The following is a 42,239-nucleotide window of genomic DNA, read 5'->3' as shown; positions in this document are numbered from 1 at the left end:
GTACCGGCCTGTCACGCCGGGGGTCGCGGGTTCGAGCCCCGTCAACCGCGCCACTTCTTCCTCCCCTAAACAGAGATGATGAATTGGTTCCGCGCATACTATCTTTGCGTGAAGTTTTCGCGGCACAAAAAACGCGCCCTGAGGGCGCGTTTTATGATTCTAAATGATTTCAATGTGTTAAGCGGAGAGTGCCGCAAGAATTCGGGCCCAGGACCGGGTGCCTTTGTGGAAACTCTCCACGTTGTATTTCTCGTTGGGGGAGTGGATTTGGTCGTCATCGCGTCCAAAGCCTATCAGCATCGAATCCATGTCCAGCATCTCTTTGAAGAAGCCCGCAATGGGGATGGAGCCACCGCAGCCAACATAGGCCGCAGGACGGGGCCATTCATCGCTGAGGGCGCCTCGTGCCTTTTCGAACGCAGGGTCTTCAATCGACATTTGTGAGGCCGCGGAGCCTTTCTCGGAGCGGTATTCGACGGTGAAACCTTCGGGTAGCCGGCTTTCCAGATGGGCCCGGAAACTGCTGCGAATTTTGTCCGGGTCTTGCTGGCCAACCAAGCGAAACGAGAGTTTTGCCGAAGCTTGGGAGGGGAGCACAGTCTTAAAACCGTCACCGGTGTAACCACCCCAGATTCCGTTTACGTCACACGTCGGGCGCGACCAGATTTGCTCCAGCGGGGTGCGGTCTTGTTCCCCTGCGGGGGATTGCAGGCCCACGTCGCCGAGGTACGTGCCGTGATCAAAGTTGAGACCCTGCCATTGCGCACGGATGTCGTCAGGCAGTTCCGGTACGTCGTCATAGAAGCCATCCAAGGTAACGGCGCCGGTGTCATCATGCAAATCAGCCAGGATGTTGCTGAGTACGCGGATCGGGTTCATGGCGATGCCGCCATACATGCCAGAGTGCAGGTCGCGGCTGGGGCCGGTGATTGTGAAATCTTCGGCCAGCAGGCCGCGTAACATGGTGGTGATCGCGGGCACGGCGCTTTCAAATAGGCCGGTGTCGCAGATCAGCGCAATGTCGCAGCTCAGCTCCTCGGCGTTTTCCTTCAGGAAGGGCACAAGGCTTGGGGAGCCGGATTCTTCTTCGCCTTCAAACAGGAATGTGATTTTGCACGGCAGGTTGCCATGTTCGGACTTCCAAGCGCGGCAGGCTTCGACAAAGGTCATCAACTGACCTTTGTCGTCTGAAGATCCGCGGGCGCGGATCACTTGGCCAGCGTCGGTGTCTTCGAGGGCCGGGTCAAACGGATCGCGGTCCCAGAGTTCCAGCGGATCAACCGGCTGAACATCATAGTGTCCGTAAAACAGAACATGGGGTCCGGGGCCGTCCACATGGCCAACAACCATGGGGTGGCCGGTGGTGGGGCGTTTTTGTGCATCAATGCCAAGGCTTTGCAGTTCTGTCACCAGCCAATCGGCGGCAGCGTCTACATCGGTGTCAAATGCCGGGTCGGTGGAAATGGACTTGATGCGCAACAAATCAAATAGGCGCTCCAGCGCCTCTGGCATGTTTTGGTCAATGCGGGCGAGAACAGGGTCTAGCGTCATGAAAGCCTCCTTCGGGTGCGACGATTTGCAGGGACCGTATCACCGCAAATCACACTGTCCAGACTCGCTCTTTCACAGTTTGATCGATATCAATGTGAGAAAGATGTATCATTTGGTAGCCATTGCTGAAAGCGCGACAGATGATTAAAAGAGCGCCAACGCCCAGATGGGGTGTTGGAACGCCAGGTCGCCCGGACCGGGAAGAAGGAAAAGCCACTGTGGATTACACTGCGAAGCTAGATACCGCACTCAATCGTTTGCACGACGAGGGGCGTTATCGCACGTTCATTGATATTGAGCGTAAGCAAGGCCATTTCCCACACGCGACTTGGACCCGCCCGGACGGTGAAGAGCAACCCATTACCGTTTGGTGTGGCAACGACTACCTTGGCATGGGGCAACATCCAGTTGTGCTTGAGGCGATGCACGAAGCGGTGGATGCAACGGGTGCAGGCTCTGGCGGGACGCGCAATATCTCTGGCACGACGGTGTATCACAAGCGTCTGGAGGCCGAGATTGCCGACCTGCACGGCAAAGAATCAGCCCTGCTTTTCACCAGCGCCTACATCGCAAATGATGCAACTTTAAGTACTTTGCCAAAACTGTTCCCCGGTTTGATCATCTATTCGGACGCCTTGAACCACGCGTCGATGATCGAAGGTGTGCGACGCAACGGCGGGGCGAAGCGTATTTTTAAGCACAATGATGTGGCGCATCTGCGTGCGCTTTTGGAAGCGGATGATCCAGCTGCGCCAAAGCTGATTGCATTTGAATCTGTCTACTCGATGGACGGTGATTTTGGCCCGATCGAAGCGCTCTGCGATTTGGCTGACGAGTTTGGCGCGCTGACCTATATCGATGAGGTGCACGCGGTGGGCATGTATGGCCCGCGCGGTGGTGGCGTGACCGAGCGTGACAATCTTGCGCGTCGCATCGACATCATCAATGGCACCTTGGCCAAAGCCTATGGCGTGATGGGGGGATACATCGCGGCGTCGGAAAAAATGTGTGATGCAGTAAGGTCTTATGCGCCAGGCTTCATCTTTACCACCTCGCTGCCGCCGGCGATCGCTGCCGGGGCCGCGGCCTCTGTTGCGCACCTGAAAAATGATCAAGAGCTGCGCGAGACACATCAAACTCAGGCGCAGATTTTGAAAATGCGGTTGAAAGGAATGGGCCTGCCAATCATCGATCATGGCAGCCATATTGTGCCGGTGATTGTTGGTAATCCTGTGCATACAAAAGTGCTGTCTGATCATCTGCTGGAAGACTACGGAATTTATGTTCAGCCGATCAATTTCCCTACGGTGCCACGTGGCACTGAGCGGCTGCGCTTCACGCCGTCGCCGGTGCATGGTCCCAAGGAAATTGATGCCCTTGTGAGCGCGATGGACGCCCTTTGGAGCCACTGTGCGCTGAATCGTGCCGATATGGCGGGGTAAGATGACTTCTTAGTGTAGAAACCCTTGTTTGTGTTATATTCATACCTAACAAGGGGATCGGTTCGAATCGGGGACTTTCAGGACCGGCGATGCAATAAGAGGCCAGTGGGATGATCGGGCGCAGATTCAAGCGCAATACCGAAGCGGTAGACGAAGGCCCGAAAGGGTACGACGATTTTGACGTGCAACTTGGCGACATGATGCGCGGCGAACGAGCGACTTTGGGGAAGTCGCTCTTGGATGTGCAGCGCGAGTTGCGAATCCGCGCAAGTTATGTGGCTGCAATTGAGAATTGCGACCCGTCGGCGTTTGAAACTCCAGGATTTATTGCAGGTTATGTGCGGTCGTACGCGCGTTACCTTGGCATGGACCCGGAACAGACGTTCAGCCTGTTCTGTGCGGAGAGTGGGTTTACCACGGCGCACGGTATGTCGGCGGAGGCGTCTGGCGTCCGCAAGACTGAGACTGTTGCGCCTGCCATGACCGGGCATGACCCGTTCTCTTCCTCCAACACGCCGTTTACACCGATGCAGGAATCGCTGTTGTCTCGGGTAGAGATGCGAGCAGTGGGCTCCTCTCTGGTGCTGGTCGCACTGATTGCAGGTATCGGCTACGGCGGTTGGTCAGTTCTGAATGAAATTCAACGAGTTACCCTGGCTCCGGTGGAGCAGTCTCCGGTGGTGTTGAGTGATCTCGATCCTCTGGATGGGGCAGGGCGTGCACCTGTTGCGACGTCAGAGACTGAAGCAACAACTGGTGTGGCCACGGCAGGAGCGGGTGTGTTTGCCCCCTCTGATGCGTTGGACCGTTTGTATCGCCCACAGGCGCTGGATGTGCCTGTACTGGTGGCGCGGGATGCACCTATTTCGCAGCTGAACCCAAACAATGTTGGGGTGTTTACGCCTGAACTTCCCGCAGCCGTAGCAATGACTTTGCCTGTGGCGGATACGTTGCCGGTGCCAAAGGTGGTTGAGGATGATGCGCCTGAGCTGGTCCTCATGGCGGTGCGTCCTGCTTGGGTGCGAGTGCGTGCGGCGGATGGCTCTGTTTTGTTTGAGAAAATCCTCGATGCGGGTGAAGAGTATGTCCTTCCAGCCACGGAAGAGCCGCCAACTCTGCGGGCTGGCATGTCGGGCTCTGTATACTTCAAGGTGAACGGTGAGTTGTACGGACCGGCAGGCGAAGGCACGGGTACGGTGCGCAATCTTGCGCTGGCCACTGATACCCTGAAAGAGAGCTTTGCGGTGGCGGATTTGAGCGATGATCCGGAATTGGCAAAGATAGTGGCCTTGGCCGCGGCGCAGAATGTGGTGATTTCGGGCGAGTGACCCGGCTCAAATATCTATAAGAATTCAACCAGTTAAGAGAGCGCCCTTGGGGCGCTCTTTGTCTGTGCGCCATCGCGCATTGCCCCTTTTCCCGTAAGGGAATAGACAGACACCAAACCCATCCCTGCTGTGGCGAAAGGCCTTGATATGTCGATGAATCACATCCGCCCTTGGCGCAATATCGAGCGCCGCAAATCCCGTCAGATCATGGTGGGCAATGTGCCAGTGGGGGGCGATGCGCCAATCGCGGTTCAAACCATGACCAACACCGACAGCGGCGACGTGAAAGCGACGCTGGGTCAGGTGATGGCGGCGGCGGAGGCTGGGGCCGACATCGTTCGTATTTCCGCGCCAGACGTCGCGGCGACTAAGGCGCTGAAAGAAATCACAAAAGAGAGCCCGGTTCCGATCGTGGCGGACATCCATTTCCACTACAAACGCGCGATTGAAGCGGCGGAGGCCGGGGCGGCTTGTTTGCGGATCAACCCGGGCAATATCGGGGATGAGAAGCGGGTCAAAGAAGTGATCAAGGCGGCCAAGGATCATGGCTGCTCGATCCGCATTGGGGTGAACGGTGGAAGCCTGGAAAAACACCTGCTCGACAAATACGGTGAGCCCTGTCCCGACGCGATGGTGGAGAGCGGCCTCGACCACATTAAGATACTGCAAGATAACGATTTTCACGAGTTCAAGATTTCGGTGAAAGCCAGCGATGTCTTCATGTCTGCAGCCGCCTATCAGATCCTGGCGGATGCCACAGATGCGCCGATTCACCTGGGCATCACAGAAGCGGGCGGCTTTGTCAGCGGGACCATCAAGTCCGCAATTGGGCTTGGCCAGCTGTTGTGGATGGGCATTGGCGACACGCTGCGTGTCAGCCTGAGTGCCGATCCCGTGGAAGAGGTGAAGGTTGGATTTGAAATCCTCAAAAGCCTTGGATTGCGTCACCGTGGCGTGAATATCATCAGCTGCCCAAGCTGCGCACGGCAGGGGTTTGACGTGATTAAGACCGTGGAAACATTGGAAAATCGCCTTGCACATATCCATACGCCTTTGAGCCTTTCGATCATTGGCTGCGTGGTGAATGGGCCGGGTGAAGCACTGATGACGGACGTTGGTTTCACCGGTGGTGGGGCTGGCTCTGGCATGGTTTATTTGGCTGGGAAGCAAAGCCACAAGATGTCCAATGAAGCGATGGTCGAGCACATCGTTGAGGAAGTGGAAAAGAAGGCGGCAGCGATCCAGGTTGCGGAGGCCGCTGACGCGGCGGAGTAATTCTAGGCCACTATCTTTCCAAAGGTTAACGGCACAAAGCTGACGTGGATTCGCACGTCGGTATTGTGTCTGCATAACGACTGTTTTGCGCAGGTGCGAATTTTTGGAATTCGCGCTTTACGCTAGCGGGCGTTGCGCAACGGGCGCTGCAACGCAAAACACCGCAACGGCGGGCGCTGCGGTGTTAAACTGTCGAGTTGGTGGCTGGATTAGCCGCGCTTGTCTTTCACAATTGCTTGCATGCCTTGCAGAGGCACATAGCCGCGCACCATTTCGTCATGGAAGACAAAGCTGGGCGTGCCGGTGATGTTCAGGTCGCGGGCGAGGCCGCGCGTGGTGAAAATCTCTTTGTCGACTTCTGGCGCGTCCATGTGTCCGAGGATCATGTCCGCATCAAAATCCAAACCTGTGGCCAGCTTGCGTAGGGACTTTTCGTTTACGTCACCGCGCATTTTGATCAGGGTGTTGGCTGCCAGTTTGTAAGCCTCATCGCCAAGCTTTTGTTTTACAGAAATGGCAAAACGGGAGCTGAGATCGCTGGCTTCGCCAAGGATGGGGTACTCTTTGACAATGAAGCGGATGTTGCCGTCACTTTTGACCAGCTCCGCAACCTCATCATGGGCTTTGCGGCAGTAACCACAGCGGTAGTCGACAAATTCGACAATGGTGATGTCACCCTCAAGGTTGCCGCCGACGTAGCTGTAACCGTCATCAAACAGACGATCCGCGTTGGCAGTCACCAGATCAATGTCGGCCGTGGCCTGCGCTGCGGCGTTGCGCTCTTCCAGCACAGCAACAGCTTCCATGATCACTTCTGGGTTTTCCAGAAGATAGGCGCGGACTTCGGAGCGGAACGTTTCGCGATCTGCAACAAATGCAGGTGCGCCCTGAGAGGATTTGGCTGAGTCCTCGTAGGCCGGTTTTGCCGGGGGGGCTTGATCCACATTGTATGCGGTGATCAATCCAATGGGCACGGCGACCGCCAAAATACCTGCGAATAGATTTCTATTCATACTTATCTCCATTACTTTTTGTCTTTGCGGCGCTTGGCAGCGCGTGCGATGTCGTCTGCCCGACGGTAGGCACTGGAGCCTTGCGGCAAGCGGGCCATGGCCCGACGGGCGTGGATTTCTGCGTCGTCCAATCGATTGGCGAGGGCGTGGCGTTCGGCGGCCAGAAGCGAGGCCATGCCGTGTTGGCCGGTTTGGGCATAAGCGGAGCCGAGATCACGCAACACGCGGGCATCGCGGAAATCTCGGGCGCGGGCGGCCTCTAGGTATTGAAGCGCTTCCTTTGGTTGATTCACGGTCAAGAGGGCGCGGCCCAGGCCGCCAAGGATCAGCGCGTTGGACGGTGCGAGGTCAGATGCCTTTTTATAAGCCTTTACGGCGTTTTGGAATTGGCGGCTTTCCAGTAGGATTTGGCCTTTGAGCTCGTAATAATAAGGGTCGTTGGGACGGGTTTCGAGGGCCTGATTGATGTGGGAGACCGCTTTGGCGGCGTTTTGCTGACGGTGGTAAGCCACGGCCAGGCGCATGTGGCGCACGTCTTCAGCTTTGCTTTCTTTGTACCGAGCCAGGGTCCATTTGGTGGGGCGGAGGAAAGCAGTGGTTTTGCCGCGGGCGCGATCATACCAGTAATCCAGCTCCGGTTGCGGTTTTGCGGTACCTGCATAGCCGGTGACAAAGCCTTCCGCTGCGCGCAGGCGATCTCGGGTCAACGGATGGGAGCGCATGTAGGGGTCTTGGCGCGAAGAGGCCAGCAACTCTTGCCCTTCAAACAGGCGGTGCACCTCCAATGTGCCAGACGGGTCGATACCGGCGCTGGCCAGGTAGCGGATGCCGGATTGGTCGGCGGAGGATTCCTCAGCCCGGGTGTGGGCGAAAAATTGTCGCAGGGCAGAGCTTTGCGTGCCAAACGCCAGCGCGGCCCCAACGTCACCGCGCCCTGAGGCTGCGGCAGCTGCCAAGCCAAGCGCAAGGCCAAGACCTGCGGTGGTGCGGGCCGAATCAAGGTTGGCCATGCGCCGCGCGATATGACCGTTGGCGATGTGGGCGGCTTCGTGGGCGATAACAGATTGCAGCATCTCGGGCGTGTTCATGCGCATGATCATGCCGGAGTTGATAAAAATATGGCCGTGATCAAGCACAAAGGCGTTCAATCGTTGGTCGTCCACCATCAGGATTTTGATGTTGTCACCAAGGCCAGCCGCATACAACACAGGCGCTGCCATACGTTGCAGGGCATGTTCGATGTCCGGATCGCGCAGCAGAGACACGGCGTGAGCGGCGGTTGAGGGCATCACAAGCGCAAGCGCCGTCAGCAGCGTGACGACGCGGGCGCGCAAAGCGGTGATTGACGGCGCCGTCATTTCGCGGTGAAACCTCATGGGCGACAATAGGAACGAAATTGATGCGGACTTCAAGGCGTGGGGCGGTTGATCCCTTTATTGTGATGGATGTGATGGAGGCGGCGCGTCAGGCCGAGGCAGACGGGCGCCATATCATCCATATGGAAGTGGGCCAGCCGGGCACGGCAGCCCCCGAAGGGGCGCGCACCGCGCTGACCAAGGCGATGGCGGATGACGCCATGGGATACACTGTTGCTTTGGGCCTGCCCGCGCTGCGGTCGCGGATCGCACAGCTTTATGGGGAATGGTACAATGTGGACCTTGATCCGAGCCGGGTGATTGTCACGCCGGGTTCGTCAGGCGCGTTTTTGCTGGCGTTTTCGGCGCTGTTTGATGCAGGTGAACGGGTGGCAATTGGCGCTCCGGGCTATCCCAGCTATCGGCAGATCCTGAAGGCGTTGAGTTTGCAGCCGCTGGATGTGCAGACCGCGCCAGAGAACCGGTTGCAGCCGGTGCCGGATGATCTGCGCAGCTTGGACTTTGAAGGGTTGATGGTGGCGTCACCAGCCAACCCGACCGGGACGATGTTGGACAGTGGGGCGATGGGTGCGTTGATTGACCTGTGTCGTGAGAAAGACGCGGCCTTTATCAGCGACGAGATTTATCACGGCATTGAATATGAGGCCAAGGCGGTCACGGCGCTGGAGTTGACGGACGACTGTTACGTGATCAACAGCTTCTCCAAATACTTCAGCATGACCGGCTGGCGCGTGGGCTGGATGGTGGTGCCAGAAGACCACGTGCGCAAGATCGAGCGCTTGGCGCAGAACATGTTCATTTGTGCGTCTCATCCGAGCCAGGTGGCGGCTTTGGCTGCGATGGATTGTCCCAAAGAGCTGGAGGCCAATATGGTGGTGTATCGCGCCAATCGGGCCTTGATGGCGGAAGGCTTGCCCAAGGCGGGCTTCACCAAATTTGCCCCGCCGGATGGGGCGTTTTATTTCTATGTGGACGTGAGCGCCTTTACCCAGGACAGCGTGGCCTTTGCCCGCGAGATTTTGGACGAAGCCGGCGTGGCGGTGACGCCGGGGTTGGACTTTGATCCGGTGCGCGGGCATCAGACCTTGCGGTTTTCTTATGCGCGCAGCACGGCAGATATTGAAGAAGGTCTGGCGCGACTGAAGGTGTTTATGGCCGCGCGTGGGTTTGTGTGACGTTTGACGGTGCGGGGGCGTTGCCCCCGTCGCCAATTGGCGACTCCCCCAAGGTATTTTGCGAAAGAGAAAGCGCGGCGTGGTGATGGGCGGCGTGCTGATGTAACGTGTGGCCAAAGAAGACGCGCAACAGCGGGCAGGGCGGCAGCATGAGCAGAGTGTTTTGGGCTTTTATTGTGATGGTTTTGGCCGGAGCGGCCTCGGCGCAGGAGCGGGAATTTTCGGCGCTGGCGCGGCTGGACAAAGCGGAGAGTGGTCTGTCTGAGGGCTGGCGTGGGGCGGCGGAGTTGACGTTGAGCTTGAGCCAAGGCGTGCCGTGGCGGGTGTTTACGTTGGATGAGCCGCGCCGGGTGGTGCTGGATTTCAAAGAGATTGACTGGGAAGATCTGACAGCGGACGCGCTTGGCGCGGTGGACGGTGTGGAGGCGGTGCGGTTTGGGGCGTATCGGCCAGGTTGGAGCCGTATGGTGCTGGACCTGGCGCGACCCTTTGCGGTGGAAAGCGCGGGCATGACCGTGACCGAAGCCACGGGGCAAGCGCAGTTGAAGCTGGTGTTGGTCCAAAGTGACACGCTGGCGTTTGCCAGGGCGGCAGGCGCGCCACATGATCCGCGCTGGGATTTGCCGGAGCCTGCGGACACAACCGCGGTGGCGCGGGAGGCGCGGCCGGACTGGGCGCCCACTGTGGTGGTGATTGACCCAGGCCATGGTGGCATTGATCCGGGGGCGGAGCGGGGCGACGCGCAGGAGAAAGACCTGATGCTGCTGTTTGCCCGCGAACTGCGCGATGTGCTGCGGCGCGCGGGCGGCTTTGAGGTGGTGCTAACCCGGGATGAAGATGCGTTTGTCTCATTGGAGGGCCGGGTGGCGATTGCCCATCAGGCGCAGGCGGATGTGTTTATTTCGTTACATGCGGACAGTTTGAGCCAGGGCAATGCCAAAGGCGCGACCATATACACGCTGTCGGAAGAGGCCAGTGATACCGCCTCAGCCTTGTTGGCAGAGCGCCATGATCGGGCGGATATTCTGTCCGGTGTGGACTTGTCGGGCACAGATGACGAAGTGACCGATGTGTTGCTGGACCTGGCGCGGCTAGAGACCGAACCCCGCACGATGATGTTGGCAGAAACTTTGGTGGGGGCGCTCAAGAAAACCACGGTGAGGTTAAACCGGAAGCCGTTGAGAACTGGCGGGTTTTCTGTGTTGAAAGCGGCGGATGTGCCGTCGGTTCTGGTGGAGCTTGGGTTTATGTCGAGCCAGCAAGACTTGGCCAATTTGCAGGACGCGGGCTGGCGGGCAGCCATGGCGGCGGGGTTGCGCGACGGGCTGTTGGCTTGGGTTGTGGAAGACAAGGCGGCACGCGCGTTAGTCCGGCAATAGGCTAGGTCCGTAGGCGGAGCCTCGCCAGTTTCTCGTCGCGGGCGGGAAACCGCTTTCCTTTGATCGTGAGAGTTTGTCGAGTGGGCCCAAATACTTGGGCACATAAGGCGGACAGGATGCAGGACACTGAGGCGTTTCACGGGGCCAAGCTGGCGCTTTTGACGGGGGATCGGCTGGTCTCAATCCTGCGCGACCCGGACCCTGAAATTCCTTATCCGGATATGTGGGATTTGCCCGGCGGTGGCCGCGAAGGCACGGAGAGCCCTGAGGCTTGTGTGTTGCGGGAACTAAAAGAAGAGCTGTCGCTTTCGCTGAGTGAGGCAGATCTGCTCTGGAAACGGCAGTATATCTCTGATCTCGATGGAGACTCCACAACTTGGTTCTTTGTCGCGGAGCTGCCGGATTTGGACATCAACCGCATTCGTCTTGGCGATGAGGGGCAGGCCTGGCGGATGTGGGATGTGGCGCGGTTTTTGCGGATGAGCAATGTGGTGCCGATGATGCAGGACCGGCTGGCGGACTATATGACAGAACGGGTGGTTGCTTAGGTGGCAAATAGTCTGGCACAGGGGACACAAATGGGACATAAATTGACACATTAGGTCGTACCTCTTCATGGACACAACTCATGAGGAACAACACATGTCCAACACACATACAGCTGACCTGACGCTTTACTTTGCCCCACGCACCCGCTCTTTTGCAGCGCTTTGGTTGCTGGAAGAATTGGGCGCACCGTTTCAGCTTGAGAGCTTTGATTTTGCCACCGGACGCCACAAGCAGGCGGATTATCTGGCGTTGAACCCGATGGGGAAAGTGCCTTTGGTGATGGATGGTGAGACAGCTGTGCCTGAAATTGGCGCGATGGCGATTTATCTGGCGGATCGGTATGGCACGGGCGGGTTTGCACCGGCGCTAACGGAGGACACGCGGGCGGCGTATTTGCGGTGGATGTTCTTTGCCAGCGCCATCATGGAGCCGGCTTTCGCGCAAAAACTGTTTGCCTGGGAGGTCTCGCCAGCAACCGTGGCCTGGGGCTCGTTTGAGCAGATGATGGACGTGTTGGCTGACGGTTTGGCTGATGGGCCGTGGCTGTTGGGGGAGACGTTTACGGCGGCGGATGTGGTTGTCGGAAACAATCTGGTCTTTGGTCAGATGATTGGCATCATTCCGCAGGACGGGCCGATTGGAGAGTATCTTGCACGACTAAAAACGCGGGAGGCGTTTCAGCGGGCTGAGGCGATTGAGGTGCGGGAAGGGGAGCGATTCCCGGTGGCTGCTGAGTAGGACGAGTAGAGTTTTGGGGAGGGTCTGTATCTTTGGGGAGATCAGGCCCTCCCTTGATTCTCATTGAGGTTGCAGATTGGGATTGGGACGTTAAACATCGATGTGTTTGGTGAAGTCACTGATGGTAATCGCTAAATGACAATTTTTGAGGCGTTCCGCGTGACCACACATAACAAAACAACATTTATTCTTGCGGTTTGCGTTGCCTCACTGGGAGCAGTGCCGGGATATGCTGCCTCCAATTGTACAAATCGCGGCAATCAATGCACCCGTGTTATTGGATGCATTCTTGGCACGCCAAACGAATTGTTCTTTGGCGAGGTTCATGGCGTTGAAAATGGCAGGTTCGCGGCGCAGACAAACTTGGGTGTCACCTGCAGCGGAACATTCAAACGAACGATGTTTGGCGCGGCAAAGGTCACGGTGGGCTGTGATGACGGCCGCACGGGGCGTGCCCGATTTGGCTATTATCACAAACATACTGGTACAGGGCGCGGCAAAGGAAAGATGTCGGATGGTGACGAGATTGTCTTCTGGGCCGGGGATCAGTTGCCAAGCTATCTTTTGAACCTGAAAAAGAGTCGATTTGACGAATTGATCCTCTGCGCCAAAGAGGCTTTGGAACATTCAGGCGATCTCAAGGTGAAGTAACAATTGCGCAGTGTTGGTCTTGGAGAGATCAACCAGGTGAGAACCAGACGTCACATATGATGATTTCTGGCAAAACCACGCGCAAGCACCTGCAATCGCAGCAAGGTGTTTTGACCCCGCCCAAGGGCCTCTGTATAGAGGGGCTTTGAGACGGACTTCAGAAGGCCTCCAGCGTGATACGATTCATCCTTTCGTTCTTCGGCACCATTTTCACCTTTGTGACCATGGGCATTGCCGTTGTGGCGCTCTCTATTGGGGCGGTGTTCTGGATTTATGGTCAGGAGCTGCCCAGCCATGAGAGCCTGGCGCAGTATAAGCCGCCAACCATCAGCCGGATTTACTCGGGTGAGGGGCACATCATTGATGAGTTTGCCAAAGAGCGACGTTTGTTTGTGCCAGCGGATGAAATCCCGGATCTGGTGAAAGAGGCGTTTATCTCGGCGGAAGACAAAAACTTCTATACCCACTCCGGCTATGATGCGCGCGGTATCGCGGCGGCGGCCGTGGAAGCGGTGCAGTCACGGGGCTCCAACGTGCGTGGGGCCTCGACGATCACGCAGCAGGTGATGAAGAACTTCCTGCTGTCCGGTGACCGGAAAATTGAGCGGAAAATCAAAGAGATCATCCTGGCCACTCGGGTCGAGGACACGCTGTCCAAAGATCAGATCCTTGAGCTTTATATGAATGAGATTTTCCTCGGCCAGAACTCATATGGTGTGGCGGCTGCGGCGCAGACTTATTTCAACAAGACGTTGGAAGAGCTGGCACCGCATGAGGCGGCAACTTTGGCGTCGATGCCCAAAGCGCCGGGCAAGTTTCATCCAGTGCGCAACAAAGAGCGCGTGAAGGCACGGCGTGACTTTGTGTTGAAAGAGATGGCTGAGAACGGTGTGATCACGCGGGCGGTGTATGAGAGTGAAAAAGCGTTGCCGCTGAAGTCTGTTCAGAACGGTGACTATGAGAGTTACCGCACCACCCGGCCGCCTCGGGATTACTTCACAGATGAAATTCGGCGTCAGCTGAGCCGTGACTTTGGCGAAGAGGAATTCTTCTCTGGCGGTATGGCTGTGCGCTCTACGGAAGATCCGGAAATGCAGGATGTGGCGGCAAAGGCCCTGCGTCGGGCGTTGGAAAAATATGACCGCTCGCGCGGTGTGTGGCGTGGCACCGGCGAGGCGCTGCCAGAAGAGGTTCTGGCGGACGAGGCGACCTGGCGTGAGGCGTTGGCAAATGTGTTGATCCCACGGGATGTGGATCTTGAAGGCCAGTGGCATCCGGCAGTCGTGCTGGAGGTTGGTAAGAACGACGCACGCGTTGGCATTGAAGGTGTGGATGAGGACGCGGACGGCCACTGGATTCCCGCCAAAGATGCGCAGTGGGCCCGCAAGCGGCGTGAAGACGGCTCGCTGGCCAGCAAAGCCAAAGTGGCCGGGGATCTGGTCTCCAAAGGCGACGTGGTGCTGGTGCGGGCGATGACCAAAGACAGCGACGGCAGCTTTGTGCGCTGGACGTTGCGGCAGGTGCCAGAGGTGCAGGGTGGCTTTATGGCGATGGACGTGAACAACGGCCGCGTGATCGCGATGCAGGGTGGCTTCAGCTATCAGGACACGGTGTTCAACCGTGCGACACAGGCGAAACGTCAACCCGGTTCCAGCTTTAAGCCGTTTGTGTATGCGTCGGCGCTGGACAGTGGTTATAGCCCTGCGACCATCGTGATTGACGCCCCGATTGAGATCAACACCCCCCAAGGTGTGTGGCGCCCAAAAAACTCGACCAATAAATTCTATGGCCCAACTCCGCTGCGGACCGGCATTGAGATGAGCCGGAACCTGATGACCATTCGATTGGCGCAGGAAGTTGGGATGGAAACCGTGGCGCGTTATGCGGAGCGGTTTGGGGTTTATGACAACATGGGCGCGTTCCTTGCGAACTCGCTGGGTGCTGATGAAACCACGCTGTATCAGATGGTTGCGGCTTATGCGATGTTTGCCAACGGCGGTGAGCGTGTTGAGCCTACCCTGGTGGACCGTGTGCAAGACCGGTACGGCAAGACGATCTATCGCCATGATCAGCGTGAGTGCACCGATTGTTTGGACCCAAGTGTGCCGGAGAGCCGTGGACCGCGGATTGTCACCAACCGCGAGCGGGTGATGGATGCAATCACCGCCTATCAGCTGACTTCGATGATGCAGGGCGTTGTGACGCGCGGTACGGCGAGCAGCCAGATCAAGCTGCCGGTGCCCGTGGCAGGTAAAACCGGGACCACCAACGAGGCCAAAGATGTGTGGTTTGTTGGGTTTACCAGCAACATCGTGGCCGGCTGCTACATTGGTCATGATCGGCCACGTCCATTGGGACGGGGCACCTATGGCGGCACCACCTGTGGTCCGGTGTTTCAGGAATTCATGGAAGAGGCGATCAAGAAGTATGGCGGCGGGAAATTCCGCGTGCCGCCGGGTGGCCACTTCATCAAAATTGACCGCTACACCGGCGCCCGTCTGGGCAATGATGCCAGCGGGGCCAGTGTGGTGGCGGAGTACTTCCGCGACGGCGAAGAACCAATCTTTGGTATCGCCTATGATGGTGGTTTTGCGATGGGATCCAATCTGCCATTGGTCGAAGAAGTGCAATCGGCTGGTCGTCAGGTGACCACGTCCTCTGGCGGGACCGGGGTTGTCGGTCCGAAGGCGGACTTTGGCACTGTGAGCTCGGGTGGGTTGTATTGAGGTAGGCTAGCTACTTTAAAGGTAAGATTTTGAACGGAGGCCTCAGGGGTCTCCGTTTTTTGTTGTGCAGATTGTCGCATCTGCGGGATGGGGGAAATCGATTAACGGAGGCGAAACCCTTGGCTTTTATGCAGGCGCAGCATTTTGCATCCTAACAAGGACTCCTCCAATGAAACGTACCGTAATTGCCGTTGTGGCCACGCTGACCGCGACGCCTGTTGTGGCCAATGAATATGAACCTGCCATGGCAGCGTTCCTTGAAAACAATATCCGCACCTGGGCGCAGGACCCGGTTCTGGTGTCTGCCATCAAAGCGCAGAACAAAACCACGGCGGCGTATGACCAGGCGACCATCGATCAGATGGACTCCACTTGGCGTGCCGAAGTGGGGGCCGCCAGCACCCCAACCATCACCCCAGTGATCGAAAACCCTGCGGCGGACTTTCTGCGCACGCAAGTTGAGAAATCCGCCGGTCAGATCACCGAGATCGCACTGATGGATTCCGTTGGCCTGAACGTGGCGCTGTCCGGTGTGAACTCTGATATGTGGCAAGGGGATGAGGCCAAACACCAGCAAACCTACAGCGTTGGGCCAGACGCCTATCACTTTAGTGAAGTTGAGTTGGACGACTCGACCCGGACCTATCAAGTGCAGATTTCGATGACCATTGTCGATCCGGACACCGGTGCTGGCATTGGCGCGATCACCGTAGGTGTGGACGCAGAAACCCTCGAATAACTTTGATGCGGTCCCTATGTGGGATCGCTCTCTTTTCAGGAGCAGATCATGAAACTGTTTTCACCGGTTACGGCGCTATTTGATAAGCTGTCGGTGTTTTTGAAAGTGACGTTGTTGATTGTTGGCACAACGTTGATTGTGGCAACCATGTTGACCGTGGAGTCGCATCGGCTTGTCACCAAGTCCATTCAAGAGGGATTGTCGCAACTGGCCTCGGAAATGACCAGCTCAACGGCCGCCAATGCCAGCGGCGCGATCCGCTTTGGTGACACGGAGTCTTTGCAGAGCATTTTGGACACCACAATGGATCGGGCTGGGGGGCAGGCGCTGTATGCGGTTGCGCTGAACAAAGCGGGCGAGACCATTGGGATTTCTGGCGCTGCACCGTCGGCGACCCCCGAAATCGAGGTGCTCGCCAAACAGGCGCTGGACAGCGGAGAGGCCGCCAAATCTGAAAACGGTTACATCATTGCTGAACCGGCGCGCAGTGGCAAAGACGGCAGCAAGATTGCCGGATCTGTGGCGATCATCTGGTCTCCGGATCAGGCGTTAGCGCAGGCCCAAGCGGCCAATATGCTGTCGATTGCTACGGCGGGTGTGGTGTTCCTTGTGATGTGCACACTTTGTGCTTGGGTGATCCGCACTGTGGTGTCCCATCCGTTGCAGGACGTGCGCGAAGTTGTGCGTGACATTGCTGAAGGGCGTTATGACACTCCTGCGAAACACGTGGAGCGTGGTGATGAGATTGGCGGTATTTCCCGTACAGTTGAAGGTCTGAAAGTGCAGCTTGCCGAAGCCCATGAGGTGGAGCGGGAGCAAAGGCTGGCGCAGAAGGAGCAAGACCGGGTGGTTGAGGCACTGACTGCGGCGTTGCAACGCTTGGCAGAGGGTGACTTGACCCATCCCATCGACCAACGGTTTTCTGCGGGGTATGAGCCACTGCGGGAGAACTACAACAATACGTTGGTCACGCTGGTGTCGATCATGCAGGCTGTGGTGGAAAATTCTCACCGCATTCGCAGCAGCTCCAAAGAGATTGGGGATTCCTCCACATCGTTGGCGAGCCGCACCGAAAGCCAGGCCTCCACGCTGGAACAGACCGCCAGTGCCATGGAAGAGTTGACCGCCAGTGTGCGTGCGGCTGCAGAAGGTGCCAAAGATGTGGAAACCATTGTCGCTGGCACCAAACAAACGGTGCAGTCCAGCGGTGAGGTTGTGAAACAGGCGGTGGATGCGATGTCGCTGATCCAGGCCTCTTCGGATAAGATTTCGCAGATCATTTCGGTGATTGATGACATCTCGTTCCAGACCAACCTGTTGGCGCTGAATGCCGGTGTGGAAGCGGCGCGGGCCGGGGACGCTGGTCGCGGCTTTGCGGTTGTGGCCTCTGAAGTGCGTGCCTTGGCACAGCGCTCGTCTGACTCGGCGTCTGAGATCAAAGAGCTGATCAACGAAAGTGCAACCCATGTGGACGAAGGTGTGACCCTTGTCGGCCGGACTGGGGACGAGTTGACCAAGATCATCAGCGGCGTGGCCACAGTGTCTGAGCGTGTCAGCGGTATTGCAGATGGCGCAGAACGTCAGGCCACCACCCTGACCGGCATCAACAAAGGGGTGTCCGAGTTGGATCGGGTGACCCAGCAGAACGCTGCCATGGTGGAAGAGACTGCGGCTGCGAGTACCGTGCTTCACAGCGATGCCAGCGAGTTGGCCTCTCAAGTGTCGGTGTTTAAGGTGACGTCAGATGACACCGGGCGCCGGACGTCGCGGGCGGCCTAAGCGGCTCCACCTCTGAGCATCAAAACTATGTAACGCACGGCTGGGCAAAGCGCTTGGCCGTGCGTCGTCTCTTGCGGGGCAGGCGGGGCTGCGCTATCACCCTGATCTGACCCCATGAAAGGCCTTTTCCCATGCGCGCAGAAGCTCAGAACACCGTTGCAGAGATCGAAAAATCCCTGACCCTGTTGCGCCAGCGTTTGGATTGGGAAACGGCGCCGTATCGGCTCGAAGAGTTCAACGCACGGGTCGAAGATCCCAACTTGTGGGATGACGCGGCGGCGGCGCAAAAGCTGATGCGGGAGCGTCAGACCTTGGTGGACGCCATGGATGTTGTGACATCTATTGAGACCGACCTGTCCGACAACATCGAGCTGATTGAATTGGGCGAGATGGAAGAGGATGACGAGGTTGTGGCCGAGGCGGAAGCGGCGCTTAAGACGCTGGCAGTGACGTCGGCGGAGAAAGAGCTGGAAGCCCTGCTGGATGGCGAGGCCGATGGCAATGACACCTTCCTTGAGATCAACTCCGGTGCGGGTGGCACAGAGAGCTGTGACTGGGCCTCTATGCTGGCGCGGATGTATGTGCGCTGGGCTGAGAAAAAGGGCTACAAGGTTGAGCTGCAAGCCGAGAGCGCGGGCGAAGAGGCGGGCATCAAGTCGGCGGCCTATAAGATTTCCGGGCACAACGCTTATGGCTGGTTGAAGTCAGAAAGCGGCGTGCACCGTTTGGTGCGGATTTCGCCGTTTGATAGCGCCGCCAAACGCCACACGTCGTTCACCTCGGTGAAAGTTTATCCTGTGGTGGATGATAACATCGAGATTGAGGTGAACCCGGCCGATATTCGGATTGATACCTACCGCTCTTCGGGCGCCGGTGGTCAGCACGTGAACACCACCGACTCTGCAGTACGGATCACCCACCACCCAACCGGGATTGTGGTGACCAGCTCGGAGAAGTCGCAGCACCAGAACCGCGACATTGCAATGAAAGCGCTGAAGTCTCGGTTGTACCAGATCGAGTTGGATAAGCGGTCTGCGCTGGTGAATGAGGTGCATGAAAACGCCGGGGATGCGGGCTGGGGCAACCAGATCCGGTCTTACGTGCTGCAGCCCTATCAGATGGTGAAAGATCTGCGCACCAGCTTTGAAACCAGCGACACCAAAGGCGTGCTCGATGGCGATCTGGATGGGCTGATGGCGGCCACGCTGGCGATGGATGTGGCTGGCATGAGCCGGGCGGACGCGCAGTCTGAAGACTAAGAAGAGGGGCTTTGCCCCGTCGCATCGTGGATGTGACTCTCCCAAGGTATTTCGGGAAAGAAAAAGTTGGAGCGCTTCATCAGGTGGTGGGGCGCTTTTTGCTTGCCGACAGCTTGTGTGTTTAACCTGTTCATGATCCTCTCAGGTGAAGGAGGAACCGGCTATGGCAGAATTTCTGGATTGGGATGCAGGCAAGCTTGCAGGAGCGCTGCGAGGCGGAGAGCTGAGCGCTGAGGCGGTTATGGCGGCGACGTTGACACGGATCGCGCAGCGGAACCCGGCGGTGAACGCTATTGTGGATTTGCGGGACCCTGAAGTGTTGCTGGCGGAGGCGCGCGAAGCGGATGCGGTGCCGGTAGGCGAGCGCGGCGCGTTGCATGGCATGCCGATTGCAGTGAAGGCGCTTTCCGATGTGCAAGGCATGCGCACCACCCAGGGCAGCCCGTTGTTTGTCGATCATGTTGCGGAGAGCGATAACGCTTTTGTGGCGCGGATGCGGGCAGCCGGCGCGATCTTCATTGGCAAAACCAATGTGCCGGAGTTCGGGCTTGGCTCACACAGTTATAACCCGGTGCATGGGGTGACGTTGAACCCTTTTGATGCCAGTCGGACAGCGGGGGGCAGTTCCGGTGGGGCAGGCGCGGCTTTGGCGATGAACATGGTGGCGTTGGCGGATGGCAGCGACATGATGGGCAGCCTGCGCAATCCGGCAGGGTGGAACAATGTCTATGGCTTCCGGCCAAGCTGGGGCGTGGTGCCCAAAGAGGTTGGCGCGGAGAGTTTTTGGCAGCAGTTGTCTACAATCGGCCCGATGGCGCGCAGTCCGCGCGATTGTGCCTTGCTGTTGTCGGTGATGGCAGAGGCGGAGCTCGGCGTGCCGTTTAATATGCCGGCGCAGGACTGGGACTTGCCGGAAGCCTGTGCTGTGGATGGCGCGCGGGTTGGTTGGCTTGGGGACTGGGGCGGGATGATGCCCATGGAAGAGGATATTTTGCCGCTTTGCGAGGGTGCGCTAGACGTGCTGCGCGGGGCTGGCGCTGTGGTGGAAGAGGTTGCGCCGCCGTTTGATGCAGAAGCGATGTTCCAAAGCTGGAGTGACTTGCGCGCCTTTGCCTTGGCCGGCGAGTTGGCGGTGTTGTTTGAGGATACGGCAAAGCGGGAGCGGCTCAAACCTGCGGCGCAATGGGAAATCAAACGCGGGATGGAGATGGGAGCGATGGACTTGCATCACGCCACGCGGGTGCGCTCGGATTGGTTTGCGACAGCGGCAAAACTGTTTGAAATCTTCGACGTGTTGGCGCTGCCGGTGGCGCAGGTGTTTCCGTTCCCGGCGGAGTGGGATTGGCCCAAGGAAATTGCTGGTGTCGCAATGGACACGTATCACCGCTGGATGCAGGTGATGGTGCCCGCGAGCCTGCTGGGGCTGCCCGCGATCAGCGTGCCGGTGGGGTTTAATGCGGCTGGTTTGCCCATGGGCATGCAGCTTATTGGTGCCAAGGGTTCGGATGCGCGGGTTTTGGAGATTGCCGAGGCGTACCATGTGGCCACGGATTGGCCAGGCAGACGCCCGCCACACATTCCAAATGCTTGATTTAAGACAGCAAACCCGCTTTGATCAAATCTGAATGAGCAGGCGCAGGGAGGCCAAATGTCTGAAGAGACGATTGAGGGCGCAGGGGGAAACCACGGTGCTGGAAAACCCATGAGTGAAACGCAGCTTTCTGCGGCACGCAGCGAAAATGGCGAGCGCATTCATGGCGCGCCGCCTATGGGAGACGCGCGGATAAGTATGCTGGGCCAAGCGCTGAAGCTTGGTCTGCGGGATTTTGTGCGCAAGCCAATGTACGGGATTGGGTTTGGTCTATTCTATGTGCTGGGCGGTTGGTTGATGACATGGCTGACCGTGGCCAGCGGGCAAAGCTATTGGCTGACCTTTGCGGCGATTGGCTTCCCGCTGTTGGGGCCGTTTGCCGCTGTGGGGCTGTATGAGGTGTCGCTGCGACTGGAACGTGGCTGGGAGATCAACTGGCCGTTGATTGCGGGTGTGGTCTGGCGGCAGAGCAAGCGGCAGTTGCCGTCGATCTGCGCGATCATCATCATTGTGTTCCTGTTCTGGTTTTTCCTTGCCCACATGATTTTTGCGCTGTTTTTGGGGCTGGCACCAATGACCAATGTGTCCAGTTCCTTTGAGATCTACACGACCACAAATGGCTTGGTGATGTTGTTGGTGGGCTCGATTATTGGGTTCTTGTTTGCGCTGCTGCTTTACATGATCACGGTTTTGTCCTTGCCGTTGCTGCTGGATCGCGAGATTGATTTTGTGACCGCGATGATCACCAGTTTTGCTTATGTGCAGAACCATTTTGTGGTGATGTTGATGTGGGCTGCGATTGTGGCGAGCGTCACGTTTTTGGCGCTGTTGCCCGGGTTTCTCGGATTGTTGATTTGCCTGCCGGTGCTGGGCCATGGCAGTTGGCATCTGTACGCGCTGATCAAAGCGGCGGGTGTAGAGGACGAAGGCTGAGGGCAAGTAAAATGGGTGAGATGAAACCGGAGTTTTTGATTTCGGATGTGGCGGGGTTGCGGGAGGTGTTTAAGACGCCAAACCCGGAGTCGTTGTCACAGAAAAAGTGCATTGATCATTTGGACAAACACGCGCGCGCGTTTATCGCGCGGTCGCCGTTTTTGTGTTTGGGCACGCAGGCGCCGGATGGATTGGCGGATGTGACGCCACGTGGTGATCCCGAGGGTTTTGTGAAGGTGCTGGATGCGCGCACGTTGGTGATCCCTGAGCGGCCGGGCAACAACCGGATTGATAGTCTGACCAATATTGTGGCGAACCCCAATGTGGGACTGATCTTCCTGGTGCCGGGGTTTGATGAAACCCTGCGGGTGAATGGCACAGCCCAAGTGACAACGGATCCGGAGATACTGGCGCTGATGGAGGTTCAGGAGCGGGTGCCACGGGCGGCGATTGTGGTGTCGGTGGTTGAGGTGTTTCTGCATTGCGCCAAAGCGTTCCGGCGCTCCAAATTATGGGATCCAGAGGCACTTCAGGATCGCAGCGAGATGCCGTCGCTCAGCAAGATGGTGCTGGATCAAAGCACCGGCGCGCCAGAGGATGCGGAAGAGATGGCGAAGCTCGATGCACAACTGGAGGCGCGCTATCAGGAGACGATGTACTGAGGTGCTGCGTCAGCTCTCACGGCCCGTGGCTTTGAGTTTCTGGTGCAAACCGGCCGCTTTGGGGTGGCCTGCTTCAAGCGCGTAGACATAAGCTTGGGTGAGGAAAAAGCCTTTTGCCTCGGGTGTGTCTGTAACTGCTGCAGCTTCCTCGTAGAGCGCGACCAGCGCCATTTTGTCATCCGCGACATGGGCGGCCAGCAGGCGGGTTTCTAGGCCACTCATGTGGCGCGGTGTGCTTGTAGACGCGCGGCCACCCAGTCATGAAAGCAGTGGGTGGGCGCGTCCATGGCAGGGGAAAAGCGGCCGCCGTCAAAATGTGGCGCGGACCGCCCGCGTTGCATGCCTTCAACCACAAAGATGTCCTCTTTAAACACCTGTTTCCATTGGGCGGCATTGGTGGTGCGCAGTGCATCGTCTGTCCCGTTTCTGGCGTAGTAAAGGTGCACGTGCTCGCGGGTTTGATTGTGGGTCAGCGGTTCTAGAATGATCGCAAAGGCATGGTCGCGCTGCGCCCCGAGAAGCACGTTGGGATAAAGTGCGATGTATTCAGCGCCTTCGTCCCAGAAGGTGGATAGGTCCGCGAAGTCGGGGAAAGTTGTGCCGTCCTCAGAGGTGAGTTGGCGGTAGACATGGGTGCCCTGGCCGGAGAACTGTTGCGGCTCAACGATGTTGTAGTGATCTTCGAGACGAGAGTAGCTGTTGAGGCCGGGGTGGACCCAGGGCAGGTGGTAACTTTCACAGTAGTTTTCCACCGCCAGTTTCCAGTTGGTGGCGACATCCAGCGTAAAGCGGCTATCTGCGCCGCCGTGGATATGGGGTTGGTCAAAGGCCTCCCAACGGGAGAGTAGCGCGGCGTGTTGCTCTTCAAAGGCAGGGGCGTCGCCGGTGATGTTGATGAAAACAATGTCGTGCCAGATGTGGGAGCGGATTTCGATCAGGCCTAGGGTTGCACGGTCGATGTTGGGATCGGTGTTTTGACCGGGGCCGCCGACGTGGGGTGTGGTCACCAAACGGCCATCGGTGGCGTAGCACCAGGAATGGTACGGGCAGCGGATGGCACCTTCGATCTTGCGCGGGGCATCCACGAGGATCATGCCACGGTGGCGGCAGACGTTGTTGAACACGCGCACCAAGCCGGATTTGTCACGTACAAGCAGGAGCGGCATGTCAAGGAACGTGATCGGAACTGCATCGCCTGGTTCAGGCACATCTGAGGCGACGGCAAGTCCAGCCCAAGTGGATTTGAGGAGCGCGTCGGTCTCTTCTGAAAATACCTGTGGATCTGTGTAGTGCGCGTTGGGCAGACCTTTGGCGGTGGCGACGGGGCGGCGCACGGCGGCGAGAGGATCGCTTGATTTAAGGGGGGACATGGCGTGCTCCTGTGGCTGATAGGAGCAGGGTAAACGGGGGAAAGCTGAAGGGTCCGGTCTGTCTGCGACAGAGGATGCCTTGGATGCGCCGGTTAGGTCAAAGGCGTGTCCAGCATCAGTTGGCGCAGATGAAACTCGGGCAGGTCCTCTGGTTTCACATAACCGGTTTGGCGGGCAATGGTGATGATGTCGTGTAAAGGGGCGTCCAGATGTTCGTAGACCATACGCGCCACGACCCGCCCATGCAGGGTTTCGCGGGTTGGACGGGCGGCGTAGCCTGCCCAAAAGCCGTTGTTGAAGGCGGCAACGCGGCCCAAGTAATTAAACGAGGCCGCCATATTGTATCTGTGCGCGACATTGATGGAGACGCCATCTTCCTGGGCGGAGACGTAGCCCCGGAACTCTCGCAGCGGCCCATTGGTTGGAAGGCCGTGTGTGCTCATCGCTTGGCGCGGTTCGTACCCCCTAAGGAAGGTGTATGGACCGTCGCGGAAAATGTAGACCAAGCCTACAATTATGAGATTGTTTTCGACAAAGCTCTTGCGCGAGAACCGATAGAAACCAGATGGGAAAGCCTCTTCGGTCAGAGTTTGCATGCCGCTGCCGACATTGTCTGCGAGAAACGGGTGGTTGAGCACTCCGGGGCGGGTGTCTAGGCTCTCCAAAGGTTCGAGCAGAATGCGGGCGTCCACGTCAAAAAAACGGCAGATTAAATGTAGGACGTCAGGTCGCGGGAAACTTTCGCCGGACAGATATCGGTTGAATTGTGTGCGGTTGATTCCCAGCTTTCGGCACAAATCGGAGACAGATCGATACGGCGCGCAGAGCGACCGCAAATTTCTCCCAAACATTTGACGTAGCTCAGCAGGATGTGTTTCGCTGGCTAATACAGTCTCGGGTTGTGGCAAATGGCTCTCCGGCTGTGTTTGTCATTGAAAGACTCGCGGAACGTGTGCAAACTCACTGCGCAGTCCTATTAGATGCTAATGGGCGTCACTTTGGCGCAGAACGGCACCAGCTTGCAAGAGCCCCGACACAAATTGGGCCATGGGTGGAAGCAAAACTGGCTGTAGGCTGAGGTGGGGATTTTAGGGTCGGCTGTATTTGAGGACGGCCCATTGGTGCACGGGACTTAACGAGTTCGGGGGAGGAAATGGCATGAATGGGGTTGTGCTTTGGCATGACAACACAGGTGGAACAGCTGTGATCTGGTGTGAGGACCACGCGGATCTGGCTTACTTTTCCGTCAAATCGGATGCGGCAGCTTTGGGGCGCGGCGCAGGGGATCTGGCGGCGGGCGACCTGGTGGTATTTGATATAACGATGGTTGGGCAGCAGCGACGGGCGAGCAACCTGTGCAGGCTGGCGCCTGGGACGCCGCTGGCCGATCATCTGTTGCAGGCGGCCATGGCCGTTGAAACCGGGGAACTTGGCCGCGCATTGCGGGCGGCGCTGCGATTGCCCGATTGTGACAACCGTGCGGACGGCCCAAATGCCGCGGGCGAAACAGCCGAAGTCATCGATTGGAAAACGGCGGCGCAGGCGCGCAAGGTCAGTTAGCGCAAAGTATCAGGCAAAATAAAAGGGGCCACGTGGCCCCTTTTTTGAACGCAGTGGTCGCTTGCTTTACTCTGATCCGCGCGACAGGGCGGCAACACCCGTGCGGGCAACTTCAACCAAGCCAAGTGGACGCATGAGGTCGGCAAACGCGTCGATCTTGCCGGGCGTGCCGGTCAGTTCAAACACAAAGCTTTCCAGCGTGCTGTCGACCGCATTGGCGCGGAAGATGTCTGCCAGACGCAGGGCTTCAACCCGCTTGTCGCCGGTGCCAGACACTTTGAATAGGGCCAGTTCGCGCTCCACGGACGCGCCTTCGACTGTCAGGTCGTGCACGTCATGCACCGACACAATGCGGCCCAACTGCGCTTTGATCTGTTCAATCACTTGCGGTGTGCCGGTGGTTACGATGGTGATGCGCGACATGTGCCCGGTGTGATCCACCTCAGCCACGGTCAGGCTTTCGATGTTGTAGCCACGACCGGCAAAGAGACCAATCACCCGCGCCAAAACGCCCGGTTCGTTGTCCACCAACACGGCAAGGGTGTGGGTTTCGACCTCGTCGGAGAAAGTGGGACGTAGGTTATAAGCGGAGTGGCTCGTGGAGCCTTTTTTGATTTTTAGAGCAGCCATGGGTTTGCCTTTCAGTAAACGCTGAGAGAATAGCTATCTCCAGCCTTTCTTAGTTCGAAGACGACTTCATCGCCTTTGTTCTTTTCGAAGCATTTCTTTTTGGACGATATTCTGGTGACGTGCTTTGGCTTGGTATCGGCGGAAACTGGTCCAGACGGTGAAGCCAAAACATACCTCGAGTTTTTTCCGAGAAATTCGCGGTCGTTGACTATTAGCGTCGCTTCAAACATCGAAGCGCACTCATAAGGCGGGCAGATACAGTAGTCGCCCGATGTTGCAGCAATTTCATTTGCTCTCCATACGTTCGCGTCTTGCATCCATTCAACCTCCAACAGCATCGGGCGCTTTGGTACTAGCTGGTAGCCGATAATACCGATGCCAAAGGCGATCACCATTATCGACACCAACCGCATTGGTTACACCATCACCGCGCCGCCGGCTTGGATAACGCCCTGCGTGCTGGCTTCGCCCAGAAGCATTTCGTTGTGTGGCTTGCCTGACGGAATCATCGGGAAGCAGTTCTCGTGTTTTTCCACCAGACAGTCAAAGATCACCGGGCCGTCATAGTTGATCATCTCCATGATCGCGTCGTCCAGATCATCCGGGTCGGAGCAGATGATGCCTTTGGCGCCAAAGGCTTCTGCGAGTTTCACGAAGTCAGGCAGCGCTTCGGACCAGCTGTGGCTGTAGCGTTCGCCGTGCAGCAGCTCTTGCCACTGACGTACCATGCCGAGGCGTTCGTTGTTCAAGATGAACTGCTTTACTGGCAGGCGGAATTGGATCGCGGTGCCCATTTCCTGCATGTTCATCAGCCAAGACGCTTCGCCGGCCACGTTGATCACGAGGCTGTCGGGGTGCGCCACTTGGGCGCCAATGGAGGCTGGGAAGCCGTAGCCCATGGTGCCGAGTCCACCGGAGGTCATCCACCGGTTGGGGTCTTCAAAGCCCAAATACTGTGCGGCCCACATCTGGTGTTGGCCCACTTCGGTGGTGATGTAGCGGTCATGCTCTTTGGTCAGCGCCTCAAGCCGGGACAGGGCGTACTGTGGTTTGATGACCTTGCCTTCCTGAACATACTTCAGGCACTCAACCTTGCGCCAATCGCTGATCTGGCTTTGCCAGTTGGCAATGGCGTCGCGGTTCACGGTGCGGCCGCGGGCTTTCCAGACCTTCAGGATGTCGGTCAGAACACTTTCCACGTCACCCACAATTGGGATGTCGGCCTTGATCACCTTGTTGATCGAGGAGGGGTCAATGTCGATGTGCGCTTTGATCGAGTTTGGCGAGAACGCAGAAATCAGGCCGGTGATGCGGTCATCAAAACGCGCGCCGATGTTGATCATCAGATCGCAGTCATGCATTGCCATATTGGCTTCATACAGGCCGTGCATGCCGAGCATGCCCAGCCAGTTTTCGCCCGACGCCGGATACGCACCAAGCCCCATCAGCGTGGAGGTGATCGGAATGCCGGTGGCCTCCACCAGTTCGCGCAGCAGGGCGCTTGCCTTGGGGCCCGAGTTGATCACGCCGCCGCCAGTGTAAAACACCGGGCGTTCGGCTTTTTCCATCGCTTCCACCAGCTCGTTGATGGCAGTGATGTCGCCTTTGGTTTCCGGCTGGTAAATGGTTGTGTCGGATTTTTCTGGCGCCGTGTAGGTGCCATTGGCAAATTGCACGTCTTTCGGAATATCCACCAGCACTGGGCCAGGACGGCCGGACTGCGCGACGTGAAACGCCTGATGCAGGGTTTCCGCCAATGTGTCCGTGTCTTTGGCCAGCCAGTTGTGCTTGGTGCAGGGGCGGGTGATGCCCACGGTGTCTGCTTCCTGAAATGCGTCAGAGCCAATCATGAAGGTCGGCACCTGGCCGGTCAGCACCAGAATTGGGATCGAGTCCAGCAACGCATCGGTCAGACCGGTCACCGCATTGGTGGCGCCGGGACCAGAGGTGACAAGCGCCACACCAACCTTGCCAGTGGAGCGGGCATAGCCCTCAGCTGCATGCACCGCGCCTTGTTCGTGACGCACAAGGATATGACGAATATCATTCTGCTGAAAAATCTCGTCGTAAATGGGTAGGACAGCCCCTCCGGGATAGCCAAAGACTGTGTCCACACCCTGATCCTTCAAGGCTTGAACTACCATTTTTGCTCCGGTCATCTGACGTGTCATCATTCTCTCCGTTACCGACGACATTACTAGCTCACACAAAAAAGCCCCCGCTTTTGAGCGAGGGCGCATGGGGTACCATTATGGTGTCCGTTACCGGCCCATGCGCCTTATTCCGACAATGACGACTAGCCTTGGCATCGTGTATGTCCTCAAGAGGGGTTACTTAATGTGTTCGGATCGGACCTTATGGCTGCTGCATCGCGGCGTCAACCGCGAAAGCTACAGAAAAGCGCCGTTTCGGACGTAAAATCTTTTCAATTATTGCGCCAAGAGATGGTGTTTGTGAAATTTGAGGAAATATTATGAGTGAATTCGAGTTGAATCAGATCACACCGTTTGTTCCCTGCAGCAATTTGGCACGGCAAATCGCGTTTTACCGGGATAGACTGGGTTTCGAAGTTGGGTTTATGGCCGACAACTACGCGTTTTTGCGACGGAGCTCTGTGGCCGTTCGGTTGATCGAGCTGGGTGGTCCGGAGGACATGCCAGGCAAGGAAACGTCCTTTTACATCGATGTGACTGGGATCGACGCTCTGTTTGCGGATATGCACGAGGCGCTGATCGGGTTACCGAACGGGCGCGTACGGGAACCGTTTGATCAGCCATACGGACAGAGGGAATTCCACGTGTTGGATGACGACGGGAATTTGGTGTTTTTTGGGGAGGCAATAGCGGCTTAAAGTCCGACGCCGGTGCCTTGCAGAACGCCGTGTTCCATGGCGTAGCGGGTGAGGCCGGCGGTGGAGGAGATGCCCAGCTTGCGCTTGATGTTTTTGCGATGGGTTTCCACGGTGCGCACAGAGATATTGAGCTCGTTGGCCACTTCTTTGTTGGATTTGCCCTGCGCCAGTTGCAAGAGCACGGTTTGCTCGCGACTGGTGAGAGGTTCACGCGCGCCGTCCTCGGATGGCTCAAGTGAACCTTTGGCGCCGGTGCAGAGATATTTCTTGCCGCCCATCACCGCATCAATGGCGGTTTTGATTTCGTCGGTGGGCACGTCTTTGAGAACATACCCCATGGCGCCGTGGCTCAGCGCGGTGGAGATGTATTCCGGGCTGTCGTGCATCGATAAGATCAAAACCCGCAGGTCCGGGTTCATTTCCAGCAGCATTTCGGTGGCAGTAAGCCCGCCGATCTCCGGCATATTGAGGTCCATCAGCACCACATCCGGGTTCAGTGAAGGCAACTTGTCTACCGCCTCGCGGCCATTGGACAGCGTGCCGACAACAGTGATGTCGTCATAGCTTTCCAAAATGGACTCGATGCCCTCGGCCACCATGGGGTGATCGTCGACAATCATCACTTTGATGGTTGTGTCTGAGGTCATGCGCTGGCCTTTCGGGTCTTGTCGTTGCCCTCGGTTTCGGGCGTCAGGATGTGGCTTAGCGGGACTTCTGCCACAATCACCGTGCCGGAGCGAGAGGAGAAAATGCGTAGGGTGCCGTCGAGCTGCTCCACACGTTCCTGCATGTTGCGCAGGCCGAGGCCGCCACGGGCAGAAGCGTCCCGCTCTTGTGGCAAGCCTTTGCCGTTGTCGGCTATCCGCAAAGTGGCGCCCTTTTTGTGGCCGCGCACGTCAATGGAGACGGTGGTGGCCCCCGCGTGACGCTCAATGTTGGTCAAGGCTTCCTGGGCGATGCGATAGAGCGCGATCTTGGCGTCCTGATCGAGGCGGTTGCGGAACACCACAGTGTTGAAGTGGGTTTCAATGCCGGTGCGCGCTGAGAAGTCGTCGGTCAAGGCTTTGAGGGCCGGGCCGAGGCCGAGGTCATCCAACACACCGGGGCGCAAGTCGCGGGAAATGCGGCGGACTTCCTGAATGGCACCGGAGAGGTGGTCGACGCCTTTGTCCAGCGACTCCAGCCCGCGGTCGTCGCCGTTTTTGAGGCGACGTGTGGCGCTGTCGAGTGCGTAGCGCACGCCGACGAGAAGTTGAGAGATGCCGTCGTGCAATTCGCGCGCGACGCGACCGCGCTCTTCTTCTTGGGCGTCGAACACCCGTTGCGTCAGCGCTTTGAGCTTGGCGTCTGCGAGACGGCGCTCACGTACGGTGATGAAGAAACCGGAGAGAAACACCAGGGTCAGGCAAGCGACAGTGATCACCAGAATATAGAAAGAGGTGCGCTGCACGCGCTCTTCGACCTCAGCGCGGGCGGCGGCGACGCTATCCAATACGTCGTCAATGAAGATGCCTGTGCCAACCACCCACTGCCAGTCTTGCAAGCCAACCACATAGGTGACCATGCGGGCGGTTTCGAGGGTGGAGGGTTTCACCCAGTCAAAACTGTGATAGCCGCCGCCGGAGCGGGCGATTTCAATCAAAGGATCGGTGATCTCTGTGCCGTTGAGGTCGGTGAGGCCACGCCAGTTTTTGCCAATCAGGTAAGTTTGACGGGGGCTGACAAGGTTGTTGCCGTCGTAGTCAAACACAAAGAAGTAGCCATCTTGCCCGTAGAGCATGGAGGACAAGATTTGGGTTACCGCAAGCTTGGCCTCGTAATCATCTGGCGCGGCGCGGCCATAGATGTTGATAAAAGCGGTGCGGGCAATCGAGATATAGTTTTTGAGCTCCGCTTTTTTGGCTTCGATCAGTTGCGCCTCCAAAGCGCGGATTTCGCGGTCCGCCAATTGCCGGGACTGGTTGGCCACCAATACGGAAATGCCCGCTACCGCCAAAAGCAAGGGCACGGTTGCCAGCAGAAACAGCTTCTGACCGTAAGACAGTCGCAGGAGGGGCCAAATGGGTCGCATGTTCGATTCGTTACGGAAGTTTGACGGCGAATCATAGATCAGAATCATCTTCGTTACCGCTAACGACTGCGTAAACGGAAAATTAACTTTCCAAATTGGTTCGGAATTTTGGCCATTTGGTCGGTTTCTACGCGGTAGTGGGTATTTCCTCTACGTAGGGGCAGGGCTAGGCTCGCCGCACTTCAACGATCCGCTTGGAGTCTCTGGAGGGAGACCTGAGCTGAACAATATTCTGGGAGGAAGACCTACATGGATCGTCGTTCTTTTCTAAAGACGTCTGCACTCGGCGGCACCGCAGCCGCAGCCACCACTCTGGCGGCACCCGCTTACGCTTCTGGCAAGCGCACACTGACAATGGTGACATCCTGGGGCCGTGGCCTTGCAGGTGTTTTTGACGCGGCACAGCACGCGGCAGATTCCATCACCGCAATGTCTGACGGCAACCTGACCGTTGAGATCAAAGCGGCCGGCGAACTGGTTGGCGCATTTGAAGTATTTGACGCCGTGACCGCAGGTCAGGCCGACATGTACCACGCGGCTGACTACTACTTCACTGGTCAGCACCCTGCGTACCAGTACTTCACTGCAGCTCCGTTCGGCATGACCGCTCAGGAGATGATGAACTGGTATCACCACGGCGACGGCATGGCGCTGCATGATGAGCTGGGCGAAATCTTTGGCCTGAAATCCTTCCTGGCGGGTAACACCGGTGCACAGGCTGGTGGTTGGTTCTCCAAAGAGATCAACGGTCCGGAAGACTTCCAAGGTCTGAAATTCCGTATGCCTGGCATGGGCGGTCAAGCGCTCGGCAAAATGGGCGCATCCGTTCAGAACCTTCCAGGTTCCGAAGTGTACCAAGCGCTGGCGTCTGGCGCCATCGACGGTACCGAGTGGATTGGTCCTTGGGCTGATGAAAAAGCTGGTTTCCAGGAAATCACCAAGTTCTACTACACCGCAGGCTTCCACGAGCCAGGTGCTGCTCTGACACTCGCAACCAATCGCGAAGTGTTCGACAGCCTGTCTCCTGCGCACCAGAAGATCATCGAAACTGCAGCCGCAGCCACTCACCAGTGGAACCTGTCTCAGTTCCTGAACAACAACGGTGCGGCGCTGCAGCGTCTGCAAGCCGGTGGTGTGAAGGTTCTGGAATTCCCAGACAGCGTTTGGGATGCAATGGGCGCCGCGTCCAAAGAGACTCTGGACGGCTACATGGACGACGAAATCTTCGCCAAAGTCCGTGGCTCCGTAGAAGAAAGCATGAAAGCGTCTTCCGGTTGGCTGGTACGGTCCGAAGGATTCTACCGGGCACAGCGTGATCGCGTGATGGGCTAAGGCCTTGAGAAGCTGAGAAATTGGCCCCTCGGGATTTCCGGGGGGCCTTTTCAAAAAAAAGACGGGGCACGGATCGTCGCGCTGTCAAAATTCCAAAACAATAAGGGGATGAGGGGACAATGCTGGACGGTCTGGTCTGGTTCTTTTCCAACATCGGCCAAGCCTTTGTGAACGCGGGATATGCGCTCACACATCCGGGCTTGTGGCTGAGCTGGATGGGAGGCCTTGAGACCACCGAGGACAAACAATCGCTGATGCGGTTTGTTTATTACGGTGGCTCGGTCGAGTTTTTCTTTGTGGTGTTCACGCTTTTCTTGATCGTTACGGCGGTGGGAATTGCGCGACCCAATTTCATGTGGGGATGCGTGCGCGTTCTGGAAGGCTTCGCCAATTCGGTGGGCCGTTTCTTTGCGTGGGCTGGCCTGTTGATGGTGCTGCAGCAGATCGTGATCGTGTTTATGCAGCGGATCTTTACCGTGGCTGAGATCTCACTGATCTACGGCGTGGACTGGCTGACGTTTGACGTGAGCTGGTGGGCAGAAGAGCTGAAGCTTTATAACGCGATGATCGTGTGTATGTGTGCAACGTACACGTTTGTGCAGGGCGGCCACGTGCGTGTGGATCTGGTGTATTCGGCGATCAGTCACCGTGCAAAACGTGTGATCGATATGTTTGGCTCCATCTTCTTCATGATGCCGGTTGCGGTTCTGACCTGGATGTACGGCTGGTTCTTCATGTGGCGCCACCTTGTGACACCGAAAGTTTCGGCGTCCGACAAGGTTGAAATCCTGATGAAAAAGGCCCGTATCCTGAAATGGAATGTGGAGACCATCGGTTTCTCACCCAACGGCTTTAACGCTTATTTCCTCTTCAAAGTGCTTCTTGTTTGCTTTGCCGCCATGGTCTTTTTGCAGGCCATCGCGTTCTTCTATCGCTCATATCTTGAGTACAAAGAAGGCACTGGCAGCATTGGCAAATACCTCGACCGCGACACGCTGGGCGAGGGTGAAGAAGCCTATGAAGGCACACACTGATCTAAGGGGCAGAACTAATGCTATTTGGACTTGATGGGGTCGAGATCGGCCTGATTATCGTCTTTCTCTGCCTCTTCGGAGGCATTCTTTCCGGTTTCCCGGTGGCGTTTGCCATTGGTGGGGCAGGGGTTATCTCTTTCGGGATCATTGCGGCGCTCGACAGTGCCGGGATCCTGGTACACCACGCGATTGACAGCAGCTCAGCCATGTATGCTGACCTGATTGCCCAAGGCGTGAAGGCGGACACGATCTCGGTTTTCCGATACCCGGATTTGCCACGTGTGGCGGAATCTGTGTTCCCGGGCGGCTGGGAACAGGCGATGAACCGCAACATCAGCTTTGTGGTCAACCGGATGAACGAGCGTGTGCTTGCCGGTCAGTCCATCGAGACGCTGTTGGCGGTTGTGATGTTTGTTCTGATGGGCATCACGCTGGAACGTTCCAAGATTGCAAACGACCTTCTGACCACGATGGCGCGCGTCTTTGGCCCGCTGCCAGGCGGTCTGGCTGTGTCGGTTGTGGTTGTGGGTGCCTTCTTGGCGGCCTCCACTGGTATTGTGGGCGCAACGGTTGTGACCATGGGGCTGCTGTCGCTGCCAACCATGCTGAAGCACGGGTATAACCCAAAGCTGGCTACTGGTGTGATTGCGGCGTCTGGGACGCTAGGGCAGATTATTCCACCATCCATCGTGATCGTTCTACTTGGTACGTTGGCGGGCGACCTCTACTCTGCGGCACAGGAAAACCGTGCCCAGGTGGCTGGATGTTCTGATGCGCTGACCTTCCTGGGTGAACCGGCGGTTGTGTCTGTCGGGACATTGTTCCAGGCGGCTCTGATCCCCGGCATCATGCTTGCGGTGCTTTACGGTCTCTATGCCTTTGGCTACGCGATGTTTAACCCCAAAGAAGCCCCCGCGGTGGAAATGGGAGCATCCAATGGCGAAGCCATCACACGTGGCGAGGGCATGACTTGGTTCCTGGCTGTACCGGCAGGTTTGATTGCAGCTGTGATCCTTTTGGGGCAGGTCAACTTGATTGGCACTCAGGACGTCACAGTCGACAGCTTCTCGGATGCGGGTCAAACCGCGAGCCTGCGCACCAGTGTTGGAGATCAGTGTAAAGCCTCGATGATCGACTTACATGGTCAGCTTGCCTGGGATCAGGCGATTGCGGAGCAGACAGCGATTGATGAAGCCGGCGGTGTTGCGGAAGCGCGTGCGCTCAGCGATGAGGAACGTGCCGAGCTGCGTGTTGGGAAAATTGCTGCGGCGGCGCCAATTGGTTCCGGTTTGGCAATTGGCTACCTGTTGCTGGCTCTGATCCTGACAACTGCGCGGGGCGTTGCCCCAAGCGCAGACACCCGTCCATTGTTGATTGGTGGTGCAGGCATTGTGCTGGCACTGGCTGTGGATGCGATCCTGATCACGCCGGTGACCACACCGGGCTGGACGCTGATCTTCCTGGCTGTGCCTTTGGCAATGTCGCTTTATGGTGTGCGCTACGGCGCGGGTCTGCTCGGCAAAAATGAACTGCTGCGCGTGGTGTTCCCACCGCTGGTTCTGATCATTGCCGTGCTGGGCTCGATCCTCGGTGGCATCACCAACCCAACACCGGCGGCTGCGCTGGGTGCGGGTGGGGCGATCATGCTGGCGGCGTATCGTCGACTGCACGATGAAGGCCGCTCCGGCGGGATCATCATCTGGTCAACTTTTGCTGTGATCGTCATGATCCTTGTGGGCGTGAACTTTGACTTGCGTATCAACCAGGAAGTGGTCGCTACTGAGAACCTGATTGCGTTCTTTGTGGCCAAAGGCACCTACCTGTTTGCGATGTTTGGTCTGCTGTTTGGCTGCTGGGTTCTGTTCCGCGGCAAGGTGCTATCGCCAATTGTGCGAGAGACCGCGAAGGTGACCTCGATGGTGTTTACCATCCTGATCGGCTCGCAGTTGTTGAACCTTGTGGTGATCAGCTTTGGTGGAGAGCATTACATTCAGGGCTTCCTGAAATCGTTTGATAACGAGTTCAAAGTCTTCCTGATCGTGATGCTGGTGCTGTTTGTGATGGGCTTTGTGCTCGATTTCCTGGAGATCATCTACATCGTGATCCCAATTGTCGGCCCGGTCATCTACGGCGGTACCTTTGATCCGAAGTGGGTCACCATCATGATCGCAGTGAACTTGCAGACCTCGTTCCTGACACCGCCGTTTGGCTTTGCGCTCTTCTACCTCAGAGGGGTGGCGCCAAAAGAGGTCACGACCGGGCACATCTACAAGGGCATCATTCCCTTTGTGCTCATTCAGGTGCTGGGACTGGCGATCTTGTGGTACTTCCCATCGATTGTGACGATCCTGCCGGATCTGATCGGAAACTGATCACGGAGCAAGTGACAATAAGAAACGGGGGCCAAGTGGCCCCCGTTTTTCGTTTGAGGTGATGGGGGGCGAAAGGGGGATCTGAATTGTTGTCATTAAGGTTGATGTTGACAAGTCGCCCAAATCTTCGACGGATCTTAATCAACGATCCTCTAAAACCGAACCTTCCGGAATACTGCAAATAGTTGAATTGCGTGGAGAAAAAACATCCCCGGGATAGTTACGGCAATGGGCAGTCCGGTTAAATTATGGAGTTGTGCGGGTAGCCAAAAAACAAGCACGACCGAAGCGAAAACTAAATATGCTGCGCCGAGTATTGGGTTCCAACTGATCAATCGCGCCTGCCAGTCAATAGTGGAACGTAGGATATCTTCCAGAGATTTCATACATGAAATACACCTCAAACCTTGCCGTAGGTTCAAGGGGAAAGCGCTTGTTTGAGTCTCCGGTTTTCCCAAAACGGGCAGTTTCTACTAGAGCGCTAATCAAATGGGAGATTGGCACCCGCAGGCGGCGTGCCTCGATCAAGTTTGAGACCGAGGCACCGATATATATCGTTCAGTAACGTGCGGCGCGGTTGATGGCGACGGAGCCCATGACGTGGTCGGTGAGGCCCTGTTTGCGGTCTGTGGTGATCATCAGGACAATCGAGATGATTTGCAGGATGGGGAACATCACCGACACGGTGAATCCCAGCGTGTGCAGGAAGGCTGAGCCCAGATCAAACCGGCTGCCGTCTGATTGGCGCAGTTCGATGGACATCAGGCGCATGCCCCAAGTGGCGGAGCCGGTTGCGATGGTGACCACGCGGTAGGCAAACCCAAAGACAAACAGCAACGCGCCAAAGAAGAGGATGCCGGTGAAGGCGGTGAAGGGCAGCACCAGGACACACAACACAAAGATCAGCGCAGTGTCGATCAACCACGCCAGAAAGCGCTTGAAGGTCACGTCTTCGTAAAACTCGGATTGGGTGTCCGGATCGGGCAGGGCAAAGGTGCGGTGGCTCATGTCACTCTCGATTAAGTTGATACCGTTATTCTATAGAAAACGGCGCGGAAGGAGGCTCCCGCGCCGTGGCTGCTCAGATAGGGCGCGTTTAGGCGTCTTCGGTTTCGCGACGTTCGTCCGTTGCTTTGGTGGCACGTTCGTCCATGAACTCGTCAAACTCCGACTTGTCTTTGGCGGCACGCAGACGCTCCAAGAAGTCTTCGAAGTTTTTCTGCTCGTCTTCCAATCGGCGCAGGGTCTCGTCGCGGTAGCTGTCAAAGGCGCTGTTGCCGGAGGAGGCCATCACATGCATGCGACGGGAACAGCTGCGGTTGCGGGAGGATTTCTTGAACATATCTTTGCTCCAGATCATGTAGAAAAGAAGGGCCAGGCCAACAGGCCAGAAGAACACGAAGCCAAGAACCATGGCGGCAATCCAGGCACCTTTGCCTTTGCTGTCCAGCCAGGCCTCGCTCTTGCCAAACCAGCTGAGGTGCTGGGTGTCGGCGGTATGGGCGGTTGCGGCAGGGGTCATAACTGTCTCCGAGTTTGTTTTGTTGTGTCTCTGTGAGGCGGTATGTAAATCGCTTTCACATTACCAAGATTGGGAGTGCAGGGGTGTATTGCAAGGAAAAATGTGAAAGGGTTTTACATTTTGGCCTTATCTGCTTGTTACTGTTGATAAAAATAGTTTGAAATTTTGCTGGTTAGATGCTGAAATTGCAGGTCTTTGCGCCGGAAATTTGCTGTAAGTCTTCGGGGGACAGGCAAAAAACATGGTTGGGCGTGCCCGCGGCGGCCCAGATTTCCGCAAAATTGGTCAGGCGGTTGTCCATAAACGCTTGGATAGGTGAGAGGTGACCCACCGGGCTCACTCCCCCAATCGCGAAGCCGGTTTGTTTGCGGACTACTGTGGCATCGGCACGGATCAGCTGTGCCCCCAGAAGGGCTTCGGCGGCTTTGGTGTCGACTTGGCGGCCACCGGCGGTGAGAAACAGCACGACCTCGCCGGTGTCGGCCTTTTGAAACACGATGGATTTGGCGATTTGGTCCACCTCACATCCCACGGCGTCGGCGGCCATTTGCGCGGTGCGTGCCCCGTCAGTCTCCCGGATGTCGATATTCTTGCCCGCATCCTCTAACGCTGCACGCACGCGTTTCAAACTCTTGCTCATGTGGTGTCTCCTCGTCCTCGGGTTGATTTCTGCCACGGTGCGCCTCAGGGTGCCAGCATGGAAAAAACGAATGAACTGAAACAGGAATTATTGGCGCTGGAGACCCGTGTTTGGGATGCGCTGGTGTAAGGCGATGGTGACGCGGACGGGGCGTTGCTGAGTGAGGATTTTATCGGCATCTACCCGGATGGGTTTGCGGGCAAAGACGCGCATACTGGGCAGTTGGATGGCGGGGCGACTGTGGCGGAGTATCGGCTGAGTGAGGTGCAGGTGCGGGCCACCGGGGCAGATAGCGGGTTGTTGATTTACCGGGCTGATTATCTGCGGAGTGGCAAAACGGATTGGGAGATCATGTTGGTGAGCTCCTTGTGGGAGCAGCGCGACGGGGCCTGGGTGAACAGTTTCAGTCAGGACACGCCATTGACCGGGCAAGGCGTACCTTAAACGGAGCCTGCGGCAGCGCCGCCAATTGACCTTCTGGCGGCGCGGTTTCAAAGTCGCGCCATGTTGTTTGAATCACAAATCACCCGCCTGCCACGTCCGTTTGATCCTGAACTCGGGGCAGAGGCCTGTGCTGCGGTGCCGTCGTTGTCGGGGGATCTGGCCAAGCTGATTGAAGGCACGGCAGGCTCCAGCCCGTACTTGAAAAGCTTGATCCACAAGGAGGCAGACTGGGTGCCAGAGGCGTTGCAGGATGCGGACGCCGCGGTGGCCAAGTTGTTTGCCGAGCTGCGATCTGGGGCGCCAGATCAACGAGCAACAAGTTTGCGGGCGGCCAAGCGCAAGGTGGCGCTGCTGACAGCACTGGCGGATTTGGCGGGGGCGTGGTCGCTTGAGAAGGTGACCGGCACACTCACCGATTTTGCCGATTTGGCGAGCCAATTGGCGCTTGAGGCGACCATAGGCGCGGAAATCCGACGTAAGAAGCTGCCTGGAGCCACCGAAGAGGACATTTCAACTGCGGGCGGCATGGTGTCGATTGCTATGGGCAAGATGGGCGCACATGAGCTGAATTATAGCTCTGACATTGACCTGATCTGCCTGTTTGATGAAAGCCGGTTTGACGCGGATGACTACCATGACGCGCGGGCCAGTTTCATTCGCGCCACACGCAAGATGGCGGCGATGCTCAATGACATCACAGGCGATGGGTATGTGTTTCGCACCGATCTGCGACTGCGGCCTGATCCGGCAGTGACGCCGGTGTGTCTCGCGATGGAGGCGGCGGAGCGCTACTACGAGAGCCTTGGGCGCACATGGGAGCGGGCGGCCTATATCAAGGCGCGGCCCTCTGCCGGAGATTTGGCGGCCGGACAGAAATTTTTGGATACGCTTACGCCGTTTGTGTGGCGCAAACATTTGGATTTTTCTGCCATTCAGGATGCCCATGACATGCGGTTGCGCATTCGCGCGCATAAAGGGTTAGGTGGAGAGATCACGCTAGACGGCCACAATATGAAGCTGGGGCGCGGCGGCATTCGCGAGATCGAGTTTTTCACCCAGACGCGACAGCTGATTGCCGGGGGGCGTGATCCGTACTTGCGGGATCGGCATACGGTGCCGGGGCTGCGCAAGCTGGCCTCCAAAGGTTGGGTGCCGGAAGATGTGGCCGAAGCATTGTCAGATCACTATCGCTTTCATCGCGAGGTGGAGCATCGGGTGCAGATGGTGGCGGATGCGCAGACGCACCTTTTGCCTAAGAGCGAAGAGGGTTGGGGCAAGATTGCCGGATTGATGGGGCGTGACGAGGCCGACATTCGGGAAGAGCTGCATGATCGGCTGACCGAAGTGCATGAGATGACCGAAGGGTTCTTTGCGCCTGATGCCGCACCCGTTGGAGACGTCGAGATTTTCCATCAGTTTGACGATGAGGTCATAGATCGCTGGGAGAGTTATCCCGCGATGCGCAGTGTGCGGGCGGTGGAGATATTCAACCGTGTGCGGCCTGAGATATTGAGGCGCTTGGCGCTGGCCCCGAAACCAGACGAGGCACTTTTGGCTTTGGACGGGTTCTTGCGTGGCTTGCCTGCTGGAGTGCAGCTGTTCTCACTGTTTGAGGCCAATCCGCAATTGATTGACTTGCTGGTTGATGTGGTTGGCACGGCACCTGCGCTGGCACAGCATCTGTCGCGCAATTCTGGTGTGTTTGACGCGGTGATTGGCGGCAGCTTCTTCACAGACTGGCCCGGTGTGCGCGGATTGACCGAAGAGTTGCAGGAGCGGCTGGCGCGAGATGAGGATTACGAGACCAAGCTGGATGGCACGCGTCGCTGGTCCAAAGAGTGGCAGTTCCGCATTGGCGTGCATCATCTGCGGGGGCTGATTGGTGCAGAGGAAGCCGGGCGGCAGTACGCTGATTTGGCGGAGGCGGTTTTGGCAGGCCTATGGCAGCCGGTGGCTGATCACTTTGCCGCCAAACATGGGCCAATGCCTGGGCGGGGCGCGATTGTGTTGGGCATGGGCTCTCTGGGGGCGCAGAGGCTTAATGCGACGTCTGATCTGGATCTGATTGTGATCTATGATGCGGATGGCGTGGAGGCTTCTGAGGGCCGGCGGCCGTTGGCGGCGCGTCCGTATTATGCGCGGTTCACGCAGGCTTTGGTGACCGCCCTAAGTGCACCGATGTCTCAGGGGCGGCTTTATGAGGTGGACATGCGCTTGCGCCCGTCCGGCACGCAGGGACCTGTGGCCACGTCGTTGGCGTCGTTTAAGAACTATCAACGGGATGAGGCCTGGACTTGGGAGCATCTGGCGCTGACCCGCGCACGACCGGTGACCGGTGCGTCGGAACTGATGGCGGAGGTGGAAGCCTTCCGGCAAGAGGTTTTGGCAACTGAAAGAGACAAGGCGGCAATTGGCAGGGACGTGCAAGACATGCGCACTCGGATTGCGGCGGCAAAAGCGCCGGATGGGCCATGGGACGCGAAGATTGGGGCGGGGCGGCTGCAGGACATTGAGCTGTTGAGCCAGACCGGCGCGCTATTGGCAGGCTCCCCTCGTCGGACGGTCACGCAGGGATTGCAGGCTGGTGTCGCAATTGGCTGGCTTTCTGCCTCAGATGCATCAGACCTTGCCAGCACCTATCGGCTTTGCTGGCAGGTGCAACTGGCGTCCAAGCTGCTCTCGGGCAGCACCATTGCGCCTGAGATGATTGGAGAAGGCGGGCGGGCGTTTTTGTTGCGTGAAACGGGCGCGGACGATATCGATGCCGTGATGAACACTTTGACAGAAGCCACAACTCAAGCGGCTGAGATGGTCACACAGGCATTGGCGTCCGCAGGGGAGGCGTGACATGGATATTTCGCATTGTGACCCTAAGGGGTTGATTCACGAGAGTTACCGGATGGAGGGCATCGCGGCCTCTGAATGTCGGTCGATCTTTCTGGATTGGGCGCTATCGTTGCCAGACGGGGTGGACATGCGAGACGCCATTGAGGTGCTGATTGTGCATTTGAGCAGTCGATTTCCGGGCCATCCAATGACCCAAGTGCTGGAAGAAGGCAGCGTGGAAATGCGGGCTCCGAAGCGGCGCGGCGGATGGCGGTCGCGGCCTCGGGGCTGACAGTTAGAAATTGGCGAGAAACTCCAAGGCCTCTTTGATGCTGTCATGAATAAGAGTGTCGATGTCGCTGCGGTTTTCTAACAGTATTGGCAGATCGCCTTCACCGATCCAGCACCAGTGATCCACTTTGCCGTCTTCAAGTATGGGCCGAGTTAGATCGCCTTTCACAGTCACCACAAATTGGCGCTCCAACCGTTTGCCATCGGCCGCGTGCCAGCTCTTGGGGGGTAACTCGGTAAGCGTGTTGGCAAGCTCCCATCCGGTTTCCTCAAAGATTTCTCGAGCAAGCGCTTGTTCAACCGTTTCGCCGGGATCGACATGGCCTCCGGCAAGATCCCAGCAGCCGGGAAAGAGACGGCGGGTTGGACTGCGGCGTTGCACAAACACCTCACGATTTGGATTGATAATCAGGGCAGTGGCGACGGTATGGGTCATGAGAAAAAGGCCGTTTGTCGACTGAGACGAATACCTCAACTTTGAGTTAATTCCTTTGAAACGTCCACCGCTCGACGCATTCGCGCCCCATTTGGCGCGCAAATTTACATGGAGCAGCAGAGGCGAAAACCGCCCGAGGAGTTGGACATGTCGATGGGGAAAGTTATTGCAGCACTGGTACTGGCTTTGGGCGCAAGCGCTTGTGCGTCAGTAGACACCGCGAGCCGGAACGCGCCATATGACACTGTGCCAACTGACATGGCAGCGCCTGCGCCGTCTTACGCGCTTGAAAGTTTTAATGTGTCGGTGCCAACGTCGCTGAAGGTGTCCGAGGCCAATCTCTACTATCCTCCTGGTGACATCGTTTGGCGCGGTGATGCCCGCGGCAACCGGTACGAGCAGGTGAAAGCCATCTTTGACGAAAGCATCCGTTTGGGCACCCGTCCGTTGGATGGAGCGATGCCGGTGCGGGTGGAAATTGAAGTGACCCGTTTCCACGCATTGACCGAAAAGACACGTTACACCGTGGGCGGCGTGCACTCGATCGAGTTTGTCATGACCATCATTGAGCCCCAAAGTGGCGCAGTGCTGCGCGGTCCAAAACCAATCAAAGCGAGCCTTGTGGGCTATGGTGGACAGATGGCCTTTGAGGCGGAAGCCCGTGGTTTGACCCAGAAATACCGCATCACCCAGC

38 protein-coding genes and 1 pseudogene are annotated in these 42,239 nt (G+C 57.5%); 23 read left to right on the top strand and 16 right to left on the bottom strand.

Annotated elements, in window-relative coordinates; all coding sequences use genetic code 11:
- Positions 1-177 precede the first annotated feature (177 nt).
- The gene (locus tag QZ517_RS07860) at positions 178-1,551 is read right to left on the bottom strand and encodes a M20/M25/M40 family metallo-hydrolase (RefSeq protein WP_294224748.1); all 1,374 of its coding nucleotides are present in this window, start codon (positions 1,549-1,551) and stop codon (positions 178-180) included.
- Positions 1,552-1,769: 218 nt separating this feature from the next.
- On the opposite strand from QZ517_RS07860, the gene hemA reads away from it, so the two are divergent.
- The 3 genes from hemA to ispG all read left to right on the top strand — a co-directional run bounded on the left by hemA (position 1,770) and on the right by ispG (position 5,596).
- The gene (gene hemA / locus QZ517_RS07855; protein WP_294224745.1) at positions 1,770-2,993 is read left to right on the top strand and encodes a 5-aminolevulinate synthase; all 1,224 of its coding nucleotides are present in this window, start codon (positions 1,770-1,772) and stop codon (positions 2,991-2,993) included.
- A gap of 110 nt (positions 2,994-3,103) precedes the next feature.
- Positions 3,104-4,321: a helix-turn-helix domain-containing protein gene (locus QZ517_RS07850; protein WP_294224742.1), complete on the top strand. Its 1,218-nt coding sequence runs from the start codon at positions 3,104-3,106 to the stop codon at positions 4,319-4,321.
- A gap of 147 nt (positions 4,322-4,468) precedes the next feature.
- Positions 4,469-5,596, top strand: a complete 1,128-nt coding sequence (ispG, locus tag QZ517_RS07845) for a flavodoxin-dependent (E)-4-hydroxy-3-methylbut-2-enyl-diphosphate synthase (RefSeq protein ID WP_294224739.1) — start codon at positions 4,469-4,471, stop codon at positions 5,594-5,596.
- A 209-nt stretch (positions 5,597-5,805) separates the two neighbouring features.
- Here the strand turns inward: ispG and QZ517_RS07840 are convergent, their stop codons facing one another.
- On the bottom strand, positions 5,806-6,609 hold the full coding sequence (locus tag QZ517_RS07840; RefSeq protein WP_294224736.1) for a DsbA family protein: 804 nt from the start codon (positions 6,607-6,609) through the stop codon (positions 5,806-5,808).
- Positions 6,610-6,620: 11 nt separating this feature from the next.
- Positions 6,621-7,967, bottom strand: a complete 1,347-nt coding sequence (locus QZ517_RS07835; RefSeq protein WP_294224733.1) for a M48 family metalloprotease — start codon at positions 7,965-7,967, stop codon at positions 6,621-6,623.
- A 41-nt stretch (positions 7,968-8,008) separates the two neighbouring features.
- Between QZ517_RS07835 and QZ517_RS07830 the strand changes: the two genes are divergently transcribed.
- The 4 genes from QZ517_RS07830 (at position 8,009) to QZ517_RS07815 (ending at position 11,826) form a co-directional block, all read left to right on the top strand.
- Positions 8,009-9,160: an aminotransferase class I/II-fold pyridoxal phosphate-dependent enzyme gene (locus QZ517_RS07830; RefSeq protein ID WP_294224731.1), complete on the top strand. Its 1,152-nt coding sequence runs from the start codon at positions 8,009-8,011 to the stop codon at positions 9,158-9,160.
- Between the two features lie 149 nt (positions 9,161-9,309).
- Positions 9,310-10,539 (top strand): N-acetylmuramoyl-L-alanine amidase, encoded by a 1,230-nt coding sequence (locus tag QZ517_RS07825; protein WP_294224728.1) that lies wholly within the window; start codon positions 9,310-9,312, stop codon positions 10,537-10,539.
- 116 nt (positions 10,540-10,655) lie between these two features.
- On the top strand, positions 10,656-11,087 hold the full coding sequence (locus tag QZ517_RS07820; protein ID WP_294224725.1) for an NUDIX hydrolase: 432 nt from the start codon (positions 10,656-10,658) through the stop codon (positions 11,085-11,087).
- Between the two features lie 94 nt (positions 11,088-11,181).
- Positions 11,182-11,826 (top strand): glutathione S-transferase family protein, encoded by a 645-nt coding sequence (locus QZ517_RS07815; RefSeq protein WP_294224722.1) that lies wholly within the window; start codon positions 11,182-11,184, stop codon positions 11,824-11,826.
- Between the two features lie 207 nt (positions 11,827-12,033).
- On the opposite strand, the gene QZ517_RS07810 is transcribed toward QZ517_RS07815, so the two are convergent.
- On the bottom strand, positions 12,034-12,453 hold the full coding sequence (locus tag QZ517_RS07810) for a hypothetical protein (RefSeq protein ID WP_294224717.1): 420 nt from the start codon (positions 12,451-12,453) through the stop codon (positions 12,034-12,036).
- A gap of 197 nt (positions 12,454-12,650) precedes the next feature.
- On the opposite strand from QZ517_RS07810, the gene QZ517_RS07805 reads away from it, so the two are divergent.
- The 7 genes from QZ517_RS07805 (at position 12,651) to QZ517_RS07775 (ending at position 22,166) form a co-directional block, all read left to right on the top strand.
- Positions 12,651-15,203, top strand: a complete 2,553-nt coding sequence (locus QZ517_RS07805) for a penicillin-binding protein 1A (protein WP_294224714.1) — start codon at positions 12,651-12,653, stop codon at positions 15,201-15,203.
- 169 nt (positions 15,204-15,372) lie between these two features.
- Entirely contained in the window at positions 15,373-15,942 is a 570-nt protein-coding gene (locus QZ517_RS07800) for a hypothetical protein (protein ID WP_294224712.1), read from the top strand.
- Positions 15,943-15,990: 48 nt separating this feature from the next.
- Entirely contained in the window at positions 15,991-17,721 is a 1,731-nt protein-coding gene (locus QZ517_RS07795; RefSeq protein WP_294224709.1) for a methyl-accepting chemotaxis protein, read from the top strand.
- A gap of 131 nt (positions 17,722-17,852) precedes the next feature.
- Positions 17,853-18,980 carry a peptide chain release factor 2 gene (prfB, locus tag QZ517_RS07790; protein ID WP_294224706.1) on the top strand — a complete coding sequence of 376 codons (1,128 nt, stop codon included), beginning with the start codon at positions 17,853-17,855 and terminating at the stop codon, positions 18,978-18,980.
- 163 nt (positions 18,981-19,143) lie between these two features.
- On the top strand, positions 19,144-20,571 hold the full coding sequence (locus tag QZ517_RS07785) for an amidase (protein WP_294224703.1): 1,428 nt from the start codon (positions 19,144-19,146) through the stop codon (positions 20,569-20,571).
- Positions 20,572-20,748: 177 nt separating this feature from the next.
- Positions 20,749-21,504 carry a DUF2189 domain-containing protein gene (locus QZ517_RS07780; protein ID WP_294224751.1) on the top strand — a complete coding sequence of 252 codons (756 nt, stop codon included), beginning with the start codon at positions 20,749-20,751 and terminating at the stop codon, positions 21,502-21,504.
- Positions 21,505-21,515: 11 nt separating this feature from the next.
- Positions 21,516-22,166 (top strand): pyridoxamine 5'-phosphate oxidase family protein, encoded by a 651-nt coding sequence (locus tag QZ517_RS07775; protein ID WP_294224699.1) that lies wholly within the window; start codon positions 21,516-21,518, stop codon positions 22,164-22,166.
- A 9-nt stretch (positions 22,167-22,175) separates the two neighbouring features.
- Here the strand turns inward: QZ517_RS07775 and QZ517_RS07770 are convergent, their stop codons facing one another.
- The 3 genes from QZ517_RS07770 to QZ517_RS07760 all read right to left on the bottom strand — a co-directional run bounded on the left by QZ517_RS07770 (position 22,176) and on the right by QZ517_RS07760 (position 24,387).
- Positions 22,176-22,388: a hypothetical protein gene (locus QZ517_RS07770; protein WP_294224697.1), complete on the bottom strand. Its 213-nt coding sequence runs from the start codon at positions 22,386-22,388 to the stop codon at positions 22,176-22,178.
- Positions 22,385-23,536 (bottom strand): aromatic ring-hydroxylating dioxygenase subunit alpha, encoded by a 1,152-nt coding sequence (locus QZ517_RS07765; RefSeq protein ID WP_294224693.1) that lies wholly within the window; start codon positions 23,534-23,536, stop codon positions 22,385-22,387. The genes QZ517_RS07770 and QZ517_RS07765 overlap by 4 nt, the downstream gene beginning before the upstream one ends.
- 92 nt (positions 23,537-23,628) lie before the next feature.
- A complete protein-coding gene (locus QZ517_RS07760) occupies positions 23,629-24,387 on the bottom strand; it encodes a helix-turn-helix transcriptional regulator (RefSeq protein WP_294224690.1) in 759 nt (252 codons plus the stop codon).
- A 307-nt stretch (positions 24,388-24,694) separates the two neighbouring features.
- On the opposite strand from QZ517_RS07760, the gene QZ517_RS07755 reads away from it, so the two are divergent.
- The gene (locus QZ517_RS07755) at positions 24,695-25,096 is read left to right on the top strand and encodes a hypothetical protein (RefSeq protein ID WP_294224687.1); all 402 of its coding nucleotides are present in this window, start codon (positions 24,695-24,697) and stop codon (positions 25,094-25,096) included.
- Positions 25,097-25,162: 66 nt separating this feature from the next.
- Here QZ517_RS07755 and ilvN read toward each other — a convergent pair whose 3' ends face one another.
- The 3 genes from ilvN to QZ517_RS07740 are packed head-to-tail and all read right to left on the bottom strand — an operon-like array spanning position 25,163 to position 27,897.
- Positions 25,163-25,726, bottom strand: coding sequence for an acetolactate synthase small subunit (gene ilvN / locus QZ517_RS07750; RefSeq protein ID WP_294224684.1), 564 nt, complete (start codon positions 25,724-25,726; stop codon positions 25,163-25,165).
- A gap of 11 nt (positions 25,727-25,737) precedes the next feature.
- Positions 25,738-26,121: a hypothetical protein gene (locus QZ517_RS07745; protein WP_294224682.1), complete on the bottom strand. Its 384-nt coding sequence runs from the start codon at positions 26,119-26,121 to the stop codon at positions 25,738-25,740.
- A 21-nt stretch (positions 26,122-26,142) separates the two neighbouring features.
- Positions 26,143-27,897: an acetolactate synthase 3 large subunit gene (locus QZ517_RS07740; RefSeq protein WP_294224679.1), complete on the bottom strand. Its 1,755-nt coding sequence runs from the start codon at positions 27,895-27,897 to the stop codon at positions 26,143-26,145.
- Between the two features lie 302 nt (positions 27,898-28,199).
- Between QZ517_RS07740 and QZ517_RS07735 the strand changes: the two genes are divergently transcribed.
- Positions 28,200-28,577, top strand: coding sequence for a VOC family protein (locus tag QZ517_RS07735; protein ID WP_294224676.1), 378 nt, complete (start codon positions 28,200-28,202; stop codon positions 28,575-28,577).
- Here the strand turns inward: QZ517_RS07735 and QZ517_RS07730 are convergent.
- Together QZ517_RS07730 and QZ517_RS07725 are read right to left on the bottom strand one after the other, a co-directional pair.
- Positions 28,574-29,224, bottom strand: coding sequence for a response regulator transcription factor (locus tag QZ517_RS07730; RefSeq protein ID WP_294224674.1), 651 nt, complete (start codon positions 29,222-29,224; stop codon positions 28,574-28,576). The genes QZ517_RS07735 and QZ517_RS07730 overlap by 4 nt on opposite strands.
- Positions 29,221-30,648: a cache domain-containing protein gene (locus QZ517_RS07725; RefSeq protein WP_294224671.1), complete on the bottom strand. Its 1,428-nt coding sequence runs from the start codon at positions 30,646-30,648 to the stop codon at positions 29,221-29,223. The genes QZ517_RS07730 and QZ517_RS07725 overlap by 4 nt, the downstream gene beginning before the upstream one ends.
- A gap of 249 nt (positions 30,649-30,897) precedes the next feature.
- Between QZ517_RS07725 and QZ517_RS07720 the strand changes: the two genes are divergently transcribed.
- The 3 genes from QZ517_RS07720 to QZ517_RS07710 all read left to right on the top strand — a co-directional run bounded on the left by QZ517_RS07720 (position 30,898) and on the right by QZ517_RS07710 (position 35,386).
- Positions 30,898-31,980, top strand: coding sequence for a TRAP transporter substrate-binding protein (locus QZ517_RS07720; protein ID WP_164646870.1), 1,083 nt, complete (start codon positions 30,898-30,900; stop codon positions 31,978-31,980).
- A 119-nt stretch (positions 31,981-32,099) separates the two neighbouring features.
- The gene (locus QZ517_RS07715; protein ID WP_294224662.1) at positions 32,100-33,014 is read left to right on the top strand and encodes a TRAP transporter small permease subunit; all 915 of its coding nucleotides are present in this window, start codon (positions 32,100-32,102) and stop codon (positions 33,012-33,014) included.
- 17 nt (positions 33,015-33,031) lie between these two features.
- The gene (locus QZ517_RS07710; protein WP_294224659.1) at positions 33,032-35,386 is read left to right on the top strand and encodes a TRAP transporter large permease subunit; all 2,355 of its coding nucleotides are present in this window, start codon (positions 33,032-33,034) and stop codon (positions 35,384-35,386) included.
- Positions 35,387-35,944: 558 nt separating this feature from the next.
- Here QZ517_RS07710 and QZ517_RS07705 read toward each other — a convergent pair.
- The 3 genes from QZ517_RS07705 to QZ517_RS07695 all read right to left on the bottom strand — a co-directional run bounded on the left by QZ517_RS07705 (position 35,945) and on the right by QZ517_RS07695 (position 37,548).
- Positions 35,945-36,394: an RDD family protein gene (locus QZ517_RS07705; RefSeq protein WP_294224656.1), complete on the bottom strand. Its 450-nt coding sequence runs from the start codon at positions 36,392-36,394 to the stop codon at positions 35,945-35,947.
- A gap of 88 nt (positions 36,395-36,482) precedes the next feature.
- Complete coding sequence (locus QZ517_RS07700) at positions 36,483-36,908, bottom strand: DUF2852 domain-containing protein (protein ID WP_294224653.1); 426 nt, start codon at positions 36,906-36,908, stop codon at positions 36,483-36,485.
- 172 nt (positions 36,909-37,080) lie between these two features.
- Positions 37,081-37,548, bottom strand: a complete 468-nt coding sequence (locus QZ517_RS07695) for a YbaK/EbsC family protein (protein ID WP_294224650.1) — start codon at positions 37,546-37,548, stop codon at positions 37,081-37,083.
- Between the two features lie 141 nt (positions 37,549-37,689).
- Between QZ517_RS07695 and QZ517_RS07690 the strand changes: the two are divergent.
- The 3 genes and pseudogenes from QZ517_RS07690 to QZ517_RS07680 form a co-directional block, all read left to right on the top strand.
- Positions 37,690-37,992: pseudogene (locus QZ517_RS07690) on the top strand (nuclear transport factor 2 family protein); the annotation flags it as partial.
- Positions 37,993-38,052: 60 nt separating this feature from the next.
- Positions 38,053-40,839 (top strand): glutamine-synthetase adenylyltransferase, encoded by a 2,787-nt coding sequence (locus QZ517_RS07685; RefSeq protein WP_294224647.1) that lies wholly within the window; start codon positions 38,053-38,055, stop codon positions 40,837-40,839.
- Between the two features lies 1 nt (position 40,840).
- On the top strand, positions 40,841-41,110 hold the full coding sequence (locus tag QZ517_RS07680; RefSeq protein ID WP_294224642.1) for a hypothetical protein: 270 nt from the start codon (positions 40,841-40,843) through the stop codon (positions 41,108-41,110).
- Between the two features lie 3 nt (positions 41,111-41,113).
- Here the strand turns inward: QZ517_RS07680 and QZ517_RS07675 are convergent, their stop codons facing one another.
- The gene (locus tag QZ517_RS07675) at positions 41,114-41,545 is read right to left on the bottom strand and encodes an NUDIX domain-containing protein (protein WP_294224639.1); all 432 of its coding nucleotides are present in this window, start codon (positions 41,543-41,545) and stop codon (positions 41,114-41,116) included.
- A gap of 147 nt (positions 41,546-41,692) precedes the next feature.
- Between QZ517_RS07675 and QZ517_RS07670 the strand changes: the two genes are divergently transcribed.
- Positions 41,693-42,239 (top strand): DUF6778 family protein (locus QZ517_RS07670; RefSeq protein WP_294224636.1); only part of this gene is annotated, 547 nt, incomplete at its 3' end.

Source organism: uncultured Shimia sp., assembly GCF_913054185.1.
GTDB lineage: Bacteria > Pseudomonadota > Alphaproteobacteria > Rhodobacterales > Rhodobacteraceae > Shimia.
Note: the sequence above shows the minus strand (reverse complement) of the source record. Positions and strands in the feature narration are given on the sequence as shown.

Excerpts from the sequence above, each read along its gene's own strand:
- QZ517_RS07820 (WP_294224725.1), top strand. The coding sequence starts at position 10,656 with ATGCAGGACACTGAGGCGTTTCACGGGGCCAAGCTGGCGCTTTTGACG.
- ispG (WP_294224739.1), top strand. The coding sequence starts at position 4,469 with ATGTCGATGAATCACATCCGCCCTTGGCGCAATATCGAGCGCCGCAAA.
- QZ517_RS07720 (WP_164646870.1), top strand. The coding sequence starts at position 30,898 with ATGGATCGTCGTTCTTTTCTAAAGACGTCTGCACTCGGCGGCACCGCA.
- QZ517_RS07710 (WP_294224659.1), top strand. The coding sequence starts at position 33,032 with ATGCTATTTGGACTTGATGGGGTCGAGATCGGCCTGATTATCGTCTTT.
- QZ517_RS07860 (WP_294224748.1), bottom strand. The coding sequence starts at position 1,551 with ATGACGCTAGACCCTGTTCTCGCCCGCATTGACCAAAACATGCCAGAG.
- QZ517_RS07705 (WP_294224656.1), bottom strand. The coding sequence starts at position 36,394 with ATGAGCCACCGCACCTTTGCCCTGCCCGATCCGGACACCCAATCCGAG.
- QZ517_RS07685 (WP_294224647.1), top strand. The coding sequence starts at position 38,053 with ATGTTGTTTGAATCACAAATCACCCGCCTGCCACGTCCGTTTGATCCT.
- QZ517_RS07700 (WP_294224653.1), bottom strand. The coding sequence starts at position 36,908 with ATGACCCCTGCCGCAACCGCCCATACCGCCGACACCCAGCACCTCAGC.
- QZ517_RS07715 (WP_294224662.1), top strand. The coding sequence starts at position 32,100 with ATGCTGGACGGTCTGGTCTGGTTCTTTTCCAACATCGGCCAAGCCTTT.
- QZ517_RS07825 (WP_294224728.1), top strand. The coding sequence starts at position 9,310 with ATGAGCAGAGTGTTTTGGGCTTTTATTGTGATGGTTTTGGCCGGAGCG.
- QZ517_RS07835 (WP_294224733.1), bottom strand. The coding sequence starts at position 7,967 with ATGACGGCGCCGTCAATCACCGCTTTGCGCGCCCGCGTCGTCACGCTG.
- QZ517_RS07725 (WP_294224671.1), bottom strand. The coding sequence starts at position 30,648 with ATGCGACCCATTTGGCCCCTCCTGCGACTGTCTTACGGTCAGAAGCTG.
- QZ517_RS07785 (WP_294224703.1), top strand. The coding sequence starts at position 19,144 with ATGGCAGAATTTCTGGATTGGGATGCAGGCAAGCTTGCAGGAGCGCTG.
- QZ517_RS07695 (WP_294224650.1), bottom strand. The coding sequence starts at position 37,548 with ATGAGCAAGAGTTTGAAACGCGTGCGTGCAGCGTTAGAGGATGCGGGC.
- QZ517_RS07815 (WP_294224722.1), top strand. The coding sequence starts at position 11,182 with ATGTCCAACACACATACAGCTGACCTGACGCTTTACTTTGCCCCACGC.
- ilvN (WP_294224684.1), bottom strand. The coding sequence starts at position 25,726 with ATGGCTGCTCTAAAAATCAAAAAAGGCTCCACGAGCCACTCCGCTTAT.
- QZ517_RS07775 (WP_294224699.1), top strand. The coding sequence starts at position 21,516 with ATGGGTGAGATGAAACCGGAGTTTTTGATTTCGGATGTGGCGGGGTTG.
- QZ517_RS07680 (WP_294224642.1), top strand. The coding sequence starts at position 40,841 with ATGGATATTTCGCATTGTGACCCTAAGGGGTTGATTCACGAGAGTTAC.
- QZ517_RS07810 (WP_294224717.1), bottom strand. The coding sequence starts at position 12,453 with ATGTTCCAAAGCCTCTTTGGCGCAGAGGATCAATTCGTCAAATCGACT.
- QZ517_RS07765 (WP_294224693.1), bottom strand. The coding sequence starts at position 23,536 with ATGTCCCCCCTTAAATCAAGCGATCCTCTCGCCGCCGTGCGCCGCCCC.
- QZ517_RS07745 (WP_294224682.1), bottom strand. The coding sequence starts at position 26,121 with ATGGTGATCGCCTTTGGCATCGGTATTATCGGCTACCAGCTAGTACCA.
- QZ517_RS07740 (WP_294224679.1), bottom strand. The coding sequence starts at position 27,897 with ATGACACGTCAGATGACCGGAGCAAAAATGGTAGTTCAAGCCTTGAAG.
- QZ517_RS07830 (WP_294224731.1), top strand. The coding sequence starts at position 8,009 with ATGCGGACTTCAAGGCGTGGGGCGGTTGATCCCTTTATTGTGATGGAT.
- QZ517_RS07760 (WP_294224690.1), bottom strand. The coding sequence starts at position 24,387 with ATGTTTGGGAGAAATTTGCGGTCGCTCTGCGCGCCGTATCGATCTGTC.
- QZ517_RS07780 (WP_294224751.1), top strand. The coding sequence starts at position 20,749 with ATGGGAGACGCGCGGATAAGTATGCTGGGCCAAGCGCTGAAGCTTGGT.
- QZ517_RS07795 (WP_294224709.1), top strand. The coding sequence starts at position 15,991 with ATGAAACTGTTTTCACCGGTTACGGCGCTATTTGATAAGCTGTCGGTG.
- QZ517_RS07755 (WP_294224687.1), top strand. The coding sequence starts at position 24,695 with ATGAATGGGGTTGTGCTTTGGCATGACAACACAGGTGGAACAGCTGTG.
- QZ517_RS07730 (WP_294224674.1), bottom strand. The coding sequence starts at position 29,224 with ATGACCTCAGACACAACCATCAAAGTGATGATTGTCGACGATCACCCC.
- QZ517_RS07735 (WP_294224676.1), top strand. The coding sequence starts at position 28,200 with ATGAGTGAATTCGAGTTGAATCAGATCACACCGTTTGTTCCCTGCAGC.
- QZ517_RS07850 (WP_294224742.1), top strand. The coding sequence starts at position 3,104 with ATGATCGGGCGCAGATTCAAGCGCAATACCGAAGCGGTAGACGAAGGC.
- QZ517_RS07840 (WP_294224736.1), bottom strand. The coding sequence starts at position 6,609 with ATGAATAGAAATCTATTCGCAGGTATTTTGGCGGTCGCCGTGCCCATT.
- QZ517_RS07800 (WP_294224712.1), top strand. The coding sequence starts at position 15,373 with ATGAAACGTACCGTAATTGCCGTTGTGGCCACGCTGACCGCGACGCCT.
- QZ517_RS07770 (WP_294224697.1), bottom strand. The coding sequence starts at position 22,388 with ATGAGTGGCCTAGAAACCCGCCTGCTGGCCGCCCATGTCGCGGATGAC.
- QZ517_RS07675 (WP_294224639.1), bottom strand. The coding sequence starts at position 41,545 with ATGACCCATACCGTCGCCACTGCCCTGATTATCAATCCAAATCGTGAG.
- prfB (WP_294224706.1), top strand. The coding sequence starts at position 17,853 with ATGCGCGCAGAAGCTCAGAACACCGTTGCAGAGATCGAAAAATCCCTG.